This is a genomic window from Streptomyces sp. NPDC006476, from assembly GCF_040612015.1.
GTDB classification, from domain to species: Bacteria; Actinomycetota; Actinomycetes; order Streptomycetales; family Streptomycetaceae; genus Streptomyces; species Streptomyces griseorubiginosus_B.
In genome coordinates, this window is the sequence record NZ_JBEXPK010000029.1 from 1 (window position 1) to 56,229 (window position 56,229).

At 70.7% G+C, this 56,229-nt stretch carries 50 protein-coding genes and 1 pseudogene (1 of these 51 only partly in view); 23 read left to right on the forward strand and 28 right to left on the reverse strand.

Annotation, left to right across the window (positions count from 1 at the left end; translation table 11 throughout):
• Positions 1-228: 228 nt before the first annotated feature.
• Positions 229-1,107, reverse strand: a complete 879-nt coding sequence (locus ABZZ74_RS29315) for an intradiol ring-cleavage dioxygenase (RefSeq protein ID WP_356769944.1) — start codon at positions 1,105-1,107, stop codon at positions 229-231.
• Between the two features lie 119 nt (positions 1,108-1,226).
• On the reverse strand, positions 1,227-2,990 hold the full coding sequence (gene aspS / locus ABZZ74_RS29320) for an aspartate--tRNA ligase (RefSeq protein ID WP_356769946.1): 1,764 nt from the start codon (positions 2,988-2,990) through the stop codon (positions 1,227-1,229).
• 201 nt (positions 2,991-3,191) lie between these two features.
• Here aspS and ABZZ74_RS29325 point away from each other — a divergent pair, with 201 nt between their 5' ends.
• Positions 3,192-5,303, forward strand: a complete 2,112-nt coding sequence (locus ABZZ74_RS29325; RefSeq protein ID WP_356769948.1) for a SpoIIE family protein phosphatase — start codon at positions 3,192-3,194, stop codon at positions 5,301-5,303.
• 19 nt (positions 5,304-5,322) lie between these two features.
• Here ABZZ74_RS29325 and ABZZ74_RS29330 read toward each other — a convergent pair whose 3' ends face one another.
• On the reverse strand, positions 5,323-6,294 hold the full coding sequence (locus ABZZ74_RS29330) for a pirin family protein (protein WP_356769950.1): 972 nt from the start codon (positions 6,292-6,294) through the stop codon (positions 5,323-5,325).
• Between the two features lie 110 nt (positions 6,295-6,404).
• Positions 6,405-6,872 carry an SseB family protein gene (locus ABZZ74_RS29335; RefSeq protein ID WP_133044023.1) on the reverse strand — a complete coding sequence of 156 codons (468 nt, stop codon included), beginning with the start codon at positions 6,870-6,872 and terminating at the stop codon, positions 6,405-6,407.
• A 163-nt stretch (positions 6,873-7,035) separates the two neighbouring features.
• Between ABZZ74_RS29335 and ABZZ74_RS29340 the strand changes: the two genes are divergently transcribed.
• The 5 genes from ABZZ74_RS29340 to ABZZ74_RS29360 all read left to right on the forward strand — a co-directional run bounded on the left by ABZZ74_RS29340 (position 7,036) and on the right by ABZZ74_RS29360 (position 12,168).
• On the forward strand, positions 7,036-8,862 hold the full coding sequence (locus ABZZ74_RS29340; RefSeq protein ID WP_356769952.1) for an acyl-CoA dehydrogenase: 1,827 nt from the start codon (positions 7,036-7,038) through the stop codon (positions 8,860-8,862).
• 132 nt (positions 8,863-8,994) lie between these two features.
• Positions 8,995-10,287 (forward strand): M18 family aminopeptidase, encoded by a 1,293-nt coding sequence (locus ABZZ74_RS29345; protein WP_208781849.1) that lies wholly within the window; start codon positions 8,995-8,997, stop codon positions 10,285-10,287.
• Positions 10,288-10,368: 81 nt separating this feature from the next.
• The gene (locus ABZZ74_RS29350) at positions 10,369-10,620 is read left to right on the forward strand and encodes a DUF6458 family protein (RefSeq protein ID WP_115907000.1); all 252 of its coding nucleotides are present in this window, start codon (positions 10,369-10,371) and stop codon (positions 10,618-10,620) included.
• Between the two features lie 163 nt (positions 10,621-10,783).
• Entirely contained in the window at positions 10,784-11,944 is a 1,161-nt protein-coding gene (locus ABZZ74_RS29355) for a glycosyltransferase family 2 protein (RefSeq protein ID WP_356769955.1), read from the forward strand.
• 59 nt (positions 11,945-12,003) lie between these two features.
• Positions 12,004-12,168, forward strand: a complete 165-nt coding sequence (locus tag ABZZ74_RS29360) for a hypothetical protein (protein WP_356769957.1) — start codon at positions 12,004-12,006, stop codon at positions 12,166-12,168.
• A 6-nt stretch (positions 12,169-12,174) separates the two neighbouring features.
• On the opposite strand, the gene ABZZ74_RS29365 is transcribed toward ABZZ74_RS29360, so the two are convergent.
• Complete coding sequence (locus ABZZ74_RS29365) at positions 12,175-14,001, reverse strand: NHL domain-containing thioredoxin family protein (protein WP_356769959.1); 1,827 nt, start codon at positions 13,999-14,001, stop codon at positions 12,175-12,177.
• Between the two features lie 29 nt (positions 14,002-14,030).
• A complete protein-coding gene (locus ABZZ74_RS29370) occupies positions 14,031-14,423 on the reverse strand; it encodes a cupin domain-containing protein (protein ID WP_356769961.1) in 393 nt (130 codons plus the stop codon).
• A 52-nt stretch (positions 14,424-14,475) separates the two neighbouring features.
• Between ABZZ74_RS29370 and ABZZ74_RS29375 the strand changes: the two genes are divergently transcribed.
• Entirely contained in the window at positions 14,476-15,477 is a 1,002-nt protein-coding gene (locus tag ABZZ74_RS29375) for a helix-turn-helix domain-containing protein (protein WP_133044017.1), read from the forward strand.
• On the forward strand, positions 15,474-15,968 hold the full coding sequence (locus ABZZ74_RS29380; protein ID WP_208781505.1) for an LURP-one-related family protein: 495 nt from the start codon (positions 15,474-15,476) through the stop codon (positions 15,966-15,968). Before ABZZ74_RS29375 ends, ABZZ74_RS29380 begins: the two co-directional genes overlap by 4 nt.
• Before the next feature lie 23 nt (positions 15,969-15,991).
• Here ABZZ74_RS29380 and ABZZ74_RS29385 read toward each other — a convergent pair whose 3' ends face one another.
• Positions 15,992-16,789: a carbon-nitrogen family hydrolase gene (locus ABZZ74_RS29385; RefSeq protein ID WP_356769963.1), complete on the reverse strand. Its 798-nt coding sequence runs from the start codon at positions 16,787-16,789 to the stop codon at positions 15,992-15,994.
• Between the two features lie 184 nt (positions 16,790-16,973).
• Here ABZZ74_RS29385 and ABZZ74_RS29390 point away from each other — a divergent pair, with 184 nt between their 5' ends.
• A complete protein-coding gene (locus ABZZ74_RS29390; protein WP_356769965.1) occupies positions 16,974-17,798 on the forward strand; it encodes a maleylpyruvate isomerase family mycothiol-dependent enzyme in 825 nt (274 codons plus the stop codon).
• Positions 17,799-17,813: 15 nt separating this feature from the next.
• Here ABZZ74_RS29390 and ABZZ74_RS29395 read toward each other — a convergent pair whose 3' ends face one another.
• The 3 genes from ABZZ74_RS29395 to ABZZ74_RS29405 form a co-directional block, all read right to left on the reverse strand.
• The gene (locus ABZZ74_RS29395) at positions 17,814-18,614 is read right to left on the reverse strand and encodes a hypothetical protein (protein WP_356769967.1); all 801 of its coding nucleotides are present in this window, start codon (positions 18,612-18,614) and stop codon (positions 17,814-17,816) included.
• Positions 18,615-18,818: 204 nt separating this feature from the next.
• Complete coding sequence (locus ABZZ74_RS29400) at positions 18,819-20,120, reverse strand: MFS transporter (protein WP_356769969.1); 1,302 nt, start codon at positions 20,118-20,120, stop codon at positions 18,819-18,821.
• Positions 20,117-20,779, reverse strand: coding sequence for a GntR family transcriptional regulator (locus ABZZ74_RS29405; protein ID WP_356769971.1), 663 nt, complete (start codon positions 20,777-20,779; stop codon positions 20,117-20,119). The genes ABZZ74_RS29400 and ABZZ74_RS29405 overlap by 4 nt, the downstream gene beginning before the upstream one ends.
• A 230-nt stretch (positions 20,780-21,009) precedes the next feature.
• On the opposite strand from ABZZ74_RS29405, the gene ABZZ74_RS29410 reads away from it, so the two are divergent.
• On the forward strand, positions 21,010-21,921 hold the full coding sequence (locus ABZZ74_RS29410) for a D-alanyl-D-alanine carboxypeptidase (protein WP_356769973.1): 912 nt from the start codon (positions 21,010-21,012) through the stop codon (positions 21,919-21,921).
• Positions 21,922-22,095: 174 nt separating this feature from the next.
• Positions 22,096-23,091 (forward strand): Bro-N domain-containing protein, encoded by a 996-nt coding sequence (locus tag ABZZ74_RS29415; RefSeq protein ID WP_356769975.1) that lies wholly within the window; start codon positions 22,096-22,098, stop codon positions 23,089-23,091.
• An 88-nt stretch (positions 23,092-23,179) separates the two neighbouring features.
• On the opposite strand, the gene ABZZ74_RS29420 is transcribed toward ABZZ74_RS29415, so the two are convergent.
• The 3 genes from ABZZ74_RS29420 to pdhA (ABZZ74_RS29430) are packed head-to-tail and all read right to left on the reverse strand — an operon-like array spanning position 23,180 to position 26,790.
• Complete coding sequence (locus ABZZ74_RS29420) at positions 23,180-24,619, reverse strand: dihydrolipoamide acetyltransferase family protein (RefSeq protein WP_356769977.1); 1,440 nt, start codon at positions 24,617-24,619, stop codon at positions 23,180-23,182.
• Between the two features lie 10 nt (positions 24,620-24,629).
• Positions 24,630-25,637, reverse strand: coding sequence for an alpha-ketoacid dehydrogenase subunit beta (locus ABZZ74_RS29425; protein ID WP_208781497.1), 1,008 nt, complete (start codon positions 25,635-25,637; stop codon positions 24,630-24,632).
• 1 nt (position 25,638) lies between these two features.
• A complete protein-coding gene (gene pdhA, locus ABZZ74_RS29430; RefSeq protein WP_208781496.1) occupies positions 25,639-26,790 on the reverse strand; it encodes a pyruvate dehydrogenase (acetyl-transferring) E1 component subunit alpha in 1,152 nt (383 codons plus the stop codon).
• Positions 26,791-27,237: 447 nt separating this feature from the next.
• Between pdhA (ABZZ74_RS29430) and ABZZ74_RS29435 the strand changes: the two genes are divergently transcribed.
• Entirely contained in the window at positions 27,238-28,290 is a 1,053-nt protein-coding gene (locus ABZZ74_RS29435) for a phosphotransferase (protein ID WP_356769980.1), read from the forward strand.
• 108 nt (positions 28,291-28,398) lie between these two features.
• Here the strand turns inward: ABZZ74_RS29435 and ABZZ74_RS29440 are convergent, their stop codons facing one another.
• The gene (locus tag ABZZ74_RS29440; protein ID WP_356769982.1) at positions 28,399-29,979 is read right to left on the reverse strand and encodes a protein kinase; all 1,581 of its coding nucleotides are present in this window, start codon (positions 29,977-29,979) and stop codon (positions 28,399-28,401) included.
• A gap of 336 nt (positions 29,980-30,315) precedes the next feature.
• On the opposite strand from ABZZ74_RS29440, the gene ABZZ74_RS29445 reads away from it, so the two are divergent.
• Entirely contained in the window at positions 30,316-31,935 is a 1,620-nt protein-coding gene (locus tag ABZZ74_RS29445) for a protein kinase (protein WP_356769984.1), read from the forward strand.
• A gap of 65 nt (positions 31,936-32,000) precedes the next feature.
• Here the strand turns inward: ABZZ74_RS29445 and ABZZ74_RS29450 are convergent, their stop codons facing one another.
• Both ABZZ74_RS29450 and ABZZ74_RS29455 read right to left on the reverse strand, forming a co-directional pair.
• On the reverse strand, positions 32,001-32,543 hold the full coding sequence (locus ABZZ74_RS29450) for a bacterial proteasome activator family protein (RefSeq protein ID WP_356769986.1): 543 nt from the start codon (positions 32,541-32,543) through the stop codon (positions 32,001-32,003).
• An 86-nt stretch (positions 32,544-32,629) separates the two neighbouring features.
• Positions 32,630-33,181, reverse strand: a complete 552-nt coding sequence (locus tag ABZZ74_RS29455; RefSeq protein WP_356769988.1) for a PadR family transcriptional regulator — start codon at positions 33,179-33,181, stop codon at positions 32,630-32,632.
• A 78-nt stretch (positions 33,182-33,259) separates the two neighbouring features.
• On the opposite strand from ABZZ74_RS29455, the gene ABZZ74_RS29460 reads away from it, so the two are divergent.
• The gene (locus ABZZ74_RS29460) at positions 33,260-33,907 is read left to right on the forward strand and encodes a hypothetical protein (RefSeq protein ID WP_356769990.1); all 648 of its coding nucleotides are present in this window, start codon (positions 33,260-33,262) and stop codon (positions 33,905-33,907) included.
• Between the two features lie 6 nt (positions 33,908-33,913).
• Here ABZZ74_RS29460 and ABZZ74_RS29465 read toward each other — a convergent pair whose 3' ends face one another.
• Positions 33,914-34,894, reverse strand: a complete 981-nt coding sequence (locus tag ABZZ74_RS29465) for an NAD(P)H-quinone oxidoreductase (protein ID WP_356769992.1) — start codon at positions 34,892-34,894, stop codon at positions 33,914-33,916.
• A 17-nt stretch (positions 34,895-34,911) separates the two neighbouring features.
• Positions 34,912-35,619: pseudogene (locus ABZZ74_RS29470) on the reverse strand (NAD(P)-binding protein); the annotation flags it as partial.
• A gap of 855 nt (positions 35,620-36,474) precedes the next feature.
• Here ABZZ74_RS29470 and ABZZ74_RS29475 point away from each other — a divergent pair.
• The gene (locus ABZZ74_RS29475; RefSeq protein WP_356769994.1) at positions 36,475-37,299 is read left to right on the forward strand and encodes a DUF2637 domain-containing protein; all 825 of its coding nucleotides are present in this window, start codon (positions 36,475-36,477) and stop codon (positions 37,297-37,299) included.
• An 858-nt stretch (positions 37,300-38,157) separates the two neighbouring features.
• Here the strand turns inward: ABZZ74_RS29475 and ABZZ74_RS29480 are convergent.
• From ABZZ74_RS29480 to pdhA (ABZZ74_RS29500), 5 genes are read right to left on the reverse strand one after another with little or no spacing between them, the layout of a single operon-like run.
• A complete protein-coding gene (locus tag ABZZ74_RS29480) occupies positions 38,158-39,546 on the reverse strand; it encodes a molybdopterin molybdotransferase MoeA (RefSeq protein ID WP_356769996.1) in 1,389 nt (462 codons plus the stop codon).
• Complete coding sequence (locus tag ABZZ74_RS29485) at positions 39,543-40,460, reverse strand: NTP transferase domain-containing protein (RefSeq protein ID WP_356769998.1); 918 nt, start codon at positions 40,458-40,460, stop codon at positions 39,543-39,545. Before ABZZ74_RS29485 ends, ABZZ74_RS29480 begins: the two co-directional genes overlap by 4 nt.
• 43 nt (positions 40,461-40,503) lie before the next feature.
• A complete protein-coding gene (locus ABZZ74_RS29490; RefSeq protein WP_356770000.1) occupies positions 40,504-41,988 on the reverse strand; it encodes a dihydrolipoamide acetyltransferase family protein in 1,485 nt (494 codons plus the stop codon).
• Positions 41,988-42,992 carry an alpha-ketoacid dehydrogenase subunit beta gene (locus ABZZ74_RS29495; RefSeq protein ID WP_356770002.1) on the reverse strand — a complete coding sequence of 335 codons (1,005 nt, stop codon included), beginning with the start codon at positions 42,990-42,992 and terminating at the stop codon, positions 41,988-41,990. The genes ABZZ74_RS29490 and ABZZ74_RS29495 overlap by 1 nt, the downstream gene beginning before the upstream one ends.
• A complete protein-coding gene (gene pdhA, locus ABZZ74_RS29500) occupies positions 42,992-44,125 on the reverse strand; it encodes a pyruvate dehydrogenase (acetyl-transferring) E1 component subunit alpha (RefSeq protein ID WP_356770004.1) in 1,134 nt (377 codons plus the stop codon). The genes ABZZ74_RS29495 and pdhA (ABZZ74_RS29500) overlap by 1 nt, the downstream gene beginning before the upstream one ends.
• A 190-nt stretch (positions 44,126-44,315) precedes the next feature.
• Between pdhA (ABZZ74_RS29500) and ABZZ74_RS29505 the strand changes: the two genes are divergently transcribed.
• Positions 44,316-44,801 (forward strand): Lrp/AsnC family transcriptional regulator, encoded by a 486-nt coding sequence (locus ABZZ74_RS29505; protein WP_356770118.1) that lies wholly within the window; start codon positions 44,316-44,318, stop codon positions 44,799-44,801.
• Positions 44,802-44,803: 2 nt separating this feature from the next.
• Here the strand turns inward: ABZZ74_RS29505 and ABZZ74_RS29510 are convergent, their stop codons facing one another.
• Together ABZZ74_RS29510 and ABZZ74_RS29515 are read right to left on the reverse strand one after the other, a co-directional pair.
• Positions 44,804-45,394, reverse strand: coding sequence for a TetR/AcrR family transcriptional regulator (locus ABZZ74_RS29510; protein WP_356770006.1), 591 nt, complete (start codon positions 45,392-45,394; stop codon positions 44,804-44,806).
• Positions 45,391-46,908: a 3-hydroxyacyl-CoA dehydrogenase gene (locus tag ABZZ74_RS29515; RefSeq protein WP_356770008.1), complete on the reverse strand. Its 1,518-nt coding sequence runs from the start codon at positions 46,906-46,908 to the stop codon at positions 45,391-45,393. The genes ABZZ74_RS29510 and ABZZ74_RS29515 overlap by 4 nt, the downstream gene beginning before the upstream one ends.
• A gap of 160 nt (positions 46,909-47,068) precedes the next feature.
• On the opposite strand from ABZZ74_RS29515, the gene paaN reads away from it, so the two are divergent.
• The gene (paaN, locus tag ABZZ74_RS29520) at positions 47,069-48,760 is read left to right on the forward strand and encodes a phenylacetic acid degradation protein PaaN (protein WP_356770010.1); all 1,692 of its coding nucleotides are present in this window, start codon (positions 47,069-47,071) and stop codon (positions 48,758-48,760) included.
• Here the strand turns inward: paaN and ABZZ74_RS29525 are convergent.
• The 3 genes from ABZZ74_RS29525 to ABZZ74_RS29535 are packed head-to-tail and all read right to left on the reverse strand — an operon-like array spanning position 48,757 to position 51,557.
• Positions 48,757-49,497 (reverse strand): TrmH family RNA methyltransferase, encoded by a 741-nt coding sequence (locus ABZZ74_RS29525; protein ID WP_356770012.1) that lies wholly within the window; start codon positions 49,495-49,497, stop codon positions 48,757-48,759. The genes paaN and ABZZ74_RS29525 overlap by 4 nt on opposite strands.
• 33 nt (positions 49,498-49,530) lie before the next feature.
• Positions 49,531-50,739, reverse strand: a complete 1,209-nt coding sequence (locus tag ABZZ74_RS29530) for an HTTM domain-containing protein (protein ID WP_356770014.1) — start codon at positions 50,737-50,739, stop codon at positions 49,531-49,533.
• Positions 50,736-51,557 (reverse strand): DUF5819 family protein, encoded by an 822-nt coding sequence (locus ABZZ74_RS29535; protein WP_356770016.1) that lies wholly within the window; start codon positions 51,555-51,557, stop codon positions 50,736-50,738. The genes ABZZ74_RS29530 and ABZZ74_RS29535 overlap by 4 nt, the downstream gene beginning before the upstream one ends.
• A gap of 320 nt (positions 51,558-51,877) precedes the next feature.
• On the opposite strand from ABZZ74_RS29535, the gene paaA reads away from it, so the two are divergent.
• The 6 genes from paaA to ABZZ74_RS29565 form a co-directional block, all read left to right on the forward strand.
• Positions 51,878-52,873 carry a 1,2-phenylacetyl-CoA epoxidase subunit PaaA gene (gene paaA / locus ABZZ74_RS29540; RefSeq protein ID WP_356770018.1) on the forward strand — a complete coding sequence of 332 codons (996 nt, stop codon included), beginning with the start codon at positions 51,878-51,880 and terminating at the stop codon, positions 52,871-52,873.
• Complete coding sequence (gene paaB / locus ABZZ74_RS29545; protein WP_133043987.1) at positions 52,870-53,157, forward strand: 1,2-phenylacetyl-CoA epoxidase subunit PaaB; 288 nt, start codon at positions 52,870-52,872, stop codon at positions 53,155-53,157. Before paaA ends, paaB begins: the two co-directional genes overlap by 4 nt.
• Positions 53,154-53,873: a 1,2-phenylacetyl-CoA epoxidase subunit PaaC gene (gene paaC / locus ABZZ74_RS29550; protein WP_356770020.1), complete on the forward strand. Its 720-nt coding sequence runs from the start codon at positions 53,154-53,156 to the stop codon at positions 53,871-53,873. The genes paaB and paaC overlap by 4 nt, the downstream gene beginning before the upstream one ends.
• Complete coding sequence (gene paaD, locus ABZZ74_RS29555; RefSeq protein WP_356770022.1) at positions 53,867-54,406, forward strand: 1,2-phenylacetyl-CoA epoxidase subunit PaaD; 540 nt, start codon at positions 53,867-53,869, stop codon at positions 54,404-54,406. Before paaC ends, paaD begins: the two co-directional genes overlap by 7 nt.
• Complete coding sequence (locus ABZZ74_RS29560; RefSeq protein ID WP_356770024.1) at positions 54,406-55,473, forward strand: 2Fe-2S iron-sulfur cluster-binding protein; 1,068 nt, start codon at positions 54,406-54,408, stop codon at positions 55,471-55,473. Before paaD ends, ABZZ74_RS29560 begins: the two co-directional genes overlap by 1 nt.
• 241 nt (positions 55,474-55,714) lie before the next feature.
• Positions 55,715-56,229 carry the start of an acyl-CoA dehydrogenase family protein gene (locus ABZZ74_RS29565; protein ID WP_356770026.1) on the forward strand. The gene runs 619 nt beyond the window's last position, so 515 of the gene's 1,134 nt are visible here — the first part of the coding sequence; it begins with the start codon at positions 55,715-55,717; its stop codon lies beyond the right edge, outside the window.

The window sequence follows — 56,229 nt, forward strand, 5'->3', positions numbered from 1 at the left end:
CCTCCGCGTCCAGCCCGGACGTGCCGCGGCCGGCCTGCAACCGCAGTAGTGCGACGACCGCGCCGGCGGAACCGGCGACCAACAGCGCCGCGAGCGTGATCGCGTACCCCATGACGTCCTCCTTGCCCGGGCGGGCCCGGGAGCAGCACCACCTGCGATGTCACCACCTATGACACGACAGGCTTCTGTGCCCCTCCCTCGGACTCCCTGTGCACCTCCGGTGAGGTTTCAGCCGTCGTGTGTCTGCTCCGGGGTGACGCCCAGGGTGAGGCGGGCGTGGACGCCCCGGGCGATGCGACGGTGGTCGTAGTCGAGGTACAGCAGCCCGCCCTCATGCCCGTTGCCGGGGTAGATGCCGTCCTCGTCGAGGGTCGTCCGGGTCGTGGTGTTGCTCGCGTACGGCTCCACGGCCGCCGTCAGCAGCACCGACCGCTCGTCGAAGAACAGCTGTCCGGTGTGGCAGGTGTGCCCGCCCTCGTAGCCCGCGTCGGTCCAGACTCCGTCCACGTGCACCTTCACATGGATGTGCACGCAACGGCCCTGGTACCAGCCGGGGAGGACGGTACGGAAGGCGACGTCCCCGTGCCGGTCGGTGCGCCAGGTGCCGCGCAGGTAGCGCTTGTCGTCGGTCGGCTCCTGGTGGCCGTCGGCACCGCCGGGCGGGGGAGAGCCGGTCGGGGCGCCGGTGGGGGAGTCGGTCGGCGTACCGGAGGGCGGAGGAGCCGACGGACCGCCGCCCCCGCCCCCGCTGCCCATCTCGTCGTACCCGGAGTAGACGCCCGTGGCGTTGCAGTGCCAGATGTCCACGGCCGCGTTCCGCACCGGCCGGCACGTCTCGGCGTCGATCACCTTCAGCCGCAGCGCGAGCGGGATGCCCGCCTGACCCTCCGTGACGTCCTGCCGGATCTTGTCGGCGTCGATGTAGTACGGCCCCTCGACCAGCTCGGAGGTGAGGGTGTAACAGGCGTCGTCCTCCCGGTCGGACGCCTCCGCGCCGGCCGTGAAGGCCCCGCCCACACCGATCGCGGTCACGGCCACCCCGCTGGCCGCGAGGACCGTACGGCGGGCCAACTTCCTTCTCTCTTCCGGTGTCTGAGTGTCTGTCATGGCCAGCGGCCGTAGGCGTGGGACGCCTGGCAGAAACATCGGAAAGGGCTGTGAATCAAGGGACTCAAGCGAAAGGGCTCGAAACCGACGTCGGTTTCGAGCCCTTCAGGTCCGCCGGATTACTTCGGCTGCGGCTTGCGCACCTGGAGGTGCAGTTCCCTCAGCCGGGCCTCCTCCAGCTCCGTCGGCGCGCCCATCATCAGGTCCTGGGCGTTGCCGTTGAGCGGGAAGGCGATGGTCTCGCGGATGTTGGGCTCGTCGGCCAGCAGCATCACGATGCGGTCGACGCCGGGGGCGATACCGCCGTGCGGCGGGGCGCCGAAGCGGAAGGCGCGCAGCATGCCGGCGAACTTCTCCTCGACGGTCTCCCGGTCGTAACCGGCGATCTCGAAGGCCTTGAGCATGATGTCCGGCTCATGGTTCCGGATCGCGCCGGAGGACAGCTCGACACCGTTGCAGACGATGTCGTACTGCCAGCCCAGGATGTCCAGCGGGTCCTGGTTCTCCAGGGCCTCGAGCCCGCCCTGCGGCATCGAGAAGGGGTTGTGCGAGAAGTCGATCGCGCCGGTCTCCTCGTCCTTCTCGTACATCGGGAAGTCGACGATCCAGCAGAAGCGGAAGACGTTCTCCTCGAAGTGCCCGGCGCGCTTGGCGGCCTCGACCCGCACCGCGCCCATGATCTTGGAGACCTCGTCGAACTCACCCGCGCCGAAGAACACCGCGTGCCCGGCGGCCAGCGACAGCCGCTTGGTCAGCTCGGCGACGTTCTCCTCGGTGAGGAACTTCGCGATCGGGCCGGTGAGCGAACCGTCCTCGACGACCCGCACCCAGGCCAGGCCCCTGGCGCCCAGCGAGACGGCGAAGTCACCGAGCTGGTCGAAGAACTTGCGCGGCTGGTCCTGCACGGCCGGCACCGGCAGCGCCCGCACGTGCTTGCCGGCGAACGCCTTGAACTCCGAGCCCTCGAAGACATCGGTGATGTCGACGAGCTCCAGCTGGGCCCGCAGGTCCGGCTTGTCGGAGCCGTACTTCAGCATCGCCTCGCGGAACGGGATCCGCGGGAACGGGGAGGTGACATGGCGGCCGCCGCCGAACTCCTCGAACAGCTCGGTCATCAGCTGCTCGATCGGCCGGAAGACGTCCTCCTGCTCGACGAAGCTCATCTCGACGTCGAGCTGGTAGAACTCGCCCGGCGAGCGGTCGGCGCGGGCGTCCTCGTCACGGAAACAGGGCGCGATCTGGAAGTAGCGGTCGAAGCCCGAGATCATCAGCAGCTGCTTGAACTGCTGCGGCGCCTGCGGCAGGGCGTAGAACTTGCCGGGGTTCAGCCGGGAGGGGACCACGAAGTCACGGGCGCCCTCGGGGGAGGTCGCCGACAGGATCGGGGTCGCCATCTCGTTGAAGCCGAGGGCCGTCATCTTGTGCCGGATCGCCGAGATGACCGCCGTACGCAGCATGATGTTGCGGTGCATGCGCTCGCGCCGCAGGTCCAGGAAGCGGTACTCCAGACGCCGCTCCTCGTTGACCCCGTCCTCGGCGTTGATGGTGAAGGGCAGCGGGGCGGCCGCGCCGAGCAGCTCGACCTCGCCGACCTCGACCTCGACCTCACCGGTCGGCAGCTCCGGGTTGACGTTCTCCGCACCGCGGGAGACGACCTTGCCGTCGACGCGGACCGTCGACTCCTTGGTCACCTTGTCCAGGGCCTCGTAGGCCGGGGTGCCCGGGCGGGCGACGAGCTGCGTGATGCCGTAGTGGTCGCGCAGATCGATGAAGAGGATGCCGCCCAGGTCGCGCCGATTGTGCAGCCAGCCACTCAGCCGGACGTCGGTGCCGACGTCAGAGGCGCGGAGCTCGCCGCAGGTGTGGGACCTGTACCGATGCATCGTCGTTCATCCAGTCTTCGCGGATAGGGGGCCGTGTTTCACGTGAAACACCACCCAAGCGTACCGGGCACCGTAAGATCGGCTCCCCACCATTAAGGGCGGTCGTCCTGCGGCCTCCAACCGCTCGGTTCCGGGCATCAAACCGCACGAACTGTCGATGATCGGTGGCACGCCTCGATCACCTCTTCATAAAGTGGGGCAATGCGCACTGGCGAGCCTCTGCCGCCCGTGGGGGAGGTTCTCGCCACCCTCGCGACCGGTCTGTGGCACTGGGACACCGCCACCGAGCTGGTCACGGTCGACTCCGAGGCGGCACGGCTGCTTGGCCTGCCCGCCGTACAGACCACCCTCACGGAGGCCCAGGCCCGGTCCCGGCTGCACCCGGTCGACTGGAACGAGATCATCAGCGTGGTCGGTCTCGCCGTCGCCGAGCGCACCCTCGCCGAGGTCCGCATCCGGATCATGGACGAGCACGGCCGGGTGATCCGCGTCGTCCGCTCCCGCTCCAAGCCCTCCTACGACAAGGAACGGCAGGCCTTCCAGCTGATCGGCACCCTCCAGGAGGTGACCGAACCGACGCCCGGCACACCGGCCGGGCGCAGTGCCGTCACGGGCGACTGGCGGCGCTCCCGGGAGGCGTTCCTGCTGGACGCGGGCCGGGCGCTGGCCGAGGCCCGCTCGACCGCGGAGGTACTTCGGGTCGCGGCGGGGCTGTCGATGCCGGGGTTCTCCCCGGACGGGCTCGCGGTGTTCGGCGTCGAGGGCGACCGGCTGACCATCGTCGGCCTGTACGGCTACCAGCCCGGCGACGGCGACCCGTTCTCCCCCATGCCCCTGGACACGGACCATCCCGCCGCCGAGGTCATACGCACCGGCCGTGCCGTCTATCTCTCCTCCCCCGCCGACTACAAGACCCGCTACCCGGTGATGTGGCAGCTGGTGGAGAGCTTCGGCCGCCAGTCCTGGGCCTTCCTGCCGCTGACGGTGGCCGGACGCACGATGGGCGCCTGGATGGCCTCCTTCGCCTATCCCGTCGCCTTCACCCCCGACGAACGCTCGGTGCTGACGACCGTCGCCCGGATGCTCGCCCAGGCCCTGTCCCGGGCCGGCGCCCAGGAGACCGAACGCGCCCTGACCGACGGCCTCCAGCGCTCCATGCTGCCGATGCTGGGCCCGCAGATACCTGGCATGACCGTCGCCGCCCGCTACGTCCCGACCGGCGGCGGGCTCCAGGTCGGCGGCGACTGGTACGACATGATCCCGCTGCCCAACGGCCGGTTCGCCCTGGCCATCGGCGACGTCCAGGGCCATGACGTGCGCGCGGCGGGTCTGATGGGCCAGCTCCGTATCGCCCTGCGCGCCTACGCCTCCGAGGGCCACCGCCCCGACGCGGTCCTCTCCCGCGCCTCCCGCTTCCTGCACGGCATGGCGGACGGCGACCCCGAGTCCCCCGACCTGCGCTTCGCGACCTCTCTGTACGTCGAGGCGGACCCGGTGACCGGCATCCTCGACATCGCCCGGGCCGGCCACCCCGACCCGGCGATCCGGATGGCGGACGGCACGGTACTGACCCGCCCGACGGCCGGCGGCCTCCCGCTCGGCATCGACCCGGACGCCGACTACCCCACCACCCGCATCACGCTGGAACCCGGCGAGACGATGCTGATCTGCACCGACGGCCTGATCGAGACCGGCGGTCACGACCTGGACAGCGGCTGGCAGCGCATCCGTACGATCCTCGAGGACCACAAGGGCGACCTGGAGGAACTTGCCGACGCCCTGGTCCAGGGCGTGCACGGCCCCTCCTCCCACCACACCACGGGCCCGCTCGCGGACCGGCGCGAGGACGACATAGCGGTGATGCTGCTGTGCCGCCCGGGGGAGGACCGCGGTCTCGACCACACGCTCGCCCCGGCACCCACGGTCCGCCGCACGTTGCTCTCCGTCGCGCAGGCCGAACCCGAGCGCGTCGCGGTGGCCCGCCAGCACCTGCGCGAGCTGCTCCACGACTGGCCCTCCCAGGACCAGGTCGACTCGGCGGTGCTGCTGCTGTCCGAGATGCTGACCAACGTCCTGGTGCACACGGACGCGGACGCGCTGATGCAGGCCGAGGTCCGGGGCGAGCCCGGGGGCCGCCGGATGCGCGTCGAGGTCACCGACACCAGCGACGACCTCCCGCACAAACGGCGCCCCGGCGAGATGGCGTCCTCCGGCCGCGGCCTGGTCCTCATCGAACTCCTCGCCCAGTCCTGGGGCGTGGACCCCCGTGGCGAGGGCAAGAGCATCTGGTTCGAGCTCTACGAGGACGCGTAGCCCACCGGCCGACGGGGCCTTACAGGCCGCCCTCGGTCATCCCGTGCACGGCGGGAATGGTCCCCAGCCGGCCCTTCTGGAAGTCCTCGAAGGCCTGCTGGAGTTCCTCGCGGGTGTTCATGACGAAGGGGCCGTAGTGGGCCATGGGCTCCCGGATGGGCTGTCCGCCGAGGAGCACGACCTCCAGGTCCGGCGTGTGGGAGTCCTGCTTCTCGTCCGCGCGGACGGTGAGGGAGGAACCCGCGCCGAACACCGCCGTCTGGCCCAGGTGGATCGGGCGCCGCTCGGCACCCACCGCACCCTTGCCGGCGAGCACGTACGCCAGGCCGTTGAAGTCCTCCCGCCACGGCAGGGTGATCTCCGCACCCGGCGCGAGGGTCGCGTGGATCATGGTGATCGGGGTGTGGGTGATACCGGGGCCCGCGTGACCGTCCAGCTCACCGGCGATCACCCGCAGCAGGGCGCCGCCGTCGGGGGAGGTCAGCAGCTGGACGTGGCCGCCGCGGATGTCCTGGTAGCGGGGCGTCATCATCTTGTCCTTGGCCGGGAGGTTCACCCACAGCTGCAGACCGTGGAAGAGACCGCCGGACATGACGAGGGACTCCGGCGGGGCCTCGATGTGCAGCAGGCCCGAGCCCGCGGTCATCCACTGGGTGTCGCCGTTGGTGATGGTGCCGCCGCCGCCCTGGCTGTCCTGGTGGTCGAAGACGCCGTCGATGATGTAGGTGACGGTCTCGAAGCCGCGGTGCGGATGCCAGGGGGTCCCCTTCGGCTCTCCGGGCGCGTAATCCACCTCACCCATCTGGTCCATCATGATGAACGGGTCCAGGTGGCGGTAGTTGATCCCGGCGAACGCGCGGCGCACCGGGAAGCCCTCGCCCTCGAAACCGCTGGGCGCGGTGGTGACGGCGAGTACGGGACGGGCCACGGCGTCGGCCGGAGCGGCCACGCGAGGCAGGGTCAGCGGGTTCTCGACGGTCACAGCGGGCATGTCGGTACCTCCTTGTGCGGCCATTTTAGTTGAGCATTGAACTTTCTGCTACCCCACAACAGAGAGAGCCCGGAGGGCATTCCCTCCGGGCTCCCGGCTGCGCGAGCGGTTCAGCCGTACATTCTGCGCATCGCGAAGTCGACCATCTGTTCGACCGCCTTCGCGTCGAAGACCATCCGGTGCTCGCCCTCCATGTCGAGGACGAAGCCGTAGCCGGTGGGCAGGAGGTCGATGACCTCGGCACCCGTGATCACGAAGTACTTGGACTCCTTGCCCGCGTACCGGCGCAGCTCCTTCAGCGAGGTGAACATCGGGATCACCGGCTGCTGGGTGTTGTGCAGGGCGAGGAAACCGGGGTTGTCGCCGCGCGGGCAGTAGACCTTGGAGGTGGCGAAGACCTGCTGGAAGTCCTCGGCCGACATCTGCCCGGTGGTGAAGGCGCGCACCGCGTCCGCGAGCGACGGCGGCGACGGCTCGGGGTACAGCGGCGGCTGCTGGCCGTACCCGCCCGGCATCTGCTGCTGCGGCGGGACGCCGTACTGCTGCTGGGCCCCAACGTTCTGGTCGTAGCCGTACATGCACCACAGAGTACTGACCCCGCACGAGGGCTCGGTCACAGATGGCCGGATCGGGCTTGCTTCTTATTACCGACGGGTAGCATCATCGTAGCCACTTGTTGGTACGTGAACTAGCGCGAGGATCCACCAGTGCCTCGCCGATCTCTCTTACGGAGCCGTCGCCATGGGGCACTACAAGTCGAATCTCCGCGACATCGAGTTCAACCTCTTCGAAGTACTCGGACGCGACAAGCTGTACGGCACCGGACCGTTCGAGGAGATGGACACCGAGACCGCGAAGAGCATCCTCGAGGAGCTGACCCGTCTCTCGGAGAACGAGCTGGCGGAGTCCTTCGCGGACGCCGACCGCAACCCGCCGGTCTTCGACCCGGAGACCAACACCGCGCCGGTCCCGGCGTCCTTCAAGAAGAGCTACAAGGCCTTCATGGACTCCGAGTACTGGCGCCTGGGCCTGCCCGAGGAGATCGGCGGCACGACCGCCCCGCCCTCGCTGATCTGGTCGTACGCGGAGCTGATCCTCGGCGCCAACCCGGCGATCTGGATGTACTCCTCCGGCCCGGCGTTCGCGCGCATCCTCTTCGAGGAGGGCACCGAGGAGCAGAAGAAGTGGGCGCATCTCGCGGTGGACCGCACCTGGGGCTCCACGATGGTGCTCACCGAGCCGGACGCGGGTTCCGACGTCGGCGCCGGCCGCACCAAGGCGGTCCAGCAGGAGGACGGCTCCTGGCACATCGAGGGCGTGAAGCGGTTCATCACCTCCGGTGAGCACGACATGGAGGAGAACATCCTCCACTACGTCCTGGCCCGTCCCGAGGGCGCCGGCCCCGGCACCAAGGGTCTGTCGCTCTTCCTCGTGCCGAAGTACCTGTTCGACTGGGAGACCGGCGAGCTGGGCGAGCGCAACGGCGTGTACGCCACCAACGTCGAGCACAAGATGGGCCTGAAGGCCTCCAACACCTGCGAGATGACCTTCGGCGACAAGCACCCCGCCAAGGGCTGGCTGATCGGCGACAAGCACGACGGCATCCGCCAGATGTTCCGGATCATCGAGTTCGCCCGGATGATGGTCGGCACGAAGGCAATCTCCACGCTGTCGACCGGCTACCTGAACGCGCTGGAGTACGCCAAGGAGCGCGTCCAGGGTCCGGACCTGGCGAACTTCATGGACAAGACCGCGCCGAAGGTCACCATCACCCACCACCCCGACGTGCGCCGTTCGCTGATGACGCAGAAGGCGTACGCCGAGGGCATGCGGGCGCTCGTCCTCTACACCGCCTCCATCCAGGACGCGATCGCCGTCAAGGAGGCGAACGGCGAGGACGCCAAGACCGAGCACGCGCTCAACGACCTGCTCCTGCCGATCGTGAAGGGCTACGGCTCCGAGAAGGGCTACGAGCAGCTCGCCCAGTCGCTGCAGACCTTCGGCGGCTCCGGCTTCCTGCAGGAGTACCCGATCGAGCAGTACATCCGCGACGCCAAGATCGACACCCTGTACGAGGGCACCACGGCGATCCAGGGCCAGGACTTCTTCTTCCGGAAGATCGTCCGCAACCAGGGCGCCGCGCTGAACTCCCTCGCCGAGGACATCAAGAAGTTCCTGGCGCTGGGCACCGGCGGCGAGGAGCTGGCCGGCGCCCGTGAGCACCTCGCGAAGGCGGCCGTCGAGCTGGAGGCGATCGTCGGCCTGATGCTGACCGACCTCGCGGCCACCGAGCAGGACGTCAAGAACATCTACAAGGTCGGCCTGAACACCACCCGCCTGCTGCTGGCCTCCGGTGACGTGGTCGTCGGCTACCTGCTGCTCAAGGGCGCCGCGGTCGCCGCCGAGAAGCTGGAGACCGCCTCCGCGAAGGACAAGGCGTTCTACACCGGCAAGATCGCGGCGGCGAAGTTCTTCGCGGCCAACGTGCTGCCGGGCGTCACCGGCGCGCGCAAGCTCGCCGAGGGCGTCGACCTGGACCTGATGGAGCTGGACGAGGCCGCGTTCTAGTCGCGGCTCCGGTCCCGCCGGTTCCTGGTTCCGTCGCCGCCGGATCTGGGTAGCCAAAATTCCACATCGCCCTCACGAGGGCCCGCTCCCTGTACGCGGAGTGGGCCCTCGTACGTCGTTAAGGTGAACCCCATGAGCGAACCCCCCCGCTTCGACCGCGGCCACACCGACGACCTCATGTCCTTCCTGACGGCGAGCCCGTCGCCGTACCACGCGGTGGCGAGTGCCGCCGAGCGGCTGGAGAAGGCAGGGTTCCGGCAGGTCGCGGAGACGGACGCCTGGGACGGGACGAGCGGCGGCAAGTACGTGTTGCGCGGCGGCGCGATCGTGGCCTGGTACGTCCCCGAGGGCGCGGCGCCCCACACGCCGTTCCGTATCGTCGGCGCGCACACCGACTCCCCGAACCTGCGGGTCAAGCCGCTGCCCGACACGGGGGCGCACGGCTGGCGCCAGGTGGCCGTGGAGATCTACGGCGGCCCGCTGCTGAACTCCTGGCTCGACCGTGACCTGGGGCTGGCCGGCCGGCTGACCCTGCGGGACGGCTCGACCCGGCTGGTGAACGTCGACCGGCCGCTGCTGAGGGTGCCACAGCTCGCCATCCATCTGGACCGTTCGGTGTCGGCGGAGGGCCTCAAGCTCGACAAACAGCGCCACATGCTGCCGGTCTGGGGTCTGGGCAACGACGTGCGCGACGGCGATCTGATCGCCTTCCTGGAGGAGAGCGCGGGGCTCGCGGCGGGCGAGGTGACCGGCTGGGACCTGATGACGCACTCCGTGGAGCCGCCGGCGTACCTGGGCCGGGACAAGGAGCTTCTCGCCGGGCCGCGCATGGACAACCTGCTGTCGGTGCACGCGGGCGTGGCCGCGCTCGCCGCCGTCAGCGGCACCGACCTGCCCTGCGTCCCCGTACTCGCCGCCTTCGACCACGAGGAGAACGGCTCGCAGTCGGACACCGGGGCGGACGGTCCGCTGCTCGGAAGTGTGCTGGAGCGGTCGGTGTTCGCGCGGGGCGGGTCCTTCGAGGACCGGGCGAGAGCCTTCGCGGGCACGGTGTGCCTGTCGTCCGACACGGGTCACGCGGTGCACCCCAACTACGCCGAGCGGCACGACCCGACGCACCACCCGCGGGTCAACGGCGGGCCGATCCTGAAGGTCAACGTCAACAACCGCTACGCCACCGACGGTTCGGGCCGCGCGGTGTTCGCCGCCGCCTGCGAGAAGGCGAACGTCCCCTTCCAGTCCTTCGTCTCCAACAACTCCATGCCCTGCGGCACGACCATCGGCCCGATCACCGCGGCGCGGCACGGCATCAAGACCGTCGACATCGGCGTCGCGATCCTGTCCATGCACAGCGTCCGGGAGCTGTGCGGCGCAAACGACCCTTATCTGCTGGCGAATTCGCTGGTGGCGTTCCTGGAGGGGTAGTCAACCGGGCCGTGGCGCATGGGTGATGTCCGTCCGGGTACACGGGTTCTACCGCAACGACCGGACAGGGAGGCGACACTCATGGGCCTCGGCGGGTGCATCATCCTCATCGCCGTGGGAGCCATCCTCACGTTCGCGACCGACTGGCACATGCAAGGGGTCAACCTCGACCTGGTCGGGATCATCCTGATGATCGTCGGCCTGATCGGCGTCAGCACCTTCAGCGGCATCGCCCGGCGCCGGCGCGTCGTGGTACCGCCGACGACGCCGGTCGTGGAGGAGGAGGTTCGCCACCGTCGTACGGACGGATACTCCGACGGATACGGCGTGTAGACGGATAACGGACGCACAGGGCAAGCAACGACAACCGTGAGCATTCCGTGATCAGGGATGTCTTGTTGACTTGTGTGAAAATAGTGAAGACTCCGGAGTGTTGTAGTGCCCGGGGGGTCGCATGTGCCGGGCGTGAACCATCAGCACACCCGGAGGGCTCCCCGTGCACCACCCGGCGGAGACGACCGCCGTGGCGCCCGTCGCGGGGCCACGGCCTTCGCGACGGCACGCGGCCCGTCGCGCCCATGCCGCACCCGACGAACTCGACGGCCCGCTGCGGCTCGTGGTGCTGATCCCGGCCCACAACGAAGAGGACCGCATCGCCCACGCCGTCCAGGGCCTGTGGCGACAGACCCGGCGACCCGACCTGATCGTCGTCGTGTGCGACAACTGCACCGACGCCACCGCCGAGATCGCCGCCGCCCACGGCGCGCAGGTCTTCCACACCCAGGGCAACACCCACAAGAAGGCCGGCGCCCTCAACCAGGCCATCGCCTGGGTGCTGCCCCATCTCGAGGAACGCGACCTGCTGCTGGTCCAGGACGCCGACACCGTGCTCGACCCGTGGTTCAACGAGACCGCGATGGGCACCTTCAACCGCAAGGTCGGCGCCGTCGGCGGAGTGTTCTACGGCGAGGAGGGCGGCGGCTTCCTCGGACTGCTCCAGCGCATGGAGTTCCACCGCTACGCCTGGGAGCTGGAACGCTCCGGCGGCAAGGCACAGGTGCTCACCGGCACCGGCACGATGTTCCGCGCGCGGGTGCTGCGCGAGGTCCGCGTCGCCCGCCGCGCCGGGGTCATCGGCGGCGGCAACGGCTACTACAGCCTCGCCTCGCTCACCGAGGACGACGAGATGACGAAGGCCGTCAAGACCCTGGGCTACCGCGCCATGTCACCGGCCGGCTGCGCGGTCACCACCGAGGTCATGCCGACCCTGGGCAAGCTGTGGCACCAACGGCTGCGCTGGCAGCGGGGCGCACTGGAGAACCTGCGCGACTACGGCTGGACCCGGGTCACCGCGCGCTACTTCCTGCAGCAGTTCATGATGGGCTTCGGCGCCCTGTGCTTCCTGGTCTACCTGACCTACATGGCCACCTACACGACGCTGTACGGCTGGCCCGGCTTCTCCCCGTTCTGGACGGCGATCGGGCTGCTCTTCGTGGTCGAGAAGACGGTCTCCGTACGGCGGGCGGGACCTCGGGCGGTGCTGGTCGCCGCGCTGATGGTCCCCGAGATGCTCTACGACCTCTTCCAGCACGCCGTCTACTTCACCTCGCTGTGGGGGCTGGTGCGCCGCAGCGAGGAGAAGTGGGTGGCGACCTGACACCCCCTTGACCCACCCCCCGCGAACCAACCCCCGCACACCGCTAGGAGAAGCACGACATGTACGGAAGAGTGATCGGCGCCGGGACCACGGGCGCCGGCGGCGCCACCCTGGCCGCCACGGGCATGTGGATGAACAGCATGGCGCTGCTCGTCACGGCCACCACCCTGATGGCCGCAGGGGTGGCCCTGTTCAAGCTGGCGCCGCGCACGCGCCGCCGCTGACCCCGGTCAGCCGGCCGAGTCGTCCATCCCGGCCAGCACCAACGGCAGCCGGTCCGCCCCGCCTTCGGTGAGGCGGACCGGAACTCCCCAGTCCTGCTGGTGGACATGGCAGGCCGGGTAGGGGTTGTCCGTGTCGTCGTCGCAGGACGCGGCCATCGCGGAGACGTGCAGGACTCCTTCCGTGATGCCGGGGTCGAGCTCCAGGGTGCGGGAGAGGTCGGTGTCGGCGCCCTCGCCCTTCAGCAGGAGCCCGGGGGGCGTCGACGACACCAGCAGGCGGGTCGAGGGGCCGTACCGGGTGTCCAGTTTCTGGCCTGCGGGGGCCTGGAAGATCACGTCCAACCGGAGCCTGCCGGGGGCGACTTCGGTGGCGGCTCGCCGGGTGCGGTGGGCGACCGACTCCACCCGTACCGCCTCCTCCGGCAGACGCAGCCGGGTCAGCCTGTGCCGCGCCGACTCGACCACCACGATGTCCTCGCCCACCAGCACCGCGTCGCTCGGTTCGCGCAGGTCGGTCGCGAGGGTGGTGACCTCACCGGTCGAGGGGTCGTAGCGGCGCAGGGCGTGGTTGTAGGTGTCGCTCACGGCCACCGAGCCGTCGGGGAGGACCGTCACGCCCAACGGGTGCTGGAACAGGGCCTGTCCGGCCGGGCCGTCGCGGTGACCGAAGTCGAACAGGCCCGTACCGACGGCGGTGCGGACCGTGCCCTCGAGGTCCACCCAGCGCAGGGCCGAGGTCTCGGAGTCGGCCAGCCAGAGCCGGTCGGCGGTCGCCGCGAGTCCGGAGGGCTGGGCGAACCAGGCCTCGGGGCCCGGTCCGTCGACCAGCCCCTCGTTGGTGGTGCCGGCCGTGACGGCGACCGTCCCGTCGGCCGGGTCGTACGCCCACAGTTGGTGGACGCCGGCCATGGCGATCCAGACCTTGCCGCCGAAGAGGGCCACGTCCCACGGGGAGGAGAGGTCGATCTCGCGCGCCGGACCCGACGTGGGCGAGCCCTGCCACCACTGGCGTCCGGTGCCGGCGAGCGTGGTGACCTCACCGGTGGCGAGGTCGAGGCGGCGCAGGGCGTGGTTGACGGTGTCGGCGACGACGACCGCGGCCTCGTCGAGGAGGGCGAGGCCCTGCGGCTCGTTGAACGCCGCCGCCTCCGCCGAACCGTCGGCGAACCCGCGCGCACCGGAGCCGAAGCGCCGCACCACTGTCTCCCCGTCCGCCGCCAGCTCCACCAACTGGTGCCGGGTGGTGTCGCTGACCAGGAAGGTGCCCCCTGGCAGGACCAGCGCCTTGCCCGGGAAGCGCAGGGTGGTCGGCTCCGGCTCCGGCGCCACGTACGGCCCGTCGCCGCGCCGCAGCGTCCCCTTCGCCTCGTGCTCCGCCTCCAGCTCCGTCACCAGCCGCTCGATCGCGTGCACATGCCCCTCACCGGCGTGCTGCGCGACGACATACCCCTCGGGGTCGATCACCACCAGCGTGGGCCAGGCCCGCACCGCGTACTGCTTCCAGGTCGCGAGCTCCGGATCGTCCAGCACCGGATGCTCCACTCCGTACCGCTCCACGGCGTCGACCACCGCCGCGTGTTCGGCCTCGTGCACGAACTTCGGAGAGTGCACCCCGATCACGACGACGGTGTCGGCATGCTTCTCCTCCAGCTCCCGCAACTCGTCGAGGACGTGCAGACAGTTCACGCAACAAAATGTCCAGAAGTCGAGCACGACGATGCGGCCACGCAGGTCGGACAGGGTGTACTGCTGGTCACCCGTGTTCAGCCAGCCGCCCTTGCCCACCAGCTCGGGGGCTCGGACGCGGACGCGTCGGGGAGGGGAGTCGGTCATGGCTCAAGAGTGCCACCCGCCACTGACAGTCACGAAAGCGCGTGGCCCGTCGTCGCGTCCACGTGGTCGGGGATCTCCTCGTGGTGGTCGCCGACCGTGAGGGTGCCGGTGGGTTCGAGCATGAGGATCTCCGTGGGGGCCGGGGCGTAGGGCTTGTGGTGGGTGCCGCGGGGGACCGTGAAGACGGAGCCCTTCGGAAGGACGACCGTGCGTTCGCCGGAGGGTTCGCGCAGGGCGATGTGGAGTTCGCCGTCCAGGACCAGGAAGAACTCGTCGGTGTGGTCGTGGACGTGCCAGACGTGCTCGCCCTCGACCTTGGCGACGCGGACGTCGTAGTCGTTGACGGCCGTGACGATGCGCGGGCTCCAGCGGTCCGTGAAGGACGCCAGGGCGGCGGACAGGGAGATGGGTTCCGTGGTCATGGGTCCATCGTGGGGGTGGGCCGGGACGGCGTGTGAGTGCTAGAAATCGCATATGGCGCAAGGATCCTCTCAGCCCCCTCCGCACCGGGTCGCGGTGATCGTCGACGAGGGCACCAACCCCTTCGAGGTGGGCGTGGCGACCGAGCTGTTCGGGCTGCCCCGGCCCGAACTGGGGCTCGCGGGGCCGCTGTACGAGGTGACGGTGTGCGCGCCCGCGCGTGAGGTGCGGATGAACCACGGGTTCTTCACGCTGACCGGGGTACCGGGGCTGGACGCCGTGGACGGGGCGGACACCCTCGTCGTCCCGGGGCGGCCCGACAACGTCGTCCCGCGCGCGGAGGCCGTACTGGAGGCGATCCGCCGCACGCACGCGCGTGGCGCCCGCGTCGTCAGCTTCTGCACCGGGACCTTCGCGCTCGCCGAGGCCGGGCTGTTGGACGGGCGCCGGGCCACCACCCACTGGCGCTGGGCGGACCTGTTCCGGGAGCTGCATCCGAAGGTGCTGCTGGAACCGGACGTGCTGTTCGTCGACGAGGGCGATCTGCTCACGGCGTCGGGCAGCGCGGCCGCGCTCGACCTCGGGCTGCACATCTGGCGCAGGGACCACGGGGCGGAGCTTGCGAACGCCGTCTCCCGGCGGCTGGTCTTCGCCTCGCACCGGGACGGCGGGCAGCGGCAGTTCGTGGAGCGGCCCGTGCCGGACGTGCCCGACGAGTCGCTGGGACCGCTGCTGGCCTGGGCGCAGGAGCGGCTGGGTGAGCCGCTGACGGTGGCGGACCTGGCGGCCCGGGCGGCGGTGTCCCCGGCGACCCTGCACCGCCGTTTCCGCGTCCAGCTGGGCACGACCCCGCTGGGCTGGCTCACCGGGGAACGCGTCGCCCTCGCCTGCCGTCTCATCGAGCGCGGGGAGGAACGGCTGGACGTCGTCGCCGCGCGGAGCGGCCTGGGCAGCGCGGCCAACCTCCGCGCGCGCGTGCGGCGCGAGACGGGGCTCAGCCCGTCGGCCTACCGGCGGCGTTTCGGGCCGACGCCCGGGGAAGAGGTGGGGACATGAGATTCCAGGTACGCGACCGGCTCCTCGGCTTCGGCGAGGACTACTGGATCGAGGACGAGCACGGCGGCAAGGTCTTCCTCGTCGACGGCAAGGCGATGCGCCTCAGGGACACCTTCGAGCTGAAGGACACCCAGGGGCGGGTCCTGATCGACATCCACCAGAAGATGTTCGCCCTGCGCGACACCATGGTGATCGAACGGGACGGCGAGACCCTCGCCAAGATCAAGCGCAAGCGCCTGTCGCTGCTGCGCCACCACTACCGGGTGACGCTCGTCGACGGCACCGAACTCGACGTCAGCGGCAAGATCCTCGACCGGGAGTTCGCCATCGAGTACGACGGTGAGCTGCTCGCCGTCATCTCGCGCCGCTGGCTGCACATCCGGGACACGTACGGCGTAGACGTCGTCCGCGACGACGCGGACCCGGCGCTGCTGATCGCGGTGACGGTGTGCGTGATCCATCTGGCGGAGAAGGAACGCGAGGAGGACTGAGGCCTCGCGCCTTCCGGCCGGCCTCAGAACGTGTGCGGGGGCTCCAGGCCCAGAACCCGGTCCTTCAGGGCCGGGAACTGCTCCCGGGTCGCCGCCACCTTCGCCGGGTCGAAGTCGACGGTGAGGACCTCCTCGCCGGCCCCCGCCTCGGCCAGCACCTCGCCCCACGGATCCACCACGATCGAGTGACCAGCCTGCGGAACTCCGGCATGCGTCCCGGCCGTTCCACAGGCGAGCACGAACGCCTGGTTCTCGACCGCCCGCGCCTGGGCCAGCAGCGTCCAGTGCGCCCGGCGGCGCTCCGGCCAGCCCGCCGGGACGACGAGGGTCTCGGCGCCGGAGTCGACGAGCGAGCGGAACAGTTCGGGGAAACGGAGGTCGTAGCAGGTGGCGACACCGAGGGTGGTGCCGGGCAGACGGACCGTCACCAGCTCGCGTCCGGCACCCATCAGCACGGCCTCGCCCTTGTCGAAGCCGAAGCGGTGGATCTTGCGGTAGGCGGCGGCCAGGTCGCCGGAGGGTGAGAAGAGGAGGGAGGTGTTGTAGAGAGTGCCTGCGGGGTCCTGCTCGGGGATCGAGCCCCCGTGCAGCCACACGCCCGCGTCGCTCGCGGCCTTCGCCATCGCCTCGTACGTCGGCCCCTGAAGCGGCTCGGCGTCGGCGGCGAACCGCTCGTACGCGAAGGCGCCCGTGGTCCACAGCTCGGGCAGGACGACGAGATCGGCCCCGGCCTGCTCCCGTACCAGCGAGGCCACCCGACGCCGACGGGATTCGACCGATTCGCCCTCGTTCACGTCGATCTGGAGCAGAGAGGCGCGCACACTACCACCGTCCTGGCATTCGAGCCGTCCACACGGGCCTACGATCGTCACACGAAAGCACTGCCGGGGTGCCTCACAGCAGCGTAACTTAGCGTTCCAAGACACCCGCCGACAGCAGCCGCCACCTCCCACTGGCAACGCCGCCACCACCGCCCGTGTACCGACCGCCGAGGGGTCCCGTTCCGTGAGTCTGCATCCCACCCTCCAGCCCTACGCCGACGCCTGGACCCACTCCATCGAAGCCATATCCGAACTGGTGGGGCCGCTCGTGGAGGGAGAGTGGAACCGGCGCACGCCCTGTCCCGGCTGGTCGGTCCGGGACGTGGTCTCCCATGTCATGGGCCTGGACTGCGAGATGCTCGGCGACCCGCGCCCCATCCACACGCTGCCGCGGGACCTGTTCCACGTCACCAACGACCTCCAGCGCTACATGGAGATGCAGGTCGACGTCCGCCGCCACCACACGGCGCCGGAGATGACCTCCGAGCTGGAGTACGTGATCATCCGGCGCAACCGCCAGCTGCGCAACGAGTCGCGCGACCCGGGCATCAAGGTGCGCGGTCCGCTAGGCACCGAGCTGACGCTGGAGGAGGCCATGCGGGGCCACGCGTTCAACGTGTGGGTGCACGAGCAGGACCTGCGCGCCGCGCTGGGCCGTCCCGGCAACCTCGACTCCCCCGGCGCGCACATCGCCCGGGACGTGCTCCTCGGCGAACTGCCCGCGGTGGTGGCCGAGCGGGCGAACGCGCCCCGCAGTTCGGCGATCGTCTTCGACGTGCACGGGCCGGTGGAGTTCCTGCGCACCATCAGGGTCGACATCCAGGGCCGCGGCACGCTGGAGACGGCCCCCGCGCTCGGGCCCGCCGCGACCTTCACGCTGGACTGGGAGACGTTCGTACGCCTGGCCTGCGGCCGGGTGACGCCGGAGGCGGTGGCGGACCGGGTGAAGGCGGAGGGCGATCCGGAGCTGACGGCGGCCGTCCTGCGCAACTTCGCGGTGACGCCGTAGCCTGCGTCGCTCGGTTCAGCGGTCCTCGGTGACGGAGGTGGCCACGCCGTCGGCGATGACGACCTTCGCCGCCACGCCCTTCTTGGCGGCGGTCTCCAGCTGGTCGAGGGTGCACGTGGACATCGCCTGCGACATGGGGCTGCCGCAGATGCCGCCGGCGCCGTGCACGACGGTGTCGTTCGCGACGTAGAAGGCCTGCGGGGTGCCGCCCTGCTTCGGGGCGACCGTGTACTTGCCCGGGGCGAGGTAGGAGACGGTGCCGTCGTAGGTGGCGTTCACGCCCGAGCCACCGGTGCCGCCGCTGTCGACGTCGTGGCGTTCGCGGACGACGGTGGCGACGCCGTTCCTGATCGTGACGTCGGCGGTGACGGGGGCCTTCCTGGTGGCCGTCTCCAACTGGTCGAGGGTGCAGCGCGGACGCGCCTCGGAGCGGGGGCTGCCGCAGATCTTTCCGGCGCCGTGGACCTCGGTGTCGGTGGCGGTGAAGAAGGCCTGGTCGGTGCGGCCGGGGACATGGACGGTGTACTTGCCGGGGGCGAGGTAGCCGACCGTGCCGCCGGTGATGGTCGCGGTGACGCCCTCGTCGGTGCCGGAGGTGGTGGTCCGGGCGCTCGTGCCGGAGACGTGGGAGCGCTTCGAGGTCTTGGACACCTTCGCCGTCCCCTTCGACGAGGTCTTCGACGTGGACGTGTGCTGGGAGTTGCCGCCACCGGTCGTGCCACCGCTGTGCGAGGAGCCGCTCTGACACGCCGTCATCAGCAGGCCGGCCGTGATCGCGGCGGTGACGAGGGCGGCCTTGCGCAGGTGGCGGTTCATCGGGGTTCCCTTCGGGAGCTTCGGAAGCGAGTACGGCGTTCGCTCGTTCGACGACTATGAGCTCCCGAAGGCCCCGCAGGTCACGCCCGTCCCCGCTTCACGACACCCCTGTCACACGCCCATGACAGAGCAACACGTCGGCTGTGAAGGCCCGTTGGCATGAACCGGAGGGTCAGGCGGTTACGCGCACCGGCTCCACCCGGTTCACGCGGGTACGTGCACCGTCTCCACCCGGCTCGCCACCAGCCGCTCCCGCTCCCGCAGGGCGACCCGGCGCCGCAGCCGCAGGATCTGGCTGACGCCCAGCGCCTGCAGCACGAACACCGCGGAGAAGGCGATGGTGTAGTCGTCACCGGTGGCGTCCAGGAGCACGCCGATCAGGAACAGCGTCGTCATCGAGGCGACAAAACCACCCATGTTGGTGATCCCGGAGGCCGTGCCCTGACGCTCCGGAGGGTTGGCGGGCCGCGCGAAGTCGAAGCCGATCATCGACGCCGGGCCGCACGCCCCCAGCACCGTGCAGAGCGCGACCAGCAGCCACATCGGCGCGTGCTCGCCGGGGTAGGCCAGGGTGACCGCCCACATCAGGGCCGTCGCCCCCACCGTGCCGAGCGCCAGCGGCAGCCGGGCCGTGTGGTGCCGGGCGACGATCTGGCCGTAGACCAGCCCGACGACCATGTTGGACAGGACGACCAGGGTGAGGAGTTCACCGGCCGTGGCGCGGGACAGGCCCTGCGCCTGGACCAGGAACGGCAGGCCCCACAGCAGCAGGAACACCATCGCCGGGAACTGGGTCGTGAAGTGCACCCACAGACCCAGCCGTGTCCCCGGCTCCCGCCAGGAAGCGGCGATCTGGCGTCGTACGTACGCGGCGCCCTGGTGCGGGAAGGGCTCCGGCTCGTGGCCCTCGGGGTGGTCCTTGAGGAACAGCAGCATCAGGACCAGGACGACGACACCGGCGACGGCGCTGCCCGCGAAGGCCGGCGTCCAGCCGACGCCGTGCAGCAGGCGGGCCAGGACCAGGGTGGAGACCAGGTTGCCCGCCATGCCGACCAGCCCCGCGAGCTGCGCGACCAACGGGCCGCGGCGGACCGGGAACCAGCGGCTGCCCAGCCGCAGCACGCTGATGAACGTCATCGCGTCGCCGCAGCCGAGCAGCGCTCGGGAGGCGAGGGCCGTGCCGTAGGTGGGCGAGAACGCGAAACCGAGCTGCCCCGCCGTGAACAGCACGGTGCCCAGGGCCAGCACCTTCTTGGTGCCGAGCCGGTCCACCAGCAGGCCGACCGGTATCTGCATGCCGGCGTAGACCAGCAGCTGCAAGATCGAGAAGGTCGACAGCGCCGAGGCGTTCACATGGAAGCGGTCGGCCGCGTCGAGGCCGGCCACGCCCAGGGACGTACGGAAGATGACGGCGACGAAGTAGACGGAGACGCCGATGCCCCAGACGGCGATCGCGCGCCGGCCGCCCGGAGGATCGCCCGGGAGGGTGGCCGAGGAGGAGCTCATCGGACCTCACCCCGGGCCAGGTGCGAGAACCAGCCCACATGCCGGTGGACGATCCCGACGGCCGCCTCCGCGTCCCCGGAGCGCAGCGCATCGAGGATCTCCTCGTGCTCGACGAGAGTCTTGGCTATCCGGTCGGGGTGCGAGTGCATGATCGCGACGCCCATGCGCAGCTGGCGGTCACGGAGCTGGTCGTAGAGCCGGGAGAGGATCTCGTTGCCGCCGCTGCGGACGATCTCGGCGTGGAAGCAGCGGTCGGTGACCGCGGCCCCGGCGAGGTCGCCGTCGGCGGCCTGCTGCTTCTGCCGGGCCAGCAGCTCCTCGAGCCGCTCGACGAGGCCGGCCGGAGCGGGTACGGCCTTCCTCGCCGCGTGCTCCTCGACCAGCAGCCGGGTCTCGACCACGTCCGCGATCTCCTGCGCGGAGACCGCCAGGACCAGGGCGCCCTTCTTCGGGTAGAGCCTGATCAGCCCTTCCACCTCCAGGCGCAGCAGCGCCTCGCGCACCGGGGTGCGCGAGACCCCGACGGCCTCGGCGAGCTCGCCCTCGGTGAGCAGGGTCCCGCCCTCGTAGCGGCGCTCCAGGACGCCCTGTTTGACGTGGGTGTAAACGCGGTCGGCGGCGGGCGGTTGCTTGGCGGTCAGGGTCCCCGGGCTGCTCATGCGAACAGCATAGATACATCACGTACGCATGAGGGATCCGGTCCACCATCCGGACGGGCGTGGAGGGATACGGGCGCACAACATGCGGACGAATCACCCGTCACGGGAACCCCACACAGCAACGGTGCAACCAACTGTGCTATTTACGTGTCTCACACGTGCGGCCCCATTCGCTCCCCATCCAACTCGGCCGCATATCAGGGGCTTTCAACCTAATCGGGGTATTTCAGTTGATTACCGCCATCACCGGCACCAAGGGCAGCCGCCTCCGCCGAGCCGCCGCGGTCAGTGTCACCGCCGGCGCCGTTCTCGCGGCCGGGGCCTTCGCCGCGGCACCCGCGCAGGCCGTCACCACGCCCTCGATCGTGGCCAAGGGCGGCTACGTGATGAACAACGCGAACGGGTCGACGCTGTACACCAAGGCGGCGGACACCAAGCGTTCGACCGGCTCGACCACGAAGATCATGACCGCGAAGGTCGTGCTCGCGCAGTCGAACCTGAACCTGGACAAGAAGGTCACGATCCAGAAGGCGTACAGCGACTACGTCGTCGCCAACAACGCCTCCCAGGCCCACCTGATCGTCGGCGACAAGGTCACCGTCCGTCAGCTGCTGTACGGGCTGATGCTGCCGTCCGGCTGCGACGCCGCGTACGCGCTCGCCGACACGTACGGGTCCGGCTCCACCCGGGCCGCGCGCGTGAAGTCGTTCATCGGCAAGATGAACAAGGCCGCGTCGGACCTGCACCTGAAGAACACGCACTTCGACTCGTTCGACGGCATCGGCAACGGCAACAACTACTCGACGCCGCGCGACCTGACGAAGATCGCCAGCAGCGCGATGAAGAACGCCAACTTCCGCGCGATCGTCAAGACGAAGTCGTACACGGCGAAGACGATCACGAAGACGGGCTCCACCCGCACGATGGCCGCGTGGACCAACACCAACGGCCTGCTCAGCAGCTACAGCGGCACGATCGGCGTCAAGACCGGCTCGGGTCCGGAGGCCGGCTACTGCCTGGTCTTCGCCGCGACGCGGGGCGGCAAGACGGTCATCGGCACGGTGCTGTCCTCCACGTCCATCCCGAACCGCGAGGCGGACGCGAAGAAGCTGATGAACTACGGCTTCGCAAAGCTCGGCTGACCCCAGCTCGAATATCTGCCCGAAGGGCCCCTCACCACCCGGCGAGGGGCCCTTCACCCTTTACGGCCGCCGGCAACCACAATCCACGAACTTCGCTCGCACAAGTGAACATCAATACGCCAGCTGGCATATTCGATTTTCTCCGCCCTAGGTTCCGCAGCGGAGGTGGTTCACATGAACGAACCCAGCAAGCAGCCCGACGCGGGCAAGCGACAGGACGCGATCGACGTCAGCGACTTCGTGTATGCGGCGACGGGGGCCAGGGTGCGGCGGCTCACGATGCCGGACGGGACTCACTGGTTTCCGGCGGTGGATGTGTGCAAACAACTCGGGCACACCAACTCAAGGCAGGCACTCGCTGACCACGTTCCCGACGGCCACCGAGAGATTCTCGAGACCGTAACTGGAGCTTACGGTCTCAGCATTCCCGCAGGTAGAGAGTGGCGCCGAGACCTGAACCTCATCTCGCTCCAAGGCCTGATCCTTCTGGTCAACGCCTGTACGAAGCCAGCGTGCCTGCCCTTCAAGCAGTGGGTCGCCGAGGTCATCGAGACCGTCCAGCGGGAGGGCTCCTACACCCTCGAAGAAGCCGAAGTGCAGTCCCCCGAACCCGGCGCCCCCATCGCGTACGCCATGCCGGAGCAGGTCGCCGAGGCCATCGTGCGGCTGGAGGAACGCAATCTCCAGGCCGATGAACAGTTCGCAGTCGCGCAGCACAAATCGCTCGTCCTGCAACAGGAGATCGCAGGCACGCAGCAGAAGATCGCCGACACTCAGCAGGAAATGCTCGATCTGCAGCGCGCCACCCTCGCCGCACAGCAGACCATGGCCCTGGCAATGGAACGCATCGCGGACCGTCTCGACATGCTGGCCTTCCAGCGTCCGGCACCTCCCACCGCCGAGCAGGCCGCACAACCGACCACCGAGTCCGTCCTCGCCGACTGGCGTCGGCGGCTGGCCGTGACGGAGGACGTCTGGACCGTGGCCGTGGTCATCGCACCGGTGCTGGTGGAGGAGGGTGAGCTTCGTCAACCGCTCGAAGTGATCGCCGCTCGTACGGGTCTGTCCGTGCAGCGTGTCAACGAGTGCCTGCGGCTGCTGCGCAAGCACGCGTGCATCCGGCCGCAGGGCGCGTCCGAGGACGGGGCGCCGGTCTACGTGCTGAACTGAGCCCGACCGCCAAGAACGGACGAAGGGGCGGCCGCAACTCCAACTTGCGGCCGCCCCTTCACCGTTCAACCTATCTTGTCCGGGTACGTCACGCCCAGCTGATCAACCTCTTCGGCTGTTCCAGGATCGCCGCCACGTCCGCGAGGACCTTGGAGCCCAGTTCGCCGTCGACCAGGCGGTGGTCGAAGCTGAGGGCCAGGGTGGTGACCTGACGTGGCTTCACCTTGCCCTTGTGGACCCACGGCTGGAGCTTGATCGCGCCGACCGCGAGGATCGCGGACTCCCCGGGGTTGAGGATCGGCGTGCCCGTGTCGACGCCGAAGACGCCGACGTTGGTGATGGTCACCGTGCCGCCCTGCATGGCGGCCGGGGACGTCTTGCCCTCGCGGGCCGTCGACACCAGCTCGCCCAGGGACTCGGCGAGCTGCGGCAGCGTCTTCGCGTGGGCGTCCTTGATGTTCGGAACGATCAGCCCCCGAGGAGTGGCCGCAGCGATGCCCAGGTTGACGTAGTGCTTGAGGACGATCTCCTGCGCGGCCTCGTCCCAGGACGCGTTGATGTCGGGGTTCCGCTTGATCGCCACCAGCAGGGCCTTGGCGATCAGCAGGAGGGGATTCACCCGCAGGCCCGCGAATTCCTTGTCCTGCTTGAGCTCCTCCACCAGCTTCATCGTCCGCGTCACGTCCACCGTCACGAACTCGGTGACGTGCGGCGCCGTGAACGCCGACCCGACCATCGCCTGCGCGGTCATCTTGCGGACGCCCTTGACGGGAACGCGGGTCTCGCGGGACGAGTCGTACGTCGGCACGGGCGCGGGAGCGACCGCAGGCGCGGACGGTGCCTCCACCGCCGCTTCCGGCGCCTGCGTCGAGGCCACCGCCGCGTGGACGTCATCGCGGGTGATGATGCCGTCGGGGCCGGACGGGACCACCGTCGCGAGGTCGACGCCCAGGTCCTTGGCCAGCTTGCGCACCGGCGGCTTGGCCAGCGGCCGGGGCTTGTCGGCGGTACCCGCGGTCTCGGCGGCCGACGCCGGCCCGCCGTGGCCGTTCAGCTCGGTCTGGACCGCCGTCGACGCCTGGGAGACCAGGACCTCCGGGCCCTTGCGCGGGCGGCGCCTGGTGGAGGACGTCGCCACTCCGTAGCCCACGAGGACCGGCTGGCGGCCCGAACCCTCGGGCTTCTTCTCCTCGGCGGTCTCGGCAGGGGCGGCGGGGGCGGCGGTCTCGGCCGGCGCCTGGGCGGGAACCTCGGCGGGAGCCGCACCGCCGGAGACGTCCACCGCGATGATCGGCGTGCCCACGTCGACCGTGGTGCCCTCGGGGAAGTGCAGGTCGCGCACCACCCCGTCGTACGGGATGGGCAGTTCGACGGCCGCCTTGGCCGTCTCGACCTCGCACACCACCTGGCCGTCGGTGACCGTGTCGCCGGGCTGCACGTACCACTTGAGGATCTCTGCCTCGGTGAGCCCCTCGCCCACGTCCGGCATCTTGAACTCGCGTACGGACGCTTCCGTCATCGTCGTCACGACCCTCTCCTCAGTACGCCAGGGCGCGGTCGACGGCGTCGAGCACCCGGTCCAGGCCCGGCAGGTACTCCTCCTCCAGCCGGGCCGGGGGGTACGGGGCGTGGTAGCCGCCGACCCGGAGCACCGGGGCCTCCAGGTGGTAGAAGCAGCGCTCGGTGATCCGGGCGGCGATCTCCGCGCCCGAGCCGAAGAACACCGGTGCCTCGTGGACGACGACCAGGCGGCGGGTCTTCTCCACCGAGGTCTGGATCGAGTCGAAGTCCAGCGGGGAGATGGAGCGCAGGTCCAGGACCTCCAGCGACTTGCCCTCCTCGGCGGCCGCGTCGGCCACCTCCTGGCAGAGCTTCACCATCGGGCCGTACGCGACCAGGGTCAGGTCGGTGCCCGTGCGCACGGTCCGCGCCTTGTGCAGCGGGCCGGGGATGGCCTCCGGGTCGACCTCGGCCTTGTCCCAGTAACGGCGCTTGGGCTCGAAGAAGATCACCGGATCGTCGCTCTGGATGGCCTGCTGCATCATCCAGTAGGCGTCCGAGGCGTTGGAGGGGCTGACCACCTTCAGACCCGACACGTGCGCGAACAGCGACTCCGGGGACTCGGAGTGGTGCTCGACCGCGCCGATGCCGCCGCCGTACGGGATGCGGACGACGACCGGGAGCTTGACCTTGCCCAGGGAACGCGCATGCATCTTGGCGAGCTGGGTGACGATCTGGTCGTAGGCCGGGAAGACGAAGCCGTCGAACTGGATCTCCACGACCGGGCGGTAGCCGCGCAGCGCGAGGCCGATCGCCGTGCCGACGATGCCGGACTCGGCGAGCGGGGTGTCGATGACGCGGCTCTCGCCGAAGTCCTTCTGCAGGCCGTCCGTCACCCGGAAGACACCGCCGAGCTTGCCGACGTCCTCGCCCATGACGAGCACCTTGGGGTCCGCGTCCAGGGCGCGCCGCAGCGACTCGTTGATCGCCTTGGCCACAGCCATGGTCTTGGATGTCGCCGTCCTCGATGTCACGGTCTCCGCCATGTCAGGCCCCCTCTCCGTCCGCGAACGACGCCTGGTAGGCGGCGAACTGGGCTCGCTCCTCGTCGACGAGCGCGTGCCCGTCCGCGTACACGTTCTCGAAGATGGCGAAGTGGTCCGGGTCCGGCATGGCACGGACCGCTTCGCGCACTCGTCTGCCCAACGCCTCGGACTCGGCCTCGAGTTCCGCGAAGAATCCCTCGTCCGTGTGGTTTGAGGCCTCCAGGTACCGGCGAAGCCGCAGGATCGGGTCCTTCGCCTCCCAGGCCAGCCGCTCCTCGTCGCCCCGGTAGCGGGTGGGGTCGTCGGAGGTGGTGTGCGCGCCCATCCGGTAGGTGTACGCCTCCACCAGCGTGGGGCCCTCACCGCTGCGGGCCCGCTCCAGCGCCCACTTGGTCACCGCGAGACAGGCCAGCACGTCGTTGCCGTCCACGCGGACGCCCGGGAAGCCGTAGCCCTGGGCGCGCTGGTAGAGCGGGACCCGGGTCTGCTTCTCGGTCGGCTCGGAGATCGCCCACTGGTTGTTCTGGCAGAAGAACACGACCGGTGCGTTGTAGACCGCGGAGAAGGTGAACGATTCGGCCACGTCGCCCTGGCTCGACGCACCGTCGCCGAAGTAGGCGATCACCGCGCTGTCGGCGCCGTCCTTGGCGACGCCCATCGCGTAGCCGGTGGCGTGCAGCGTCTGGGAGCCGATGACGATCGTGTAGAGGTGGAAGTTGTTGCTGTTGGGGTCCCAGCCGCCGTTGTTCACGCCGCGGAACATGCCGAGCAGGTTCGTCGGGTCGACCCCGCGGCACCAGGCGACGCCGTGCTCGCGGTAGGTCGGGAAGACGTAGTCGTCCTCGCGGGTGGCCCGGCCGGAGCCGATCTGGGCGGCCTCCTGGCCCAGGAGGGAGGCCCACAGGCCGAGCTCGCCCTGGCGCTGCAGGGCGGTGGCCTCGGCGTCGAAGCGACGGGTGAGGACCATGTCGCGGTAGAGACCGCGCAGCTCTTCCGGGGTGATGCCGGCGACGTACTTGTCGTACTCGGCGTTCTTCAGGCGCTCGCCCTCGGGCGTCAGCAACTGAACGAGTTCGGGCTTGGTGCTCGGGGACTTCTTCGTCCCGGCGCTGCGTCGCGGCTTGCGCGCGGCGGCAGTGCTCTCCACGGTCACGTGTGCTCCTCCGTCGGTCCGGCCCCCGGGGTTGCCGGGTACCAGTACGGCTCACCTGTTCCGACACCCGTGCACGGGGTGGGTGCCACTCGGCCGGAACAGGCGTGACAAGGTGCCCCGGCGAGCGCCCTGCACAAGGCACGTTACCCAGTGCTCCACATCTCTGTGAAACCCCTCCTGACCTGGGATTTTGCTTGGATTTCCAAGTAAATCCCGAGAGCCCGGAACTTGTCCTGGTCACAGCCTTGCAGGGGGCCGGAACAACGGCACGTTATATCGGTGACCGAGGTCACGGGAAGGGTTTCCGTGTCGGACTTGCGCGGACACGGCACGGAAAAATCCCGATGGTGGCCCTGAAGGCCACTTCGAGCACATGGTGTGACCGAATGCGACTGCCTGTGACAACGCCCAGCTCACAGGCCCGGCTCGTGCCCTAGCATCTGGCGCGTGCCGCGCTCCTCTGTACCACCCCACGACCCTCACGCGCCCCCGTTGGGCGCCCTGTTGCGCCAGTACTCCGCCGGTTCCGCCCTCGCGTGTGAGCCCGTCGAACAGGGCCTGCTGAACCGCGGCTACCGCCTGTGCACCACCCGGGGCCGCTACTTCCTGAAGCACCACTTCGACCCCGAGACCGCCGACCCCGCCGCGATCGCCCGCCAGCACCGGGCCACCCAGCGCCTGGCGGACCTGGGCGTCCCCGTGGCGCCCCCGCTGCCCGGCAGGGACGGGCGCACGGTCGCCGTCGTCGGCGGGCACGCGTACGCGCTGCATCCCTGGGTCGAGGGCCGGCACCGGCACGGCGGCCAGCTCACCGCCGGGCAGTGCGCGCGGCTGGGGGCGCTGCTGGGGGTCGTCCACGCCAGCCTGGAGCGCGTGATGCCGCCCCGCGCGCGGGCACGCGCCTCGCATCCGCCCGCCCCGGACACGCGCGCCGAGAGCGCCGACCCCGCCGACACCTTCACCCTCATCGACGACCTGCTCGGCCGGGTGCGCCGTCACCGGCCCGCCGACTCCTTCGACGAACTCGCCCGGCACCGCCTCCTGGAGCGGCGCGCGCTGCTGGAGCAGCACGCCGACCGGCGTCCCCCGCGGGGCGGCTCGGTGGGCTGGGTGCACGGCGACTTCCACCCGTTCAACCTGCTCTACAAGGGCGACGCGCCGGCCGCGATCGTCGACTGGGACCGGCTGGGGCTGCGGCCGCGCGCGGAGGAGGCCGTACGCGCCGCCGCGATCTTCTTCGTTCGGCCCGCGGGCACCCTCGACCTGCCGAAGGTGCGGGCGTACGCGCGCGCGTACCGGCGTACGGCGGGCGCCACGCCCTCCCAGCTCGCGGCGGCCGTGCACCGCGTGTGGTGGGAGCGGCTCAACGACTTCTGGATGCTGCGCTGGCACTACGAACGCGGCGACACCCGAGCCGACCCCCAGTTCCCGGCGGCCTCGGCCCTCGCGGTGTGGTGGACCCGCGAGTACGACACGGTGTGCGAGGCGTTCGCGGGGTGACGGCCGGGTTCATGAGCGGTACACGCGCGTGAAGAGCCCTGTCAGCGGCACGCGCGCGGGAGCATGCGAACTCCCACGCGCGTGTGCCGGTTGTTCGAGAGCGACCGGTCAGCCGCCGATCCCTTGCGTCAGGCCACCGTTGTCTCCACCGGCGCTGGCGCCACTGGGGTCCGACGTGTCCGACGGCTGGGACGTCTCGCTGGGCGTGTCCGTCGGTTCCGAGGTAGTCGGCTTGTTCGTCGGCTGGCTGCTCGGCTCGCTGGTCGCGCTCCGGGACGGCGTGTACGACGGGGTGGACGACGGCGTGTAGTCCCCGGACCCGGAACTCGTGCCGGAGCCGTCGTCCGTCGAGGTGTCGGCGGACTGGTCCGTGGACTGGTCGCTCGGCGTCTCGCTGTTGGTGTCGTCCTTGGTGGTCTGCGAGGTGGTGGGCGTATGGGAGGTTCCGGCGCCGCCCCCGTCCCCGCCGCCCTTCTGCAGGGCCAGCGCGACACCCGCCGCGATGGCGATCACCGCGAGGACGGCCAGGATCCACAGCTTGCCGCGGCCGCTGCCCCTGTTGCCGTGCCCCTCGAAGCCGCCGTCGTCCCCGCCGCCGTAGCCGCCGCCCGGCAGGATCGGCTGCGGGATCTGCGTCGTGCCGGAGCCGTCGGCCGGGTGCGGCAGCACCTGCGTGCCGGCGAAACCGGCGGCCGGGGTGTGCCGTCCGTCGTGCATGTCGACCGGCCCGGTGTTCCAGGTGCCGGTGTGACCGCCCTGGTCGTACAGCATCTGCAGCCCGTACTGGACGAGGCCGCGCATCTCCTCGGCGGTCTGGAAGCGGTCGTCCGGCTCCTTGGCGAGCGATCGCATGACGAGCCCGTCGAGCTCCGGCGGGGACTCCCCGCCCGAGATCTGCGACGGCGGGACCGGCACGTCCTGGACGTGCTGGTAGACCACCGACAGCGGGGTCTCGCCGACGAACGGGGGCCGCAGGGCGAGGAGTTCGTACAGCAGACAGCCGGTCGCGTACAGGTCGGAGCGGTGGTCGACGGCCTTGCCGAGCGCCTGCTCCGGGGAGAGGTACTGGGGTGTGCCCATGACCATGCCGGTCTGCGTCATCGTCGTGGACGCGCCGTGCAGGGCGCGCGCGATGCCGAAGTCCATGACCTTGACGGCGCCGTTGTGCGTGATGATGACGTTCGCCGGCTTGATGTCGCGGTGCACGATGCCGTGCTGGTGCGAGTAGGCGAGCGCCTCCAGGACGCCGGAGACGATGATCAGGGCCTGCTCGGGCCCCGGCGCCTCGGCGTTGATCAGCAGGTCGCGGATGGTGCGGCCCTCGACGATCTCCATCACGATGTACGGCACCGACTGGCCGCCCACGTAGTCCTCGCCGGAGTCGTACACGGCGACGATCGCGTGGTGGTTGAGGCCGGCCACCGACTGGGCCTCGCGGGTGAAGCGGGCCTTGGAGACCGGGTCCTCCGCGAGGTCGGCGCGCAGCAGCTTCACCGCGACGGTACGCCCCAGGCGCACGTCCTCCGCGGCGAACACTTCTGCCATGCCGCCTCGGCCGAGTCTGCGGGTCAGCCGATACCGGCCGTCCCCGACAAGCCCGCCGTTACCCCACATCTCCGGCGCATCTGACATACCGCCGCCAGTCGCCTCGGGGTCGGACGGGCCCTGAGCGCGCTGCTGCTGCTCCATCAGTCCTCGCCGTCGTTTCTGCCCGCGGTGCGCGCGGTGTTGTTACGGTCTCCGTCGGCCACGCTACAGCCTCAACGCAAGCCGCCGGTTCGAGAAGGGGGCCGGAACCGGCACGAGACGGACCGGCCATCAAACCGTCTTCCGGTGTGGTCGTGCAAATTCTGTGTACCGGCCGTACAGCCTCTGTAACGCTCGCGCGACGCTTCTTTCGCGTACGGTCACGGAACGGGCACCGCGCTTGACGTGTCAGTGCCCTCGGGCAGACTTGGCCGGGAATGAGCCATTCGATCAACGACAGCCGGGCCGGCGCCTGAAGGCCCATGGGGGACGCGGAACATGAGCCAGGACGCCGCACAGGGCCGTTACGCGGGCCGGGCGCTCGCCGGCGGCCGGTATCAGCTGCGCGACTTGCTCGGCGAGGGCGGCATGGCCTCGGTGCACCTGGCGTACGACGCCACGCTGGACCGGCAGGTCGCGATCAAGACACTCCACACCGACCTCGGCCGGGAACAGGCCTTCCGCGAGCGCTTCCGCCGCGAGGCGCAGGCCGTGGCCAAGCTCACGCACACCAACATCGTCTCGGTCTTCGACACCGGCGAGGACACCCTCGACGGGATGACCACCCCGTACATCGTCATGGAGTACGTCGAGGGCCGCCCCCTCGGCTCTGTGCTCGACGAGGACGTACGGCGGTTCGGCGCGATGCCCGCCGACAAGGCGCTCAAGGTCACCGCGGATGTGCTCGCGGCGCTGGAGATCAGCCACGAGATGGGGCTGGTGCACCGCGACATCAAACCGGGCAACGTGATGATGACCAAGCGCGGCGTGGTCAAGGTGATGGACTTCGGCATCGCGCGCGCGATGCAGTCCGGTGTGACGTCCATGACGCAGACCGGCATGGTCGTCGGCACCCCCCAGTACCTCTCGCCCGAGCAGGCCCTGGGCCGCGGCGTCGACGCCCGCTCCGACCTGTACTCGGTCGGCATCATGCTGTTCCAACTGGTCACCGGACGGCTGCCGTTCGAAGCGGATTCCCCGCTGGCCATCGCCTACGCGCACGTGCAGGAGGAACCGGTCGCGCCCTCCTCCGTCAACCGCGCGCTGCCCCCGGCCGTGGACGCGCTGGTCGCCCGCGCACTGAAGAAGAACCCGAACGAGCGCTTCCCGAACGCCGTCGCCATGCGCGACGAGTGCCTGCGCGTGGCCGCGTCCTTCCAGGCCGCCCCGCCGAGCATCGTGCCGGGCGCCCCGGCGCAGAGCGGCACCGGTGTCGGCTCCGCCGTCTTCCCGCCGGTCGACACCTCGGTTCCCGGGCCGACCGGCCCGGTCCAGACCCCGTACCAGCCGTCGACGCCGAACCCGTACTCCACGCCCGCGCCCTCGCCGTCGTACGGCTATCCGCAGCAGGGCGGCTACCCGACGCCGGCCGCGTACGGCGGGCAGCCGTCCACCCCGCCGCCGTACAACATCACGCAGCAGCCGCCCACGCCCGCGCCCTCCCGCGGCGACCGGAGCAACAAGCCGGTCGTGGTGGGCGCGGTCATCGTGTCGATCATCGCGATCACCGGGCTGCTCGCGGCCGTGCTGCTGCACACCGGCGGCAACAAGGACAAGGGTGCGAGCGGGGGTTCCAGCGCGACCGCGTCGACGAGACAGGTGGCGGGCCATCGCGGTCCGGACACCTCGAAGACGATCGACAAGACGGAGTGCACCGAGCCGCAGGAGTCGTACGACGAGGCGGGCAAGATCCGGGTGCCCGACTTCCGGTTCAAGTACATCGGCTCGGTCAAGGAGTGCCTGCAGGCCGCGGGCTGGCAGCTGAAGATCGACAACCTGGACGAGAACACGTACGGCCAGGGCGCGGTGATCAACCAGTTCCCCGCGGCCGGCACCGACGTCAACCCCAAGAAGGTCGAGCTCGAGCTGCAGGTCTCGACGGGCAATCCGGCCTCCTGACCCCTGACGTGACAAGGGCCCGGCGGTTCGGCCGCCGGGCCCTTTCCTTGTCGTGATCCGGGTGCTTACAGGTACGGTCCACCCGAGCGGCCGGCCGTGGGGCCGCCGTCCTCACCCATGCCCGGGGTGACCCCCGGCGGCAGGGCGCGGCGCATCTGCTCCAACTGGGCCCGCGCGGCCATCTGCTGGGCGAACAGCGTGGTCTGGATGCCGTGGAAGAGGCCCTCCAGCCAGCCCACCAGCTGGGCCTGCGCGATCCGCAGTTCGGCGTCACTGGGGGTGCCCTCGTCCTGGAACGGCAGCGACAGCCGCTCCAGCTCCTCCACCAGCTCCGGTGCCAGCCCGTCCTCCAGCTCCTTGACCGAGCTGCGGTGGATGTCCTTGAGCCGAGCCCGGCTCGCCTCGTCCAGAGGAGCCGCCCGCACCTCTTCCAGGAGCTGCTTGATCATGCTGCCGATCCGCATCACCTTGGCCGGCTGCTCGACCTGCTCCGTCACCGGAATCTCGCGGGAGTCCTCGTCGCCTCCGCCGCCAATCGCCATGCCGTCCTGGCCCACGACCAGGATCTGGGGATTCTCCGGCGACCGTTCGTTCCTCGGCATCTCCATGCCGCCATTGTCTCGCACCCGTGCATCTCATCACCGGGGTGCCCCCCGTACGAGGTGATCCACCGTGCACGGCGTGAAGATTCGCGTCACTCCTCCGCGCGCTCGGTGACCGTCAGCCGCAGCAACCGGGCCTCGCAGTGGTCCAGCCAGCGGATCTCGGCCTCGGCGTGACAGATCAGTTGCTCCAGGACCAGCAGCCGTGCCAGCTCGTCCGGATGCCCGGGGGAGTCGGCCAGCGCCTGGGCGCGCTGCCGTACGTGCTCGTGCAGCGCCTGCGACGCGTGCCGGCGCTGGGTCTCGACGACCTCGCGCACGTCGACGCCGGGCGCGGTGACCGCCAGCGCCAGCTTGATCGCCAGCTCGTCGCGCGGTGGGCTCTCCCGCTCCACGGGCCGCCCGAACCAGCCCCGCAGCTCGGCCCGGCCCGCCTCCGTCAGCGTGTACAGCGTCCGTCCGCCCTCGTCCTCGCCGTTCTGCGCGACCATGCCGTCCCGCTCCAGCCGGCCGAGGGTCGTGTAGACCTGCCCGATGTTCAGCGGCCAGGTGCCGCCGGTGCGCGTCTCGAACTCGGTGCGCAGCCGGGAGCCGTAGCGGGGGCCGCCTTCCAGGAGCGCCAGCAGTCCGTGACGTATCGACATACCCGGATTGTGCAGCCCGTTCGCGTTTTTGGCGGAGTCCGGAATGCCGGATGCGTGCGTCGGTGTGACCGTGGATGCATGACTGGATGGGCGCGTGCGATGCGGACGGCGGGGCTGCTGGTGGCGGTGGTGGCCGGGGTGATGCCGGGCGGCGTGGCGTGGGCTCATGGGGGCGGATCGACGGCTCATGGCTCGGGGTCGGCGTACGCGCGGCAACACCCGTCGGCGCACAGGATTCTGCCCGCGCCCGGCGCCACGCCGATGCACCAGCGCACGCCCGCCCATGAACTCGCGCCGGCGTACGAGACCGTGGGGGCGCCCGGTTCCCATGGCAGGCTCGCGCCCGAGCATGTACGGCCCTCCGCCCCGGCCGCTCCCGCCGAGCCGTCCCGTGCCGGGAGCCGGGCCGGGGTGGGGCGGGAGCGGCCGGGGCGGTCCGAGGAGTCGGCGACGGAGCAGGGCGAGGACACCGACGTGGCGGCCACCGACCCGGAGGCCGGCGGGGGCGACGACGGCGTCAGCGAGAGCGCCGACGCATCCGTGCCGTCCGAGGAGGCCGTTCAGGTCACCCCCACGCCCGCGCAGCGGCCTCCGGGGCAGAGCGGGACCCAGGCGGTGCCCCCCGCGGGGCCCGTCCTGCGCGTTCTGCCGCTGGGCAGCGGACTGGTGCTGATCGGGCTCGGCCTGGGGCTGGCGTTCATCGGGCTGCGGCTGCGCCGTTCCTGAGACCCGTCAGCCCACGACGAGCAGCACCTTGCCGATGTGCCCGCTCTCCTCCACCACCCGGTGCGCGGCGCTCGCGTCGCTCATCGGGATCTCGCGGTCGATGACGGGACGGACGTGCCCGGCGGCGATCAGCGGCCAGACGTGTTCGCGTACGGCCGCCACGATGGCCGCCTTCTCACCCAGCGGACGGGCCCGCAGCGAGGTCGCGCTGATGGCGGCCCGCTTGCCCAGGAGCGCGCCGATGTTCAGCTCGCCCTTGACGCCGCCCTGCAGGCCGATGATGGCGAGCCGCCCGTTGACGGCGAGCGTCCGGACGTTGCGGTCCAGGTACTTGGCGCCCATGTTGTCGAGGATGACGTCGGCGCCCGTGCCGTCCGTGGCCCGCTCCATCTCCTCGACGAAGTCCTGCTCCCGGTAGTTGATCAGGATGTCCGCGCCGAGTTCGGCGCACTGGTCCAGCTTCTCCTTGGTGCCGGCCGTGACCGCTACCTTGGCGCCCACGGCCTTGGCCAGCTGGATCGCCATCGTGCCGATGCCGCTGGAACCGCCGTGCACCAGCAGGGTCTCGCCGGGGCGCAGGTGGGAGATCATGAAGACGTTCGACCAGACGGTGCAGACCACCTCGGGCAGCGCGGCCGCCTGCTTGAGGTCCAGCCCCTCGGGCACGGGCAGCAGTTGTCCGGCCGGTACGGCGACCTTCTCGGCGTAGCCGCCGCCCGACAGCAGCGCGCACACCTCGTCGCCGACGGCCCAGCCGGAGACACCGGGGCCGAGCGCGGCGATACGGCCCGAGCACTCGAGGCCGGGATAGGGGGAGGCGCCGGGCGGGGGGTCGTAGAAGCCCATGCGCTGCATGATGTCGGCGCGGTTGACGGCGCCGGCCACCACCTCGACCAGCACCTCGCCCTCCGCGGGCACCGGCTCGGGGACCTCCTCCCACACCAGGGCCTCGGGTCCGCCAGGTTCGGAAATCGTGATCGCATGCATGAGGGGGACGCTACCCCTCACCGACGGTGGGACTCAGTCCTGCCGCATCGGGCGGACGCCGAGGCGACCTGGTTGCCCGGGGTCGCCCGGACGATGGTGATCAGACGGTCCGTCAACTGCAGGGTTCCTATGGCCGGATCGTCGTATCCGAGCGCCCGGTGCCCGCGTACGACGCTCACCACCAGGTCCTCCGTCTCACGCGGGCCCTTGCCGGCCTCGGCCTTGGTGACCGGCCGTTCGACCACGTCGAGCCCGCCGCCCTGCTGGATGAGGTCCTCCATGACCATGCCGGCCGCCGGACTGAGCACGGAGAGGCCGACCAGCCGTCCGGCCGCACTGGCGCTGGTGATCACCGCGTCGGCACCGGACTGTTTCAGCAGCGGCGCGTTCTCCTCCTCCCGCACGGCGGCCACGATCTTCGCGACCCGGTTGAGCTGCCGGGCCGTCAGCGTCACCAGTACGGCCGTGTCGTCGCGCTGGGTCGCGATGATGATCTGGCGTGCCCGGTGCACCTCGGCCCGCTTGAGCACCTCGCTGCGGGTCGCGTCACCCATGACCCCGGCGTACCCGCCGGCCGCCGCCGCGTCGATCACCTTGGCGGCGGGATCGACCACGACGACCTGGTCCTTCCTCAACCCCGTCGCGCAGACGGTCTGGATCGCCGACCGCCCCTTCGTCCCGAACCCGACGACGGTGTGATCCCGCAAGGCGGACCTCCAGCGATTTTCCGAAAGCACCCTTCAAGAGCCGGGACGAGCAGGAGAAGGACAACCGGACGTACGTCGCGGGACGCGGCGGACGGCACGTCTACACCTACGAAGAGCCGGACACGAGCGCCCGCAAGACATGCTCACCGCCGTCGAGGCCGGACACATCACCGACCAGACACACTCAGTCGGCGTCCAGTTCTACGCACACAGCCCGCGCCGCCGCCCGCATGGGAGACGCCTGCCTGGTCCGCGACTCCTTAGATGCCGGCCGAGCACGACTGGACCGCCTACCGCCTCCTCGGAGACGACGAGCGCGCCAGAACCGAGATCTCCCCCGAAGAACGGCCACCTTAGATTGTCATACAGCGGTAAGTAAGGGTTGCGGCTGATCGGCAAAAGATAAGTGGGATCTGCGCTCCAATTGACCAACAGTCATCCGATAAACCCTAAGGACATAGAAATCCCCCCTGTTTCATACGACCACCTATAGGTCTGCCCGATACCTGCACAACGTTTTTGTCGGGCTAATCATTCACCCGTTCGCAGCGCATCCGCCAACGAGAGCCGCCGTTAGTTGAAATATGACGAAGGCAACCGGGGAACAGGCGATCGATCCTCTTCCGAAGAGGATGCAGTCCGAAGCAGTCCGAGTCACACGGCTTGGTTCCTTCACGTACATCCCAACACCCGCTCGTGACGACGCGGCAAGCGGAATCCTCGCCAACGGCGGACGGTCTGTCACACTTGATGTGACCGGGAACGATCTCCAGAATCTCGTGCACACCTTGAACATTCTGGAAATTGGTCTTTCGAGACGCTGGGCGGAGTTGGAAGTCTGAGTGCCGGTGCAAAGGGACGGTCAGCTACACCATGCACGACGAGCAAACAGCTCCCTATTCGGGTTTCTCCGCCGAATTTTCCTATGGCTATGACGACGGCGGCGTATATCAGGAACCTTCTGGGATTCTCTACCCGCCTTTGACGTCACTGGAGTCCGGGTGGGATCCCGCAGAAGAGCTGGCCTTTATGCTGCGGGATGCTGCAGAGGCCGAGAAGCCCATCAGGATTCCGGCCGCACGCGGCGGGGAACCTTCGAATCACGGGTCTCACCGGGAGAACTTGGTCCAGCTCACCGCAGAGTTGCCACCCGTGAAGGCCGCACCTCGGGACCATCGCAAGACGCGGGACCGACGCCGGGACAAGCTCCTCACATTCAGTTACTTGATTGCCGCCGTAGCGGCTGTCATCGCGTCGACTGTCAGTGTGTTCGGCGGGATGATCGCTTACGACCCGCTTCTGTTCATCGCGGTCGGCCGTACCGACAGCAGCATCGTCTCCTGGTGGCCTCTGCTGGTGTTCGGGCCCTGGCTGGTGGCGTCGCTGTCCATCCTGCGCCACGCGCTGCACCAGCGCCGGTCGTTCCATTCCTGGAGCGTCGTCCTGGTGTTCTCTTCCATCGCCATGGCCATGTGTGTCGCCCAGGCCCCGGACAACCTGATGGGACAAGCGGCGGCTGCGCTGCCGAGCTTCGCGTCACTGGCCTGTTTCCAGCAACTGGTACGTCAGATCACCCTGACCAGGCCTCCCAGACGTCCACTTCGTCGGCACCGACTGCGATCTGCCGAGTCAGCCGTCGGTGAAGGGCGGAGAGGCCACGACGGCACACCGACGCCGAAGGGCAACGCACGTCTGTAAAAATCACCCAGCGGCCACATCACCCTGCGGAGCTGACAGCAGAAAGAGAATTACTCGGAGCTCCCTTGGCACACGAACATTGATCATGAAATACGTAGCATGCCGTGCCGGGGCCGCAGGATGCTCGTTCATGAGGCATGGAGGAAGATCCGCGTCCGAGGCCAGCCAGCCCGCTCGATACCTACTGGCCGGACTCGCCGTTGCCGCCACGACACCACTGCGTCTGCCGGGAGATCGCCTCTCAGGCTCCCCAGGACGGTGCACCGCACAGCCGCTGGCTGCACACAGGCATAGCTCTGGTGGCCTGGAGCATCGTCGTCACCGCCATATTGGCCACGATCCTGAAGTGATTACCACCTGACCGGCCTGACCGGTGCCGCCGCTGCTTTCGCCGACAGCGACGGCACCGGGAGCCTCCGGCCCAGACGGCGACGTGGGGGGACCGGATCCGACGATGTGCTGCACGCACATGCGTGCACGGCGATGCAAGGCGCACCGACGCCTTGGTCAAAGCAGAGGTACCGCACGCGACCCAAGTGATCATCGCTCCCCAACGCGATGACACTGCGACCCTGACGCCTCCTCGGAGTTTGCGATGTCCAGCCCTCACAGCGCGCACGTCCTGGAAGATCTCATGACGTACGGCAGCGGGCTGGACCTTGTCGAGCGACCCGTGTCCAGAGATGAAGTCGGAATGTCACCGCGTCGGAGCAACGATCTCGTAGTCGCCGTACTGCGCGGTAAGGAAGTCCTGAACTACGACGACCCCAAGGCCGAGATCCTCCAACAGGGGGATCGAGTGATCACGGTGCAGCGCGCTGGCCCAAGTTTCTGAAGCCGGTGGTGGGCCCGGAAGTTTCACGTGAAACACACCCCGATACCGGCGGACGCCCAGGGCAGATCGAGGAGTTCCAGCTCCTGACCCGCTCGTCCGCCACCGGGCGGTACGACGGCGAGAGCGTCGGCCGCCGCGATGCCCCGCAGCATGGCGGGCCCGTTGTAGTGCAGCGGCACGGCGACATCCCCGCGCAGCACGACCGGGATGAGCCGGGTGTCGTACGGATGCCCGTGCGCCGTGCCCTGCAACGGCAGCGCGTACGGCTCCGGGGCGGGATGCGCGGCGAGGGTGCGCAGCAGGGGCTCGGCGAGGGTGAGCAGGCCGGAGACGGCGGCGAGGGGGTTGCCGGGGAGGCCGACGAGGTGCTGGTCCTCCTTGGTGCGGGCCAGCAGCATGGGATGGCCGGGGCGCACCTTCACGCCGTCCACGAGGAGTTCGGCGCCGATGCGCTCCAGGGTGGGGTGGACGTGGTCGAGGGGGCCGGAGGCGGTGCCGCCGGTGGTGACGATCAGGTCTGCGGTGGAACCGGTGATCGCCTTGTGCAGTGCCTTGGCGTCGTCACGCAGACGGCGTACGGCGACGACCTCGGCGCCGAGCGCGCGCAGCCAGGGCGGCAGCATCGGGCCGAGCGCGTCCCGGATCAGACCGTCGTGCGGCCGTCCCTCGGTGAGCAACTCGTCGCCGAGGACGAGGACTTCGGCGCGGGGGCGGGGTACGGCGGTGAGGGTGTCGTAGCCGGCGGCCGCGGCGAGACCGAGCACCGCCGGGGTCACCAGCGCGCCGACGGGCAGGAGCTGGTCGCCGGAGCGGCACTCCTGGCCGCGGGGGCGGATGTCCTGGCCGTGGTGCATCTCGCGGGTGGCGTGCAGACGGCCCTGGGCATCGCTGCGGCCGTGTTCGGTGCGCAGGACGGCCGTGGTCTCCGCGGGGACACGGGCGCCGGTGGCGATCCGGACGGCCTCGCCGTCGGTGAGCGGCTCGGGTTCCGCGTGCCCGGCCAGCACCCCCTCGTCCCGTACGTCCCAGGGGCCGGGCCCCGCGACCGCCCAGCCGTCCATCGCCGAGGTATCGAAGGAGGGCAGGTCGGTGAGGGCGGTCAGGGGGGCGGCGAGGGTGAGGCCCAAGGCGTCGTCCAGGGTGACCGAGACGGGGGCGCGGCGGGCGGCCCGGGAGCCGGCGCGGGCGGCACGGGCGGCGGTCGCGCGGGCCTCGGGCCAAGGGGTGGCCCTGTGGTGGGCGCCCGGCTTGTGGTGGGCGCCCTGGGCGGCGGGGGCCGGAACGTGGGCGGGGCCTTCCGTACGGCCGCCGGGGTCGCCCGCGGGGCCACCGTGCTCGTTCACCAGCGCGAGCACCTCCTCGACGTCCAGGTCCTCGGCGTCCTCGCCGGTCCGGGTGGAGCGGGCGGTCATCCGGCGTCCGGACGGGTATCGGGCGTGGCGTCCGGGGCCGCGTCCGCCTTGGCGTCGGCGGCCTCGGCGGCCCAGCGCGAGGCGAGGGCGGCGGCCTTGCGGGCGGCCTCGGCGACGGCCTGCGGGCCGCCGCCGGCCAGTCCGGCCGCATAGCCGACGAGGAAGGTGGTCAGCGGTGCGGCAGGCCTGGCCACACCGTGAGCGGCGTCGCGGGCGAGATCGAGCAGGACGCCGGTGTCGACGTCGAGGTCGATGCCCAGCTCGTCCTTGGCTGCGGAGATCCATTCATCCAACACGTGCCCATGCTCCCTGATACGTGCCCTGGCGGTGGCGAGGTCGTCCCAGGTGTCGCAGTCGAAGGACGCGACGGGGTCGGGGACTCGGGTGAGGTCGAGGCCGGCGGTCAGCCGGCGGAGGGGGAGGCCGGTGAGGCCGTCGTGTTCTGCGGAGAGGGCGGCCAGTGCACGGCCCAGCGCGGGCGCGCGGTAGGCGGCCACGAGGGGTTGGTCACGGCCGTCGGCGTCGGTGAGCAGGGCGCCGTCGGCGCTGCTCGCCCGCAGGACGGCCAGCAGCCGCCGTACCGTCTGCGCTTCGAGGAAGGGCAGGTCGGCGGAGAGGACGACGACGGGGTCGGCCGTGGTGTGGCGCAGTCCGGCGCCGAGCGCGGCGAGCGGGCCGCCTCCGGGCGGGTCCTCGCGAGCCCAGAGCACGGGCCGGGGCGTGGGGCGCGGTTCGGCCACGACGACCGTGCTGCGCGCGTCGGCGCAGGCCGCGAGCACCCGGTCGAGCAGCGCTCGCCCGCCCACGCGCAGGCCGGGTTTGTCGGCGCCGCCGAGCCGCCGCGCGGCGCCCCCGGCCAGCACGACGGCGTCGTACGACGTGCCGGGGACGTCCGAGCGCTCGTACGAGGTCACCCCATGAGTATGGGGGGCACCGCGATCACAGGGAACGCCCGGGTCAGAGCGTGCGCAGCAGGATCGCCGGCTGTTCCACGCAGTCCGCCACGTAGCGCAGGAAGCCGCCCGCCGTGCCGCCGTCGCACACCCGGTGATCGAAGGTGAGCGAGAGCTGGACGACCTGGCGCACCGCCAGGTCGCCCTCGTGCACCCACGGCTTGGGGACGATCCGACCGACGCCGAGCATGGCCGCCTCGGGGTGGTTGATGATCGGCGTGGAGCCGTCGACGCCGAACACTCCGTAGTTGTTCAACGTGAAGGTCCCGCCTGTGAGTTCCTGTGGCGTGAGGCTTCCCGCGCGGGCCGCCTCGGTCAGCCGGGCGAACTCGGCGGTCAGCGCCTCGGCGTCGCGCGCGTGGGCGTCCCGTACGACCGGTACGACCAGGCCCCGCTCGGTCTGCGCGGCGAACCCCAGGTGCACGTGGTCGAGCTGGACGACCTCCCTGGCCGCCGTGTCGACCGTGGAGTTGAGCTCGGGGAAGCGGGCGAGGGCGGCGGTGCAGATGCGGGCGAGGAGGGCGAGAAGGGAGATCTTCTGCCCGCCCGCCGCGTTCATCGCGGCACGCGCGCGCATCAGCTCGGTCGCGTCGGCGTCCACCCAGCAGGTGGCGTCCGGTATCTCGTGCCGGCTGCGGGAGAGCTTGTCGGCGACGGCACCGCGGATGCCCTTGAGGGGGATGCGGGTGCCTGCGGGGGCGGCCTGCGACGGCTCGGGCGCCGGGGCCACGGGCGTGGGCGTCGCGGTCACGCGCGTGTGCGGCTCGGCCGCCGGTGCCGCCTGCCGGGGCGCCGCGTCCGCGGCCCGCAGCGCGTACTCGACGTCGGCCCGCAGGATCAGCCCGTCGGGTCCTGAGCCGACCAACTCCCGCAGGTCCAGGCCGTTCTCGCGGGCGAGACGGCGGACGATCGGGGAGATCACGGGGACGGGACCCTCGCCCCGGGGGCTCCCGGGTGCGTCGGTCACGCGCGCGGTGCCGACGGCGACCGTGCCGTTCCGGGCGGGTCCACGGCCTGCCGCCGGCGCGATCCTGCCGTCGGAACCGTCGTCGGCGGGAGTGGCATGCCCGCGCCCCGGTGCCGCCGGGGGTACGCGTCCGGGTGCCGCAGGGCCGCCCGTCGGAGCCGCGGGACCGCCCGTCGGTGTCGTCGGACGTACCCTGCGCCTGCGTGCCGGGGGTGCCCCGGTGCCGTAGCCCACCAGTACGTTCCCGGAGCCCTCGGACTCGGTTTCCGAGGCCTTTGGGCCCACCGCGACCGTCAACAGCGGGGCGCCGACGGGAAGCTCCGTGCCTTCCTCGCCGAAGCGGGCGGTGACCACGCCGCCGTAGGGACAGGGCACCTCGACCATCGCCTTGGCCGTCTCGACCTCGACGACCGGCTGGTCCACGGCGACGACGTCGCCGACCTGCACCAGCCAGCGCACGATCTCCGCCTCGGTGAGTCCCTCCCCGAGGTCGGGGAGCTTGAACTCCAGCACCTGTGCCATCAGTTCTCGGCCTCCCACTGCAGGCGCCCCACGGCGTCCAGGATCCGGTCCACGCCGGGCAGGTGGTGCCGCTCCAGCATGGGCGGCGGGTAGGGGATGTCGAACCCGGCCACGCGCAGCACCGGCGCCTCCAGGTGGTGGAAGCAGCGCTCGGTGACGCGCGCCGCGATCTCTCCGCCCGGTCCCCCGAAGGAGCCCGACTCGTGTACGACGACCGCGCGTCCGGTCCGTCGTACCGAGGCCGCGACCGTCTCGTCGTCGAACGGCACCAGGGAGCGCAGGTCGACGACTTCGAGGTCCCAGCCCTCGGCGAGCGCGGCCTCGGCGGCTTCGAGGCAGACGGGGACCGAGGGTCCGTAGGTGATGAGGGTGGCGCTGCGGCCCGGGCGCCGCACCACGGCGCGGCCTATGGGTTCCACGTCGGTCGGGTGCTCGGGGTTCCAGGAATCCTTCGACCAGTACAGGCGCTTGGGTTCCAGGAAGACGACCGGGTCGTCGGAGGCGATGGCGGCGCGCAGCAGTCCGTAGGCGTCGGCGACGGTGGCCGGCGTGACGACATGGAGCCCCGGAGTCGCCATGTAGTACGCCTCGGAGGAGTCGCTGTGGTGCTCGACACCGCCGATGCCGCCGCCGTAGGGGACGCGGATGGTGATCGGGAGCGGCATGGCGCCGTGCGTGCGGTTGCGCATGCGGGAGACATGGCTGATCAGCTGCTCGAAGGCGGGGTACGCGAAGGCGTCGAACTGCATCTCCACCACCGGGCGCAGCCCGTACATCGCCATGCCGACGGCGGTGCCGAGGATGCCCGCCTCGGCGAGAGGGGTGTCGGTGCAGCGGTCCTCGCCGAACTCCTTGGCGAGGCCGTCGGTGACGCGGAAGACGCCCCCGAGGGTGCCGACGTCCTCGCCCATGACATGCACCGAGGGGTCGGCGGCCATGGCGTCGCGAAGCGCTCGGGTGAGGGCCTGCGCCATGGTGGCCGGCTTGACGGCGACGGTGGTCATCAGTGCGCCCCTTCCTGCTCCGCCGCCAGCTCGGCCTCCAGCAGGGCCTGCTGTTCGCGCAGTTGCGGGGTCGGTTCGGCGTAGACGTGGGCGAACAGGTCCGCCGGGTCGAGCACCGCGTCCTGGTTCATGCGCTCGCGCAGGTCGGCGGCCATGGTCTCGGCGGCATCGCGCGCGTGCCGCATCCCGTCCTCGTCGAGGAGGCCGCGTTCGGTCAGTTCGTGTTCCAGGAGGGCGATGGGATCGTGCGCACGCCAGGCCTCGACCTCGGCGTCGCCGCGGTAGCGGGTGGCGTCGTCGGCGTTGGTGTGGGCGTCGACGCGGTACGTGATCGCCTCGACCAGCGTGGGTCCGCCGCCCTCACGCGCGTGCCGCACGGCGTCGGTGAGGACCTCGTGCACGGCGGCTGCGTCGTTGCCGTCGACCAGTCGGCCGGGCATGCCGTAGCCGACGGCCTTGTGGGCCAGGGAGGGGGCCGCGGTCTGCTTGGCGAGCGGGACGGAGATGGCGAAGCCGTTGTTCTGGACCAGGAAGACGACCGGTGCCTGCCAGACGGCGGCGAAGTTCAGCGCCTCGTGGAAGTCGCCCTCGCTGGTGCCGCCGTCGCCGACCAGGGCGAGCGCGACCACGTCGTCGCCCTTGAGGCGGGCGGCGTGCGCGAGACCGACGGCGTGCGGAAGCTGGGTGGCCAGCGGGGTGCACAGCGGGGCCACCCGGTGCTCGTACGGGTCGTAGCCGGTGTGCCAGTCACCACGCAGCAGGGTCAGCGCCTGGACGGGGTCCACGCCACGGACGACGGCGGCGAGGGTGTCGCGATAGCTGGGGAAGAGCCAGTCCTGCTCCTTCAGGGCGAGCGCGGCGGCGACCTCGCAGGCCTCCTGGCCGGTGCTGGAGGGGTAGACGGCGAGACGGCCCTGCTTGGTGAGGGCGGTGGCCTGCGCGTTGTACCGGCGGCCGCGCACCAGCTCGGCGTACAGGCGGCGCAGCAGGGCAGGGTCGGACTTCGCCGCCGCCTCGGTGCCCAGCACCCGGTAGGGCTCCGCGTCGGGCAGCAGCGGCGCGGGATCGGTGCGGGGCTGCCAGGCGGGGGGCGGCGATGGCCGGTACGCGCCCCGCTGCTCCATGACCGTCATGACGGCACCTCCTCGTGGGAGTGGCTACGGGAGGCGCGTCGGCTGTGACCCGCCTCACCTACCGATTGTTCGGTCGTCGGCACATTTTGGCTACAGGCCCCTTCAGGCTGTGGACAAACGGTTCTCCACAACCTGGAATGAACGCAGTACGTCCATGGCAGGGAGGCGGGGGGACATGGCACCTGAACAAATGGCCGAGGAGCCCGAGGGCAATGTCCCCCTGCCGCCGCCGCGGCCCCTCGACGCGATCGATCTGGACATCCTGCAGATGCTCCAGGCCGACGGCCGTGCGTCGATAAGGTCGGTCGCCGAACGGGTCCACGTCTCCCGCGCCAACGCCTACGCCCGCATCAACCGGCTCATCGAGGACGGCGTCATCCGCGGCTTCGGCGCCCGCGTCGACCATGAACGCGCCGGTCAGGGCACATCGGCGTACATCACCCTGAAGATCGTGCAGAACTCCTGGCGCACGGTCCGCGAGCAGCTCAGACAGCTGCCCGGCGCCTCCCACATCGCCCTGGTGGGCGGCGACTTCGACGTACTGCTGCTGGTCCACACGTCCGACAACCGGGCGCTGCGCGAACTGGTGCTCACCCGGCTGCAGGCCATGCCGGAGGTGCTGAGCACCCGCACGCTGCTGGTGTTCGAGGAGGAGGACCTGGAGCCGCAGGGCTGAGGTCAGCCCTCCGCGCGCAGGCCTCCGAAGACCAGCTGCACCACGGCGTCGGCAACCTCGCGCTCGTTCATCCCGCGCCCGTCCGGCCGGTACCACTCGACGATCGAGTTGATCATCCCGAAGACGAGCCGGGTGGCGAGCCGCACCTCCACGTCACCGCGCACGTCCCCGTCCGCGGCCGCCGCCTTCAGCAGCTCGGCGACCCGGTGGTCGAAGTCGCGGCGGCGCTCCAGGGCCCACCGCTCGGTGCCGGTGTTGCCGCGCACCCGCAGCAGCAGGGTGACGTAGGGGAGTTCGCCGATCAGCACCTCGACCATGCGCCGTACGACGTACTGAAGACGGTCGGCGGCACGGCCCACGCGGGCGTGGTCCTCGTCGAGGATCCCGAAGAGGCCGTCCAGAGCCCGGCTGACGGCCCGGCGCAGCAGTTCCTCCTTGCCCGCCACATGGTGGTAGATCGACGACTTGGAGATGCCGGCCGCCTTGGACAGGTGCTCCATGGAGGTGCCGTCGTAGCCGCGCTCGTTGAAGACCTGGACGGCGACGGACAGCAGCGTCTCCGGGGTGTACGTGTCGCGTTTGGCGGTCGTCATGAGGTGCTGCCCTCCCGCTTGTCGGAGGCGTAGGCGTGCCGGTACAGCGCCAGGGAGGGCGCGTAGCGGCCGGAGGGGTCGCGCAGGTGCAGGTCGTCGAGGAGGGCGTAGGCCCAGTTCCGGCCGAGCCTGCGGCTCCACTCGAAGGGACCCAGCGGGTAGTTGACGCCCAGGCGCATCGCGGTGTCGATGTCCTCCTCGGTGGCCACGCCCTTGGCGACGGCGTCGTGCGCGAGGTCGACGATCCGGGCGACCGTGCGCGCGACGATCATGCCGGGGACGTCTCCGATGACGCTGACGTCCTTGCCGAGCGCCTGGAAGAGGCCGGTGGCCTCGGCGAGAGTCTGCGGGGAGGTGTCCTGGGAGGCGGACAGGGCGATTCGGGTCGCGCGGCGGTAGTCCAGGGCCAGGTCGAAGTAGACGACGTCCCGGAACTCCACCGAGGTCTGCCCGTCGGCGAGGGCGAGCTGGCCGCCGCCCGGCAGCACCAGGCGGCTGCCGTGGTCCTCGTCCTCCTCGCGGACCTGGATGCCCGCCTCGCGGATCAGCGCGAGCAGTTCCGACGCGGGGCCCAGGTCGCCCTCGGCGACGACGTACGCGGGCGGCTGCGCCTGCTCCGCGGTGTGCGGCTCGGCCCGCTCGGCGTCGTCCCCGTAGTCGTACCAGCCGTGCCCGCTCTTGCGGCCGAGCCGGCCCGACTCGACCAGGCGGCGCTGGGCGAGCGAGGGGGTGAAGCGCACGTCCTGGAAGAAGCTCTGCCACACCGAGTGCGTGACCGACTCGTTGACGTCCTGGCCGATGAGGTCGGTCAGTTCGAAGGCGCCCATCCGGAAGCCGCCGGACTCGCGCAGGACCGCGTCGATGGTGGCGGGGTCGGCGCCCTGGGCCTCGTAGACCGCGAACGCCTCGGCGTAGAAGGGCCGGGCGATGCGGTTGACGATGAAGCCGGGGGTGTCGGCGCAGGCCACCGGCGTCTTGCCCCAGGCGCGTGCCATCTCGTACGCGCGCGTGGCCGACGAGACGTCGGTGGCGAACCCGGAGACCACCTCCACCAGCGGCAGCAGCGGGGCGGGGTTGAAGAAGTGCAGGCCGACCAAGCGGCCCGGGCTGCGCAGGGCGCCGCCGATCGCGGTGACCGACAGGGAGGAGGTGTTGGTGGCGAGCAGACAGTCCTCGTCGACGAGGTCCTCGAGCGCCCGGAAGAGGTCCTGCTTGACGTCCAGCCGCTCCAGGACGGCCTCGACGACCAGGGAGCAGTCGGCGAGCTCGGCGAGGTCCGCGGCGGGCAGCAGACGCGCGCGTGCCGCGTCCCGTTCGGCGCCGGTGAGCCGGTCCTTCTCGACGAGCCGGTCGAGCCGGGCGCCGATGGCCGCGGCCGCGTCCTGGGCTCTGCCGGGAACGGCGTCGAACAGCCGTACGCGATGGCCGGCGACCAGCGCGACCTGGGCGATGCCCTGGCCCATGGTGCCGGTGCCGACGACGGCCACGGGGCTGCTGAGGTCCAGTGCTGTCATGTGCGCGATCCTCCCGCACGGGGTTTTCCACAGATGCGGCGGACCCCCTTGTCCCGACCGATCGTTCGGTTACTCTAACTCTGACTGGTTGTTCCTGCCCATGTTTCTGCCCAGGTCATGAGCTCGACGAAGAGCTCTTGAGACGAGGAGTTGGTCCCGCATGGCCGCCGAACTGACCGCGCACGAGCTCATCGCCAAGCACCGGCCGACCCTCGACCAGGCGCTGGAAGCGATCCGCACGCGTGCGTACTGGTCCCCGCATCCCGAGCACCCCAAGGCCTACGGTGAGAACGGCAGCCTGGACATGGCCGCGGGCAAGGCCGCCTTCGACGCCGTCCTGGGCACCCGCCTCGACCTCGGCCAGCCCGGCACGGACGACTGGGTGGGCGGCGAGGTCTCGCCGTACGGCATCGAGCTCGGCGTGGAGTACCCGCACGCGGACGTCGACGTGCTGCTGCCCGCCATGCGGGCGGGCCAGAAAGCATGGCGGGACGCGGGCGCGGAGGCGCGCGCGGTGGTCTGCCTGGAGATCCTCAAGCGGATCAGCGACCGGACGCACGAGTTCGCGCACGCCGTCATGCACACCAGCGGCCAGGCGTTCATGATGGCGTTCCAGGCGGGCGGCCCGCACGCGCAGGACCGCGGCCTGGAGGCGGTCGCGTACGCCTACGTGGAGCAGGTGCGCACGCCCGACACGGCGGAGTGGACCAAGCCGCAGGGCAAGCGCGACCCGCTCGCGCTCACCAAGCAGTTCACGCCGGTCCCGCGCGGGATCGCGCTGCTGATCGGCTGCAACACCTTCCCGACGTGGAACGGCTATCCGGGCCTGTTCGCCTCCCTGGCGACCGGCAACGCGGTCCTGGTCAAGCCCCACCCGCGCGCGGTGCTGCCGCTCGCGCTCACTGTGCAGGTCGCGCGTGAGGTCCTCGGCCAGGCCGGCTTCGACCCGAACCTGGTGGCTCTGGCCGCCGAGCGCCCCGGCGAGGGCATCGCCAAGACGCTGGCGACCCGGCCGGAGATCCGGATCATCGACTACACGGGCTCGACCTCCTTCGGCGACTGGCTGGAGGCCAACGCCCGGCAGGCGCAGGTCTACACGGAGAAGGCCGGCGTCAACACGGTGCTCGTGGATTCGACGGCGAACTACAAGGGGATGCTGTCCAACCTGGCCTTCTCGCTGTCCCTGTACAGCGGCCAGATGTGCACCACCCCGCAGAACCTGCTGATCCCCCGTGACGGCATCCGTACCGAGGAGGGGCCGAAGACCTTCGACGAGGTCGTCGCCGATCTCGCCCGCTCCGTCGACGGACTGCTCGGCGACGACGCCCGCGCGAACGCGCTCCTCGGCGCCATCGTCAACCCGGACGTGCAGGCGCGGCTGGAAGCGGCCGCGGGTCTCGGCGAGGTCGCCCTTGCGTCGCGGGAGATCAGCAACCCGGAGTTCCCGAAGGCCGTGGTCCGCACGCCCGTCATCGTCAAGCTCGACGGCGCCAAGCCGGACGACGAGGCCGCCTACATGAGCGAGTGCTTCGGCCCGGTCTCCTTCGCCGTGGCAGTCGACTCGACGGCCGACGCGCTGGAGCTGCTGCGGCGCACCATCCGCGAGAAGGGGGCGATGACCGTCGGGGCGTACACGAGCGACGAGGAGCTCGAGCGGGCGGTCCAGGAGGTCTGCCTGGAGGAGGCAGCCCAGCTGTCGCTGAACCTGACCGGCGGGGTGTACGTCAACCAGACGGCCGCCTTCTCCGACTTCCACGGCTCGGGCGGCAACCCGGCGGCCAACGCCGCGCTGTGCGACGGGGCGTTCGTGGCCAACCGTTTCCGGGTCGTCGAGGTGCGGCGGGAGGCCTAGAAACCGCTGGCGCTCCAGTGGTAGAGCGTCATCGCCACGCTGGTCGCCAGGTTGTAGCTGGAGACCTGGGGGCGCATGGGCAGGGACAGCAGATGGTCGGCACGCGCGCGTAGGGCGGCCGACAGGCCGCTGCGCTCTGATCCGAACGCGAGGACGGCGTCGTCCGGAAGCTTCGTCCCCCGGATGTCGTCGCCCTCCGGGTCCAGGGCGAACAGCGGCCCCTCGGGCAGTTCCTCCACGGTCAGCCGTTCCACCGCCGTCGCGAAGTGCAGCCCGGCCCCGCCGCGGACGACCGTCGGGTGCCAGGGGTCCAGCGTGCCGGTGGTGACCACGCCGGTCGCTCCGAAACCGGCGGCCAGACGGATCACCGCGCCCGCGTTGCCCAGGTTGCGCGGGTTGTCCAGGACCACGACCGGGGCGGTGCGGGGGCGGCGCGCCAGCGTCTCGAGATGCGCCGCGCGGGGCGGTCGTACGGCCAGGGCGGCCACCGCCGTGGCGTGCGGGCGTTCGACGAGGCCGCGGTACGTGGGCTCCGGCACCTCGGTCAGGAGCGCGGCCAGCGGGTCCGTGACGTCGGGGGCCAGCTCCTCGGCGAGGGCGAGCGCGGCCGCCCGGTCCACGGCGACCGCCACCGGGATCTCCGCTCCGAAGCGCACGGCGTGCTTGAGGGCGTGGAAGCCGTCGAGCAGGACGGAGGAGTCGGCGAGCCGGCGCCAGAGGGTCACGGGGTCGGTCATGGCGTGCAGCCTACGTGCGCGTGCCCGGGGTGTTCACGCCGTGGAGTTCGCGTGCGTGGGCTCGGGGTTCTCCGGTGTCCGCGGCTCGGGCACCGCCGCACGGCCCGACCGGGCACGGGTACGCGCGCGTGCGGCCCAGCCGCCCAGGCGGCGCAGGAACGACGTCGGCAGGAAGACCGCGTCCGTCGCGATCATGGCCAGCGAGAAGAACGGCAGCCCGAGGACCACGGCGATCACGGCGTGCTCGGTCATCATCGCCGCCAGCAGGACGTTCTTCACCCGCCGGTTGAACAGCGTGAACGGGAAGGCGACCTGCACGATCACGGTCCCGTACGTCACCAGCATCACCATCGTGCCGCTGGAGGACAGTAGGTCGGCGAGGCCCGGCCAGGGCGAGAAGTAGTCGAGGTGGAGCGGGTAGTAGACGGCGGTACCGTCCTGCCAGCGCGAGCCCTGGATCTTGTACCAGCCGGCCGTCGCGTAGATCAGACAGGCCTCGGCCATGATCACCAGCAGCGCGCCGTTGTGCGCGACGTTGGCCACGACGTCCGCCAGGATCCGCGGTTCCCGGCTCCTGGCCCAGCGGGCGACGGCCCACCGCACGGCCTGCGCCACCCACACCAGCCACAGGATGACCGGCACGGTCGGGTCGGTGCCGTCGAAGCGGCCCCCGGCCGTCACCGCGACCAGGACGAACCCGAGCACGCCCCACAGGGCGGGACCGAACCGGTCCGCCACGCCCTCGCCACGTGCGCGTGCCTCACGCGTGCGCCGTGCCCGCCGCGCGTCCAGCGACCACACCTGGCCGCAGCGGGTGAAGACGAGATAGACGGACATCAGGTGCAGGACGTTGTCACCGCCGTCGCCGATGAAGACGCTGCGGTTCTGCAGGGAGAGCACACCGACCATGAACAGCACGGACATGGTGCGGGTGCGCCAGCCGAGCAGCAGCAGGACGCTCGCCAGCAGGGCGAACGCGTAGACCAGCTCGAACCAGAAGCGCCCGCTGGACCACATCAGGGCCGTGAAGGCGTGGTTGTCGGCGATCAGTCGCTGGGCCAGGTCCCAGCTCCACGGGGCGTCGGGTCCGTACATCTCCTGGCGGTGCGGGAACTCGCGGAGCAGGAACAGCAGCCAGGTCGCGCTGAAGCCGATGCGGACCACGGCGGTCTGGTAGGGGCCGAGGGCCGCGTCGGTGACGCGGGCGATGCCGGCCGAGACGGCCAGAGCGAAACGGTTCACTCCGCGCCCTCCTCGGCGTCGGCGGCCGAGACCGGCCACCAGGGCAGCACGCGGTACATCGGCTGGTCGGAGAGCTTCTCGCCGCTCCACTTCGGGGGCTGGACGTTGGTGGTGCGCGAGCGGACCTGCACCTGGATCACCGAGCCGCTCTTCCCGGCCGCGTCGTCCCGGTCGAGGCGCAGCGCCACGATGCGCCGCACATACGCCTCGGACAGGGAGCCGCGCAGGCCCGAGGGGCGGTTGTCGGCGTCATGCGTGGCGAGGAAGAAGTCCCAGGCCCGGCGCAGTTCGTTCTGCTGGGTGTGGCTGGGCAGCAGGTTGCCGTCGATGGCCCGGCCGTCCTCGGCCGACAGGTCGTACCAGCCGGTGGTGCGCACCCCGCCGTCCGTCGCGCGCACCTCGGCGCGGGCCTGGACCGCGATGTTCTGCTGCAGCGGGTTGGGCGCGAACAGTTTCCAGTTCTGTTCGAACTCCGGGTAGATCCATTCGTCGATCGCCTTGCCGTGCCGCTGGGTGACCGTGTTCGCCGGCGCGACGTGCAGGAACACCATGCCGATGTGCACGCAGACGACGGCGGCGACGACGGCGAGTGCGAGGGCGGCGCCTATCTGGTAGCGCGGGGAGAGGGCGGCGACACCGGTCCGGGGCTCGGTGTAGGGGCCGGTGCGGGGGGCGGGGTCCGGCTCGGGTGCGGGTGAGGGGGGCTCGGGCGGCGCGGACCGCTGCTCGGCCGTCCCGTCCGGTTCACCCGGCTCGGGCAGGCCGCCGGGCCCGTCCGGCACACGCCGGGCGTCCGACCCTGTGTCGTACGCGTCCATTCCGCCCCGATCCCCAATCCCGGTCCGTCTTCGGCTGCCCGGCCGCGGGCACCGCACCACACGGGCCCGCCGCACCACCGCACTCGCACGCGAACGGTACTCAGACCCGCCCGCGAGGCACAGTCCCCTCCTGCGGAGCCCGGCCCGTCCTACCGGACCGGCCAGGCGGCGCGGACCGGATCCGCGTTTTCCACAGGGCATGCCCGCAGGTTGTCCACAGCGGTTGACACCTTACGGCGCCCGACCGACCATGGAATCGCACGAACCGAACGATCGGTCGGGAGCCGATTCCGGACAGAACCCAGGTCGAGGGGGACCGCATGGCCACAGCAGCCGCGCACAAGGCGTACGGCACCGAGGAGGAACACGAGGGCACCGCCGCCTACGAGCGTGCCTTCGACGCCGCCGTGGCCGCGGACGAGCGCATCGAGCCGCGGGACTGGATGCCCGACGCCTACCGCGCGACGCTGGTCCGGCAGATGGCCCAGCACGCCCACTCCGAGATCATCGGCATGCAGCCGGAGGCCAACTGGATCACGCGCGCGCCCTCCCTGCGCCGCAAGGCCATCCTGATGGCCAAGGTCCAGGACGAGGCGGGCCACGGGCTCTACCTCTACAGCGCGGCCGAGACCCTCGGCACCAGCCGCGAGGAACTGCTGGACAAGCTCCACTCCGGCCGCCAGAAGTACTCGTCGATCTTCAACTACCCGACACTGACCTGGGCGGACGTCGGTGCCATCGGCTGGCTGGTGGACGGCGCGGCGATCACCAACCAGGTCCCGCTGTGCCGCTGCTCGTACGGACCGTACGCGCGCGCCATGGTCCGCATCTGCAAGGAGGAGTCCTTCCACCAGCGCCAGGGCTACGAGTTGCTGCTCGCCCTCAGCCGCGGCACCCCCGAGCAGCACGCGATGGCCCAGGACGCGGTGGACCGCTGGTGGTGGCCGTCCCTGATGATGTTCGGCCCGCCCGACGACGAGTCGGCGCACTCCGCGCAGTCGATGACGTGGAAGATCAAGCGGCACTCGAACGACGACCTGCGCCAGCGCTTCGTCGACATCTGCGTACCCCAGGCCGAGTCACTGGGCCTGACCCTGCCCGACCCGGACCTGAAGTGGAACGAGGAGCGGGGACACCACGACTTCGGCCCGATCGACTGGACGGAGTTCAAGGAAGTCCTCAAGGGCAACGGACCGTGCAACGAACAGCGGCTCACCCAGCGCAGAAAGGCCCATGAAGAGGGCGCCTGGGTGCGCGAGGCGGCCGCGGCCTACGCGGCCAAGCACAGCGACGACACGAAAGCGGAGCAGGCATGACCAACACCGACTGGCCCCTGTGGGAGGTCTTCGTGCGCTCGCGCCGGGGCCTGTCCCACACCCACGCCGGCAGTCTGCACGCGCCGGACGCGGAGTTCGCCCTGCGCAACGCCCGCGACCTGTACACCCGGCGCGGCGAGGGCGTCTCGATCTGGGTCGTCCCCTCGGCCGCGATCACCGCGTCCTCCCCGGACGAGAAGGACCCGTTCTTCGAGCCGGCCGCCGACAAGCCGTACCGGCACCCGACGTTCTACGAGATCCCGGAGGGGGTGAAGCACCTGTGACGACGACCGTTCCCACGGCTGCCGCCCTCGCTCTCGGCGACGACGCCCTGGTGCTCTCGCACCGTCTGGGCGAGTGGGCCGGCCACGCCCCGGTCCTGGAGGAGGAGGTCGCCCTCGCCAACATCGCGCTGGACCTGCTCGGGCAGGCCAGGGTGCTGCTGTCGACGGTGGGCGACGAGGACGAGCTGGCGTATCTGCGGGAGGAACGCGCCTTCCGCAACCTGCAGTTGGTGGAACAGCCCAACGGCGACTTCGCCCACACCATCGTCCGCCAGCTGTACTTCTCCACCTACCAGCACCTGCTGTACGCCGAACTGGCCGCCGGAGAGGGCCCGTTCGCCGGTCTCGCCGCGAAGGCCGTCAAGGAGGTCGCCTACCACCGCGACCACGCGGAGCAGTGGACCTTGCGGCTCGGCGACGGCACGGACGCCAGCCATGAGCGGATGGTGCGGGCGGTCACGGCACTGTGGCGCTTCACCGGCGAGATGTTCCAGCCGGTGGAGGGGCTGGACGTCGACTGGGCCGGGATGGACACCGCCTGGCTGGAGTCCGTCGAGGCCGTGCTTCGCCGGGCGACCCTGCCCCTCCCGGAGGGGCCGCGTTCCGGCGCCTGGTCGGCCGGTGCGGGCCGTCAGGGCGTGCACACCGAGCCGTTCGGGCGGATGCTCGCCGAGATGCAGCATCTGCACCGCAGCCACCCGGGGGCGTCATGGTGACGACGACCCCGCTGGAGGCCGAACTCCTCGAGATCGCAGGCTCGGTGCTCGACCCGGAGCTGCCGGTTCTCACCCTTCAGGAACTCGGTGTCGTACGGGCGGTGCATGTGCGCGGCGCGGACTCGGTCGAGGTGGAGCTGACTCCGACGTACACCGGCTGCCCGGCCATCGAGGCGATGTCCCTGGACATAGAGCGGGTGCTGCGGGCCCACGGCATGCGCGAGGTCGCGGTCCGCACGGTGCTGCGGCCGGCCTGGTCGACGGACGACATCACGGCCGAAGGGCGGCGCAAACTCCGGGAGTTCGGGATCGCGCCGCCGCGCTCGGCACGTGACTCCGGGCCGGTGACCGTCGGGTTGGGACCGACCCGCACCCTCGCCGACGAACCCGCACCCCGGCCCGAACCCGTCCGCTGCCCTCACTGCGGCTCCCCCGACACCGAGTTGCTGAGCCGTTTCTCCTCCACCGCGTGCAAGGCACTGCGTCGCTGTCTCGCCTGCCGTGAACCCTTCGACCACTTCAAGGAGTTGTGATGGCCCGCTTCCACGCGCTCCCGGTGGCGGCGGTCGACCGGCTCACCGACGACTCCGTGGCCCTCACCGTGACAGTTCCGCCCGAACTGCGCGAGGAGTACCGGCACGCGGCCGGCCAGCACCTCGCCCTGCGCCGCGTCGTCGACGGGGTCGAGATACGCCGTACGTACTCGATCTGCTCCCCGGCGCCCGACGCGGACGGGCCGCGCACCCTGCGGGTCGGCGTGCGGCTGGTGGAGGGCGGGGCCTTCTCGACGTACGCGCTCAAGGAGATCAACGTCGGTGACGAGCTGGAGGTCATGACCCCGGCCGGCCGCTTCACCCTCGACCCGGCGCCCGGTCTGTACGCGGCCGTCGTCGGCGGGAGCGGCATCACCCCGGTGCTGTCGATCGTCTCGACACTGCTCGCGCGCGAGCCGGAGGCGCGGTTCTGCCTCATACGCAGCGACCGGACGGCCGCCTCGACGATGTTCCTGGAGGAGGTCGCCGACCTCAAGGACCGGTACCCGGGACGGTTTCAGCTGGTCACGGTGCTGTCCCGGGAGGAACAGCAGGCGGGGCTGCCGTCCGGGCGGCTCGACCAGGAGCGGTTGACCGGGTTGCTGCCCGCGCTGCTGCCGGTGGACCGGGTGGCGGGGTGGTTCCTGTGCGGCCCCTACGGACTGGTGCAGCAGGCGGAGCGGACGCTGCGCGGCGGCCTCGGTGTCCCCCGGGCCCGTATCCACGAGGAGATCTTCCACGTGGACAGCGCCCAGCCGGTCACCGGCACCACCATCGGCGCCGCCCCCGCGCACAGCACGGTCACGGCCCGGCTCGACGGGCGCGGCGGGACCTGGCCCGTGCAGGACGGTGAATCCCTGCTCGACACGGTGCTGCGCAACCGGCCCGACGCTCCGTACGCCTGCAAGGGCGGGGTGTGCGGGACGTGCCGCGCCTTCCTGGTCACCGGCGAGGTGCGCATGGACCGCAACTTCGCGTTGGAGCGGGAGGAGACGGAGGCGGGATATGTGCTGGCGTGCCAGTCCCATCCGGTGACGGAGAAGGTGGAGCTGGACTTCGACCGGTGAACACCGGTGGAGCGCCGGCCACCGGCGGAACCCCGGTGGAACGCCGGCCACCGACGGAACCCCGTTGGAACGCCGGCCACCGACGGAACCCCAGTGGAACGCCAGCCCCGACCGGCAATACCGGCGGAGCGCCGCCCCCGCATTGGCCCGCATTGGCCGTCGGCAGCCCGTTCCCTTCTTCTAGAACCTGTTCTATCTTGACGGTCCGTCAGATCAGCGGACCCTCCGGAGGGACAGGACCGTGGACTTCACCTTCACCGAGGAGCAGCAGGCGGCGGCCGAGGCGGCACGGGGGGTGTTCGCCGGGGTCGCGCCGGACACGGTGCCCTCTCCCTCGCTGGTCACGGGCGCCGTCGCCGAGGACTTCGACCGTTCGCTGTGGGGCAGGCTCGCCGAGGCCGACCTGCTGAGTCTGCTGCTGGACGCGGAGTACGGCGGGGCGGGGCTGGACGCCATCGCGCTGTGCCTGGTGCTGCGCGAGTCGGCGAAAGGACTGGCGCGGGTGCCGTTGCTGGAGAGCGCCGCGGCCACCGCCGCCGTACAGGCCTACGGCGGGCCGGAGTTGAAGGCGGCGCTGCTGGAGCGGGCGGGGCGGGGCGAGCTCGTGCTGGCCGTCGCTTCGAACGGCCGCACCGGTCACGACGGGGCCGAACTCGCCGTCACCGCCCGACAGGACGGCGACGACTGGCTGCTGGACGGGGTACAGACCGCGGTGCCGTGGGCGCACACCGCCGACCTCGTCCTCGTACCGGCGCG

Bases quoted from the DNA above. Each gene is read 5' to 3' on its own strand.
- ABZZ74_RS29440 (WP_356769982.1), bottom strand. From the start codon at position 29,979: ATGGAGCAGCAGCAGCGCGCTCAGGGCCCGTCCGACCCCGAGGCGACT.
- ABZZ74_RS29560 (WP_356770024.1), top strand. From the start codon at position 54,406: ATGGCCCGCTTCCACGCGCTCCCGGTGGCGGCGGTCGACCGGCTCACC.
- ABZZ74_RS29455 (WP_356769988.1), bottom strand. From the start codon at position 33,181: ATGTCGATACGTCACGGACTGCTGGCGCTCCTGGAAGGCGGCCCCCGC.
- ABZZ74_RS29335 (WP_133044023.1), bottom strand. From the start codon at position 6,872: ATGTACGGCTACGACCAGAACGTTGGGGCCCAGCAGCAGTACGGCGTC.
- ABZZ74_RS29400 (WP_356769969.1), bottom strand. From the start codon at position 20,120: ATGAGCTCCTCCTCGGCCACCCTCCCGGGCGATCCTCCGGGCGGCCGG.
- ABZZ74_RS29475 (WP_356769994.1), top strand. From the start codon at position 36,475: ATGCACGACGAGCAAACAGCTCCCTATTCGGGTTTCTCCGCCGAATTT.
- ABZZ74_RS29505 (WP_356770118.1), top strand. From the start codon at position 44,316: ATGGCCGAGGAGCCCGAGGGCAATGTCCCCCTGCCGCCGCCGCGGCCC.
- ABZZ74_RS29460 (WP_356769990.1), top strand. From the start codon at position 33,260: ATGACTGGATGGGCGCGTGCGATGCGGACGGCGGGGCTGCTGGTGGCG.
- ABZZ74_RS29325 (WP_356769948.1), top strand. From the start codon at position 3,192: ATGCGCACTGGCGAGCCTCTGCCGCCCGTGGGGGAGGTTCTCGCCACC.
- ABZZ74_RS29480 (WP_356769996.1), bottom strand. From the start codon at position 39,546: ATGACCGCCCGCTCCACCCGGACCGGCGAGGACGCCGAGGACCTGGAC.
- paaD (WP_356770022.1), top strand. From the start codon at position 53,867: ATGGTGACGACGACCCCGCTGGAGGCCGAACTCCTCGAGATCGCAGGC.
- ABZZ74_RS29375 (WP_133044017.1), top strand. From the start codon at position 14,476: ATGGCGCAAGGATCCTCTCAGCCCCCTCCGCACCGGGTCGCGGTGATC.
- ABZZ74_RS29380 (WP_208781505.1), top strand. From the start codon at position 15,474: ATGAGATTCCAGGTACGCGACCGGCTCCTCGGCTTCGGCGAGGACTAC.
- pdhA (WP_356770004.1), bottom strand. From the start codon at position 44,125: ATGACGGTCATGGAGCAGCGGGGCGCGTACCGGCCATCGCCGCCCCCC.
- ABZZ74_RS29330 (WP_356769950.1), bottom strand. From the start codon at position 6,294: ATGCCCGCTGTGACCGTCGAGAACCCGCTGACCCTGCCTCGCGTGGCC.
- ABZZ74_RS29495 (WP_356770002.1), bottom strand. From the start codon at position 42,992: ATGACCACCGTCGCCGTCAAGCCGGCCACCATGGCGCAGGCCCTCACC.
- ABZZ74_RS29340 (WP_356769952.1), top strand. From the start codon at position 7,036: ATGGGGCACTACAAGTCGAATCTCCGCGACATCGAGTTCAACCTCTTC.
- aspS (WP_356769946.1), bottom strand. From the start codon at position 2,990: ATGCATCGGTACAGGTCCCACACCTGCGGCGAGCTCCGCGCCTCTGAC.
- ABZZ74_RS29315 (WP_356769944.1), bottom strand. From the start codon at position 1,107: ATGACAGACACTCAGACACCGGAAGAGAGAAGGAAGTTGGCCCGCCGT.
- ABZZ74_RS29525 (WP_356770012.1), bottom strand. From the start codon at position 49,497: ATGACCGACCCCGTGACCCTCTGGCGCCGGCTCGCCGACTCCTCCGTC.
- ABZZ74_RS29465 (WP_356769992.1), bottom strand. From the start codon at position 34,894: ATGCATGCGATCACGATTTCCGAACCTGGCGGACCCGAGGCCCTGGTG.
- ABZZ74_RS29370 (WP_356769961.1), bottom strand. From the start codon at position 14,423: ATGACCACGGAACCCATCTCCCTGTCCGCCGCCCTGGCGTCCTTCACG.
- ABZZ74_RS29445 (WP_356769984.1), top strand. From the start codon at position 30,316: ATGAGCCAGGACGCCGCACAGGGCCGTTACGCGGGCCGGGCGCTCGCC.
- ABZZ74_RS29360 (WP_356769957.1), top strand. From the start codon at position 12,004: ATGTACGGAAGAGTGATCGGCGCCGGGACCACGGGCGCCGGCGGCGCC.
- ABZZ74_RS29490 (WP_356770000.1), bottom strand. From the start codon at position 41,988: ATGGCACAGGTGCTGGAGTTCAAGCTCCCCGACCTCGGGGAGGGACTC.
- paaN (WP_356770010.1), top strand. From the start codon at position 47,069: ATGGCCGCCGAACTGACCGCGCACGAGCTCATCGCCAAGCACCGGCCG.
- ABZZ74_RS29395 (WP_356769967.1), bottom strand. From the start codon at position 18,614: ATGAACCGCCACCTGCGCAAGGCCGCCCTCGTCACCGCCGCGATCACG.
- ABZZ74_RS29405 (WP_356769971.1), bottom strand. From the start codon at position 20,779: ATGAGCAGCCCGGGGACCCTGACCGCCAAGCAACCGCCCGCCGCCGAC.
- ABZZ74_RS29350 (WP_115907000.1), top strand. From the start codon at position 10,369: ATGGGCCTCGGCGGGTGCATCATCCTCATCGCCGTGGGAGCCATCCTC.
- ABZZ74_RS29365 (WP_356769959.1), bottom strand. From the start codon at position 14,001: ATGACCGACTCCCCTCCCCGACGCGTCCGCGTCCGAGCCCCCGAGCTG.
- ABZZ74_RS29515 (WP_356770008.1), bottom strand. From the start codon at position 46,908: ATGACAGCACTGGACCTCAGCAGCCCCGTGGCCGTCGTCGGCACCGGC.
- ABZZ74_RS29425 (WP_208781497.1), bottom strand. From the start codon at position 25,637: ATGGCGGAGACCGTGACATCGAGGACGGCGACATCCAAGACCATGGCT.
- ABZZ74_RS29415 (WP_356769975.1), top strand. From the start codon at position 22,096: ATGAACGAACCCAGCAAGCAGCCCGACGCGGGCAAGCGACAGGACGCG.
- ABZZ74_RS29535 (WP_356770016.1), bottom strand. From the start codon at position 51,557: ATGGACGCGTACGACACAGGGTCGGACGCCCGGCGTGTGCCGGACGGG.
- ABZZ74_RS29450 (WP_356769986.1), bottom strand. From the start codon at position 32,543: ATGGAGATGCCGAGGAACGAACGGTCGCCGGAGAATCCCCAGATCCTG.
- paaB (WP_133043987.1), top strand. From the start codon at position 52,870: ATGACCAACACCGACTGGCCCCTGTGGGAGGTCTTCGTGCGCTCGCGC.
- paaA (WP_356770018.1), top strand. From the start codon at position 51,878: ATGGCCACAGCAGCCGCGCACAAGGCGTACGGCACCGAGGAGGAACAC.
- ABZZ74_RS29345 (WP_208781849.1), top strand. From the start codon at position 8,995: ATGAGCGAACCCCCCCGCTTCGACCGCGGCCACACCGACGACCTCATG.
- ABZZ74_RS29510 (WP_356770006.1), bottom strand. From the start codon at position 45,394: ATGACGACCGCCAAACGCGACACGTACACCCCGGAGACGCTGCTGTCC.